This is a genomic window from Pusillimonas sp. (genome assembly GCF_044464525.1).
In the GTDB taxonomy this organism is placed as follows: Bacteria; Pseudomonadota; Gammaproteobacteria; order Burkholderiales; family Burkholderiaceae_B; genus Pusillimonas.
In genome coordinates, this window is sequence record NZ_JBIQLE010000001.1 from 171,245 (window position 1) to 227,337 (window position 56,093).

Here is a 56,093-nt window from a genome sequence, read left to right on the forward strand (position 1 = left end):
GGGCGGCCATAGTTAGGCGGAATCTGCATGCCTGCCAGCATGACCCGGGCATCAGACTCTTGCGCCAGCTCGATCATCCGCGCCAGATTATCGCGGCTCATATCAAGGGGTAGACCGCGCAGAGCGTCATTGCTGCCTAGTTCTATGATCACAATGTCCGGCTCGTGCTGCTTAAGAGCCGCAGGCAGACGGCTAAGGCCCCCGCTGGTCGTGTCTCCGCTTATACTCGCATTTTGCATCGTGTAGCCCAGGTCCTCGTCGAGCAAGCGCTGCTGGATGATTTTTACCCATCCCGAGTCCCGGCGAATACCGTATTCAGCCGAGAGGCTGTCGCCGACGACTAAAATGTTATGGTTTGCCTCTTCCGGCCCTTGGCTGTGGGCGGCGCCAAACCATAGTAAAAACAGGCTTGCGATCAACAATCTCCAGCGGGTATGCATGAGTCAGGTCCATTCAATAGAAGTAAAAAATCTAGGCAAGCAGGTGGTGGATTCGGCCGGCACCATCGATATTTTGGCCGATGTCAGTTTTGATGTGGCAAAAGGCGATGCCGTCGCCATTACCGGAAGCTCGGGTTCAGGAAAGTCGACATTGCTTGGATTGATGGCGGGCCTGGATGTTCCCACCTCGGGAAAAATCAGCCTGTTGGGGCAAGACCTATTTTCCCTGGATGAAGAGGGCCGCGCGGCGTTGCGGGCCGCCCATGTGGGGTTCGTGTTTCAATCATTTCAGCTTTTGCCTCATCTTACTGCACTTGAAAACGTGATGTTGCCGCTTGAGCTTGCGGGGCGGCCCGCCTTGGGCGCTGCCACAGAGGCCCTGAAGCGCGTGGGCCTGGCCTCTCGTTTACATCACTATCCGCGCACCCTGTCAGGCGGCGAGCAGCAGCGCGTATCGCTTGCGCGGGCCTTCGTTGTCGAACCCAGTTTATTGCTGGCCGATGAGCCAACAGGCAGCTTGGACGAACACAACGGGTCCATCATCATCGAACTGCTGTTTTCCTTGCTGTCCGAAAGGCAGGCTACGCTGGTGCTGGTCACCCACGATCCACTACTTGCAAGCCGCTGCCAGCGCCAGTTGCGTTTGCAGGGCGGCAGGCTGCAAGCACAGACATGAAACTAATCAAATATTGGGCCGGCTTATTTTTATTGTTGTCCAGCGCCGCGTGGTCGCAAGGCTATGTGGCGCGTTCGCTCGACAAGCCCGTGCCGGGCGGCATTGCCGTGGTGGGGTTGGGCGAATCCGAGCAGCCTCCTGCTGTGGAGCATGACGGCCGTTCGGTGCTGGTGATGCGCGACAGCGACGGGCAATGGGTCGCCCTGGCCGGTATCGATCTCAAGACACCGCCCGGTCAGCACTCGCTTGATGTCACGCTCGATGGCCAGGCACGCCGGGTAAATTTTCAGGTAGGGCAAAAGCGCTACAAAGAGCAGCACATCAAGCTCAAGAATCAACGCCATGTCGACCCGGACCCGGCCCAGCTCGCCCGCTTCGAGCGCGAGTACAAAGCGCAGATTGCTGCGTACGACAACTTTCGTCCAGAGTTGCCCAGCAACGTCATGCTTGACCGGCCCGTCGATGGCGGCCGTCTCTCAAGCCCCTTCGGGCTGCGGCGCTTTTTCAATGGCCAGGAACGTAATCCGCACTCGGGCCTGGACTTCGCCGTGCCGCACGGCACACCGGTGAAGGCTCCTGCTGATGGCGTCGTCACCATCGTGGATGATTATTTTTTCAACGGCAAGACCATCTTCCTGGATCATGGCCAAGGGCTGGTGACCATGTATTGCCATCTTTCCGCCGCCGACGTTCAAGTGGGGCAGACCGTAAAACGGGGCCAGGTAATCGGCAAGGTGGGTGCTACCGGACGCGCCACCGGCCCCCATCTGCATTGGAACGTGAGCCTGAACGGAAATCGGGTGGACCCGGCGATATTCATTGGCGAATTCCAGCCCTGATGATTGACGGCAGTGGCAGCAGCGTGTAGTTCATATTCACAGAGCGTCTTTCTGAACGGGCCTTCCCGGCAAGGAGCTTGTGTGTTCGATCAGCAGGGGCCGACCTGCGAGCAAGCCTGACCAGAATCCTCCGAGGATCAACAAGACAAGAAACACGGCGGCGGCGTTCCAGTTGCCGGTGTGTTCGTGCAGGACGCCGACGATGAGCGGCGATACGGCTGCGATGACATAGCCCACGCCTTGAGACATACCCGAGATCGCCGCGGCCACCTGTGCATTGGGAGAGCGCAGCACCAGCAGGGCCATGGCCATGCCGAACATGCCGCCGAATCCCAGTCCGAATATCGAGGCCCATAGGTAGATCAGTTTGACAGGGCCGTAGATCAGCCCCAGAAAACCGATCAGCACCATGGTCAAGAACACAAAGATGGCGGGGCGTTGATCGGGGCCGCGGGTAGCGATCCAGGGCCCGGCGGTGGCAGTGAAAATCTGAGTTGCCAACAGGCAAGACAACACAAAGCCGGCGTTAAGGGCGCTTAGCCCCCGGTCGACCAAGATCAGGGGCAGCCACCCGAACATGCAATATGCAATGGCGCCTTGCATACCCATGAAAAACGTCACCTGCCAAGCGAGCCAACTGCCGCGCAGGCGCGGTATGTCGGTGGTGCCGGGCTTGGCGGCGGCCGAACCGCCGCGGTTGACGCGAGTCCAGATCAGGGCCGCCAAGAGGGCGGGCAGGGTCCAGAACGCCAGAGACAGTCGCCAGTCCTTGTTAAGCCAGTTTTCAAGGGGAATGGTGACGCCGGCCGCGATGGCCGCGCCGCCCACGATGGCGGTGGTGTACAAGCCCATCATCGGCCCGGCCTGTACCGGAAAGTGTTGCTTGATCAGGCTGGGCAACAGCACCATGATCACACTGATGGCTAGGCCCAGTAGCAGGGTTCCGGCGAACAGGCCCGGTGCGCCCAAGAGGCTGCGTAGCGCGATGCCCGCCGCCAGCGCAAGCAGACTGACCAGGATAATCTGCTCGGCCGAGTGGCGCCGCAGCAGCCGTGGTGCAAAGGGTGCGAACAGCCCAAAGCACAGCACCGGCAAGGTGAGCAAGGCGCCCAGCGAGGTACCCGACAGGCCCAGGCCGCTCTGTATGGAGCTGATGACAGGGCCTACCGCTACAAGAGATGGGCGCAGATTCATTCCCACATAGAGGATGATGATCAGCAGCATAATCTGCATCGGCCGCGCCTTGCTTTGCTTGCGGACCGTTGGCGGGGTGGCTGAGGTCTTGGGTGATAAGGTGGACATATGACGTTGATCGGCTAATATCTTGCCTTGGCGCCCTCGGAAGCAAGGGCCTCGGTACTATGTAATGGTCGTCGTGGTGGGGGCATGGTGTTATTCAGGAACAAACTTTTTATCCGACGTTTGCGTCTGGTTTCATGGCACGATGCCGGCGGCGGCAGCGCCGGCCACGAAACGCAGCGCCGAAAATACCGATAGATTGCGCGCAATATCGGGCAGTAGGGCGTCGCATAGATGCATGCTGGTCAGGCAGGCGAAGCCGGCGAGAGTCATCTGTAAAAAAAACGCCGGTAAGCTGCGGGCTCGCGGTAGTCGTGAGAGTCGGACACCGTGCTGGAATATTGTGGGATGGTCAGCCCTTGACGCGGACGATTCTTTGAACCTGCGGCACATGCCGAATGGCGCGTATCACTTGTGCCAAGTGCTTGCGCCCGTCAACCTGCACGGTAACGTGCAACACCGTGGTGGACGAGCTTTCGTCGTCGTGCATGGTTAGATGCAGAATGTTGGAATCGGCGTCGGTGATCTCGGCCGCTACGCGACCCAGCACGCCTTTTTCGTTGATGACGGTGATATCGAGCCGGGTGGAAAGGTGTCGGGCCGTATTGCTGCCCCACGCCACGGGAATCCAGCGCTCGGGCTCGCGTGCGCGCTGGCGCTGGGCCACCGCGCATTCGGACATATGCACGACCAGGCCATGGCCCAGCCGAATGCCGCCGATGATTGCGTCGCCCGGCAAAGGGCCGCAGCACGGCGCCAACTGTACCGCCTGGCCTTCGTTGCCTTGAATGAGTATGGGCGTGTTGGCTGTGGCGGTGAGCTCGTCCACCGCTGCCGCAGTGGTGGCCAGAATGGCGTTTTCAGGCGCGAAGCGGCGCGCCACGACTGCGGCCAGTCGTTTTCCCAGCCCTATGTCAGCCAGGATTTCTTCGCGCGAGCTGGCTCCTGACCCTTTGGCGAGTTTTTCCCACTCGGGATCGTCGGCGGTGGGGTGGGGAAGCTGCAACTGATCGAAAGCCTGATTGAGCAGGCGCTGGCCAAAAGCCACCGACTCTTCGTATTGGACCGTGCGCAGGTAGTGGCGGATTTCGGACCGCGCCCGCCCGGTGCGCACGTAGTTAAGCCATTGCGCGCTGGGGCGCGAAGACGGTGATGTGACGATTTCGACCGAATCACCGCTACGCAGTTCGGTGCGCAGGGGTGAGTACTCGCCGTTGATCTTCGAGGCGATGGCGTGGTTGCCGATGTCGGTGTGGATGGCATAGGCGAAATCAACCGGCGTAGCGCCCCGCGGAAGGGAAAGTATCTTGCCTTGTGGTGTGAACACATACACCGCATCAGGGAAGAGATCGACCTTGACGTGCTCAAGGAACTCGCCCGAATCGCCCGTTTGGCTTTGAATATCGAGCAAGGACTGCAACCACTGGTGGGTGCGTTTTTGCAGATCGTTGAGCGTGGTGTCGTCGTCTTTATACAGCCAGTGCGACGCGACGCCTTCTTCCGCCACGTGGTCCATGTCGCGCGTACGAAACTGGAACTCCACCGGCGTGCCGTACGGCCCCACCAGGGTGGTGTGCAGCGATTGGTAGCCGTTGAGCTTGGGAATGGCGATGTAGTCTTTGAATTTGCCCGGTACCGGACGATACATCTGATGCAAAGTGCCCAGAGCAAGATAGCATTCGGGCAGGGTGTGCACGATGACGCGGAAGCCGTAGATGTCGAGCACGTCGGAAAACGACTTTTTTTGCTCGATCATCTTGGTATAGATGCTGTACAGCGATTTTTCGCGGCCCGATACCTCGGCCTCGATGCCGGCCGCCGGCAGCGCCACCTTGACGGCTTCGGTGATCTTGCCAAGCACTTCGCGCCGGTTGCCCCGCGCCGCCATCATTGCCTTGTGCAACACCCGGTAGCGGTTGGGGTGGATGGCCTGGAAGCAAAGATCTTGCAGCTCGCGAAACAGCGAATTCAAACCCAGCCGGTGGGCAATGGGCGAATATACGTCGAGGGTTTCGCGTGCGATGCGGCGGCGCTTTTCGGGCGCCATGGCGCCCAGGGTGCGCATATTGTGCAGCCGGTCGGCCAACTTGATGAGAATGACGCGCACGTCGCGCGCCATGGCCAACAGCATCTTGCGGAAGCTTTCGGCCTGCTGCTCGGCCTTGGTGGCGAATTCGAGCCGATCGAGCTTGGTCAGGCCATCGACGAGCTCGGCAACGTCGGGGCCGAAGCGTTCGGCCAGGTCGGATTTCGGGACGTCTTGGTCTTCGATGACGTCGTGCAGCAAGGCGGCCATCAAGGAATCGGCGTCGAGCTTCCAGCCCGCACAGATTTCTGTGACGGCGATGGGGTGTGAGATATAGGGTTCGCCGCTGGCGCGAAACTGCCCCAGATGAGCCTGATCGGAAAAGCGGTAGGCTTCCTTGACGCGCTCGACGTCTTTAACGTCGAGGTATTGGCTGATTATCTTGGTAAGCGGCGCCAGCGAGGCGATGGTGTTGGGTGTTGCATCGGCCACCGCCGGCAGGGCGGGAGGGTTTTTGGCTTTACGACGCTTGCGCAGCCGCGGGCCCTTCTTGAGTACCGCCAGAAGGCCTGAAGATGCACCACGAAGTGTCGAAAACGCCATACATCCGCCCAAGCTTCAGATTTAGGTCGGCACCTTGCGCAGCATTTCAAGACCTGTCAGGCCGGCGGCGATTTCACGCAGGGCGATAACCGTGGGCTTGTCTTTGTCGGGGTCGATGCGGGGTTCGTGGCCTTGCGCAAGTTCACGTGCGCGGTAGGTGGCCGCCAGGGTGAGATCGAAACGGTTATCGACATATTCCAGGCAGTCTTCGACGGTGATGCGAGCCATATGGGGTAGGGTCCTGTGGAAGAAAAAAGGAGTTCAGTTGGGCGTCTTGCTGATGCCCAACTGGCTGAAAAGCTCGGCGTTGCGCGCGGCCTGAGTGGCGTAACGCAGTCGAGTGGCGGAAACTATTTGCGCCAACTGTTTTAACGCGACGCTAAATTCTTGATTAATAATAACATATTGGCATTCCGAGGCGCGCGACATTTCGCTGCCCGCGGCCAGCAGCCGTTGTGCGATCACGTGCGGTGCATCCTGACCCCGCCCCCGCAGCCTCGCTTCGAGCGCTTCGATGGAAGGCGGCAATATGAAGATGCCTACCGCTTGCGGGAAATACCGCCGTATTTGCCGGGCGCCTTGCCAGTCGATTTCGAGCAGGACATCGCGGCCCTGCTCAATAAATGATTCAATGCCGTCGCGCGGCGTACCGTAATAGTTGCCATGCACCTCGGCCCATTCGAGCAGGCCGCCGCTGTCACGCAGCGCCATAAACTGCTCCACCGTTACGAAACGGTAGTGTTTGTCAGCCTTTTCGCCGTTGCGCGGGGCGCGGGTGGTGCAGGAAATGGATAAAGTGACGTCGCGGTCTTGTTCCAGCAAGGCGTTGACGAGGCTGGATTTACCGGCCCCGCTGGGGGCCACTACCATGAAAATATTGCCGGTATGTCGCGACATGGCGTTTCACAAGGTCAAAAAAGACAAAAAGCTTATCAGATATCAGCGAGTTTGTTCAATGCGGCAACTGGTCTTGGCCCAGCTCTTCAAGTATCGCCTGGTAGGCGGTGTCGTCTTGGCACAGAAAAACGGCCGCATCGCCGATGTTCATGTTGAAGGCAAGGTCTTCGACCTGTTGTCGGGCCTCGCTTGGCGACGCTACGGCTGTGACGTGGACGTCGCCGTCTTGCTCGAACTGGCTGGCGGGAACGAAGTCGGCCACGTGTTCAAGGTCGGGCTCACTGATTACCACATAGGCGCGGCAGGTGAGCTCTTCGATGGCGACGTCTAGCAGGACGCCGTTTTCCAACGTATGAATGATGCGGCTGATGGCTTTCATGGGATATCGGTGTTACGAGCCTGGCCGGGTATGGCCGCCTGGCCAAAGACATGATCTTATCAGGTCTTGATTGGCGGATTGGCCCGGCGAAGACCGTACATGATACGCTCTTTGGGATTTACACCGCATTCGTATTCGGTTTTGGCCGCTTTCGTCTTTTAGTCTTTTCATATAGAGCCGCTTCATGAAATTCGCCACCTGGAACGTTAACTCCTTGAAAGTCCGCCTGCCGCAGGTACTTGACTGGCTGCGCGACAACCCCGTTGATGCCCTGTGCTTGCAGGAGCTCAAGCTGGCGCAGGATAAATTTCCGCTCGAGGCTTTTACCGAGATAGGCTATGCCGCATGTTGGGCCGGCCAGAAAACCTATAACGGCGTGGCGACTATCTCCAAGGCGGCCGGCGCCGACGAACAATGCAATATCCCGGGCTTTGACGACCACCAGCAGCGCGTTATCGCCACCACGCTGCCCAGCCCTGTGGGGGATATTCGCGTCATTAATGCGTACTGCCCAAACGGACAATCGCTGGACAGCGACAAATACGTATACAAGCTGGAGTGGTTCGCCGCTTTTCGCAACTGGCTGGCCGGCGAGCTTGAACGGTATCCCCGCATGGTGGTGCTGGGCGATTACAACGTAGCGCCCAAGGACGAAGACGTACACGACCCCGCCAAATGGGAGGGCGACGTTCTGGTGTCGGACGCCGAGCGCGCCGCTTTCCAGGCCCTGCTTGATCTTGGCCTGATCGACTCCTTTCGAGAGTTCGAGCAGGAAGAAAAATCATTCAGCTGGTGGGATTATCGGCGTTTCGCCTTTCGGCGCAATGCGGGCTTGCGCATCGACCACGTGTTGATGTCCGAGGCGCTCAGGCCGTATTGCACGGGTTCCATCATCGACAAACAGCCGCGACGCAATGAGCAGCCCTCCGACCATACGCCGGTGGTGACTACTTTCGACTTTTCATTGAACACATGAGCGCCGCCCAGTCATGAGCGCCTACGATGAACATTGGGCGGATGAAGAGCCCACCATGTCCGAGGAAAAGGGCATCCGCTACCTGCATTTCGGCACGGAATGGATACAAGGGGCAATGCGCCTGCGCCGGCCGGCCGAGCTGGTTCTGGCCTATACCCAGCAGTTGATGGCGTGGCTGCTGTTTATCGAGCCGCGCAAAACCGACTCCGTCGGCATCCTTGGCTTGGGCGCAGGGTCTCTGCTTCGATTTACCTTGAAACACACCCCCGTCAACGTCGAGACCGCGGAATGGAATCCGGCGGTTACGGCCATGTGCCATGCTTTTTTCCGCCTGCCGAGCAACGACAGGTCGTACATCGACCATGTTGATGCGGCGGTCTGGGTGGATAAGCCGCATAATATCGGCCGCTACGTTGCGTTGATGGTCGATTTGTATGACGCTGCGGCCCAGGGTCCGGTGCGTGAATCACTCGAGTTCTACCAAGGCTGCCATCGTGCCTTGTCGCCGGAGGGCGGCGTCATGACGGTGAATCTCTTTGGCGACCATGAGAGCTTTCCGCGCAACATGGAAAACATCAGGGCGGCCTTTGGGGGACCAGTGCTTGAGCTGCCCGAAATCGACGCCGGCAACAGGGTGGTGCTGGCTTTTCGCGGCCCGGTCCTGGAAGCCACGACGGGGCAGTTGCTGGATCGGGCCGCTCAGGTCGAAAAGGCCTTCGGTTTGCCTGCCGTCCGTTGGGCGCGTTATTTGTTGGACCAGTTGCGCAACGGGGCGTAGCGAAGCATGCGGCGGCTGTTGTAAAGTTGCATGAATGATGGAAACCGCCGGCCGTTTCCTTTTTGTATTCATTAAAGATCAATAGTAGGGGTTTCAATAATGTGGATGTTTCCGGCTAAGGACGCTATGGGCGGGTTGAGTGCAAAGCCGGCGCGCCGTGCGGCACAGAGTTTATTGACGGCGGGGCTTGTCGCCCTGGCCGTGTGCCTGACCGCTATGGGGAATGCCGGGGCGCAATCGGTGGCGGTCACGAGCATTGTCGAGCATCCGGCGCTTGACGCCATCAAGGATGGGGTCAAGGACGCCCTTGCCGACGCAGGCTATACCGACAAAAAAGGCCTTGAATGGCAGTTTCAGACGGCTCAGGGCAATACGGCCATCGCGGCCCAGATTGCACGCAAGTTCGTGGGCGACAAGCCCGACGTTATCGTCGCCATTGCCACGCCGTCGGCGCAGGCAGTGGTGGCGGCCACCAAGACCATCCCGGTGGTGTATGCCGCCGTCACCGACCCGATCGCCGCGCAGCTGGTGACATCCTTCGACGCCTCGGGCACCAATGTCACGGGGGTGTCCGACAAGCTTGAGCTGGAACGACAAATCCAGGTCATCAAGCAGATCTTGCCCGATGCACGCAAAGTGGGCATGGTCTACAACCCGGGCGAGGCCAATTCGGTCTCGGTTGTCGAGGAATTGCGCACCTTGCTGCCCACGATGGGCATGTCGCTGGTCGAGGCAAGCGCTCCTCGCACGGTCGACGTCGGAGCGGCCGCGCGCAGTCTGGTGGGCAAGGTGGATGTGATCTACACCAGCACCGACAACAACGTGGTCTCGGCCTACGAGTCGCTTGCCAAAGTGGGTAACGATGCGCGCATCCCATTGATAGCGTCGGACACCGCCAGCGTCGAGCGCGGCGCCGTCGCAGCACTTGGGCTGGACTATTACGAAATGGGCCGTCAGGCCGGCCGAATCGTGGTGCGCATCCTGAAAGGTGAAGACCCGGGCGATATTCCTTCCGAAACCAGCGACAAACTGGCTTTGCACCTGAATGCACTTGCAGCGCGCAAGCAAGGCGTGACCCTTTCCGCCGAGCTGCGCGAGTCGGCCGCCAACATTATCGAATAACCAACGGGAAGGCCGCTCATGTCCTGGTACGCCCTTTGGGGAGCGCTCGAGATAGGCCTCATCTACGGCCTTGTGGCACTGGGAGTCCTGCTTTCGTTCCGCATCTTGCGTTTTCCCGACCTGACCGTGGATGGCAGCTTCCCGTTGGGCGCTGCCGTGGCGGCCACCCTGATTGTGACGGGATGGGATCCATTCTCGGCCACCGTCGCCGCCACCCTGGCCGGCGCAGCGGCAGGGGCGGTCACGGGATGGCTGAACGTGCGGCTGAAGATCATGGATCTGCTGGCCAGCATCCTCATGATGATTGCCCTGTACTCGATCAACCTGCGTGTCATGGGACGGCCCAACGTGCCCCTGATTACCGAGCCGACCGTGTTCAGTGGTTTCATGAGCGACGGCATCCCCGACTATATCCTGCGTCCCTTGCTGATTCTGGTTGTGGTGGCGGCGGTCAAATTCGGGCTCGACTGGTATTTGGGCACGCGGGCGGGGCTGGCGCTGCGCGCGACGGGATCGAACCCACGCATGGCGCGCGCCCAGGGCGTGGCAACCGGCGCCATGGTGCTGGCCGGCCTGGCGCTGTCCAACGCCTTGTGCGCCTTGGGTGGGGCCTTGTTTGCGCAATCACAGGGTGTGGCCGACATTTCCATGGGCATAGGCACCATCGTCATCGGCCTGGCGGCGGTCATCGTGGGCGAGAGCCTGTCCAGTTCGCGCCGCTTGGTGATCATGACGGCCGCAGCGGTGGTGGGCGCAGTGCTGTACCGCATTTTCGTCGCACTGGCATTGAATGCTGATTTCATTGGCCTGCATGCGCAAGACCTCAATCTCATCACCGCAGTGCTTGTCACTATTTTTCTTGTCGTGCCGCTGCTGCGTCAGCGTTTGCGGAACAGGAGGCGCTGATGCTCAAGGCTCACAACCTGCACATCACTTTCAACACCGGCACGCCCATCGAGACGCGCGCGCTGCGCGGGATGTCGCTCGAGATTCCCTCCGGCCAGTTCGTAACCGTTATCGGTTCGAACGGAGCCGGCAAGTCGACGCTGCTCAACGCCATTTCGGGTGAAGCTCAGCTTGACCGGGGCTCAATCACAATCGACGACATCGAGCTTGGACGCATGCCGGTGTGGGAGCGCGCGGGCATGGTGGCGCGCGTGTTTCAAGATCCGCTATTGGGCACGTGCGAAGACCTGACCATCGAAGAGAACCTTGCGTTGGCTGCCGGCAGGGGCCGCCCCAGGGGTCTGGGCAGGGCGATAGGGGCCGGCATGCGAGAAGAGTTCGCCGAGCGGCTGGGCAAGCTGGGGCTGGGGCTGGAAGACCGGTTGTCTGATCGAATAGGCCTGCTTTCGGGCGGGCAGCGCCAGGCAGTGAGCTTATTGATGGCGGCCTTGAGGCCGTCGCGCATACTGCTGCTGGACGAGCATACGGCAGCACTCGATCCGCGCATTGCGGCTTTTGTGCTCGACATCACCCGCCGTATTGTCGCCGAACGTAACTTGACCACCCTGATGGTAACGCATAGCATGCGCCAGGCGCTCGAGATCGGCGACCGCACCGTCATGCTGCATCAGGGCCAGGTCGTGCTCGACGTTTCGGGCGAAGAACGCGCCAAGCTCGACGTGCCGCATTTGTTGCAGATGTTCGAGCGTGTACGCGGAGAAACCGTGTCGGACGACGCGTTGTTGCTGGGCTGATGCCCAGACGAAACCCCCCAACGTGCACGGGATTCGCTATCATCTTGTCCAATGCAATGACACTTGGCGCGTGGATGGCTGGCGCGTGCACGGGTAAAAGACTGAAATAGTTTTCTTCATCAAACCGACTCGACTTTCGTTTTATACTCTTCGTTTACTAAAAATTACACTGCCGGCGCCTGATGATGCGGGTCGGCGCAGTTTCCCCCAGGAGCTCTTAATGCGCATTTTTCGTCTGCCCCTTGGGCAGCAGGCCCGAATCGTCCTGTTTTCATCGCTGGCGCTGCTGGCGGCCTGCGGCGAAGAGCCCCAGGGGCAGCACGGCGACATGAAAGTGCCGGTCAGCGTCATTACTGTCGAACCCGCCCGCACCGAGATCACCGTCGATCTGCCGGGCCGCGTCGATGCCATCAAGAACGCGCAGATCCGCGCCCGGGTCACCGGCATAGTCGAAGAGATCAATTTCGTCCAGGGCAGTGATGTCAAGGCGGGTGAGCTGCTGTTCACCATCGACCCCGCGCCATATGTGGCCGCCCGCGCCCAGGCCGACGCCCAGCTCAAGCAGGCCCAGGCCGACGCCCAGGCCGCACGCACCCTGGCCAAGCGCTACAGCCGGCTCATCGATGCCAATGCGGTCAGCCGCCAAGAGTACGACAACGCCACGGCGGCGGCCGCCCAGGGCGAAGCGGCCATTGCGGCGGCCAAGGCGGCGCTGCAGACAGCCGACATCAACCTGGGCTACACCAAGGTCACGTCGCCCATCGACGGCCGGATCGGCGCGGCGATGGTTACCGAGGGAGCGCTGGTCAGCGGCGCCAACGCCACGCAAATGGCCACGGTTCAGCAGCTCGAACGCGTCTATGTCGACGTAACCCGGCCCACCTCCGAACTGGCCCAGCTGCGCAAGGCCCTGGCCGACGGCACGCTCGAGCGGGTGGGAGAGGAAGCGGTCAAGGCAACCGTGCGGCTTGAGGACGGCTCCACCTACGAGCACGCGGGCAAACTGCTGTTTTCAGGCGTTTCGGTCGACCCCACGACGGGCCAGGTCAATATGCGCGCCGAGTTTCCCAACCCCGACGAAATCCTGCTTCCGGGCATGTACGTGCGAGTGCTGGTGGCCCAGGGCATAGACCAGAAAGCGTTGCTGGTGCCCCAGCAGGCCTTGCAGCGCACGGCCGACGGGCAGGGCGCGCTGATGGTGGTCAAAGAGGGGCAGGTGCACTCGACCCCGGTCACCACAGGGGCCGCCATCGACGGCAAGTGGCTGATCACGTCGGGCCTGTCGGCGGGCGACGTCGTCGTGGTCGAGGGCTTCCAGAAGATCCGTCCGGGAGTGCCGGTGCAACCCGTGCCCTGGCAGCCCGGGGCTCGACCCGGCCAGCCGGGCCAGGGCCAGCCGGGCCAAGCGCCCGCACAGGGCGGAGAAGCCGCCGGCCAAGCGGACCAGGCTGGGCAGCAAGGTCAGGCCGAGCAGCAAGATCAGGCCGGACAGCAAGCTCCGGCGGACGAAGGGGCGGCCGCGCAACAGGGCCAGGCGCCGGCATCGGGTTCTTGATTTCGGTCCAAGCGTAGGAATTGTCTGTGCGGGCCTTGGCCGGCCCGCAACATCAAAGCTTTTATAGTGAGCACACATGCCACAGTTTTTCATTGAAAGACCGATTTTTGCCTGGGTGGTGGCGCTGGCCATCACGCTGGCCGGTCTGCTGGCGATTCCCAGTATGCCGGTGTCGCAGTATCCCGAAGTCGCACCGCCCTCGATCACCATCAACGCCACCTATCCGGGCGCATCGGCCAAGGACGTGGCGCAATCGGTGGCCAGCCTGATCGAGAACGAGCTGAACGGCGCAAAAGGGCTGCTGTACTACGAGTCGATCAGCGATTCCTACGGCCGGGCCGAGATCACCGCCACCTTCGCGCCGGGCACCGACCCCGACCTTGCACAGGTCGACGTGCAGAACCGCATATCCAACATCAGCGCCAGCCTGCCGGCCGCGGTGATGCAGCAAGGGCTGAAGGTCGAGCAGAGCAACCCGAACTTCCTGCTGGTGGTCAGCCTGTCGTCCACCGACGGTTCGATGGACCAGACCGCCCTGGCCGACTACATCACCCGCAACGTGCAGAACACCATTGCCCGCGTGCCGGGGGTGGGCAAGTTCCAGCTGTTTGCATCGCCAAGGGCGATGCGGGTCTGGGTCGATCCCGACAAGCTCACGGGCTACAACCTGAGTATGGCGCAGGTCAACGCGGCCATCGCAAGCCAGAACGCGCTGATCTCAGCCGGTATCCTGGGCTCGCCGCCCAACCCCGAAGACCAGCGCGTGTCCGCGCCAATTCTTTTGAACGGCGAGCTCTCGACGGTCGACGACTTCGAAAACATCGTTCTGCGTTCAAACGTCGACGGTTCGTCCGTTCGCGTCAAGGACATTGCCCGGGTCGAAGTGGGGTCGGACAACTATCAGTTCGGCGCCTGGCTCAACGGCAAGCCGACCGCGGCGTTTGCGATTTCGCTTACGCCCAACGCCAACGCCCTTACCACCGCCGAAGGCGTCAAGCAGCAGATGGAGGAACTGTCGCAGTTCTTCCCTCCGAACGTCGAGTATTCGATTCCCTACGACACCACGCCCTACGTCGAGACCTCGATCGAACAGGTGCTGCACACCCTGGTGGAAGCCATGGTGCTGGTGTTCCTGGTGATGTTCCTGTTCTTGCAGAACGTGCGCTACACGCTGATCCCCGCCTTGGTGGTGCCCATCGCCATCCTGGGCGCATTGGGGGTGATGCTGATGTTCGGCTTCTCGATCAACGTTTTGACCATGTTCGCCATGGTGCTGGCCATCGGCATTTTGGTGGACGACGCCATCGTGGTGGTCGAGAACGTCGAACGCATCATGGTCGAAGACGGGCTGTCGCCCAAAGAGGCCACCAAGAAGGCAATGCCGCAGATCAGCGGGGCCGTGGTGGGCATGACGCTGGTGCTGGCCACGGTGTTCTTCCCGCTGGCCTTCATGAGCGGCTCTGTGGGCGTCATCTATCGCCAGTTCTCGGTCGCCATGGCGGTTTCCATCCTGTTCTCGGGGTTCTTGGCGCTGACCTTCACGCCGGCCTTGTGCGCCACCATCCTCAAGCCCATACCCAAGGGGCACCATGAGCAGAAGCGCGGTTTCTTTGGCTGGTTCAACCGCAAGTTCGACCGGGTCACCCGACGCTACGAGGGCTGGGTCGGAAAAAGCCTAAAGCGCACAGGCCGCATCATGATCATCTATCTGGTGCTGGTGGCGGTGATGGGCTTTCTGTACTTTCGCATGCCCACGTCCTTCCTGCCCCAGGAAGACCAGGGCTATGCCATCGTCAACATCGAGCTGCCCTCGGGCTCGACGGCCAATCGCACGCAAGAAACCATACGCAAGGTCGAACAGTATTTCTTCGATCAACCGCAAACCGAGAACATCATTTCGGTTCAGGGCTTCAGCTTCAACGGCAGCGGCCTGAACGCGGCCATCGCCTTCGTCCCGCTGAAGGATTTCTCGCAGCGCAAGGGGCAAGAAAATTCCGCCCAGGCGGTGGCGGACAAGGCCAACCAGAACCTGCTGTTCGGGCTTCCCGACTCCATGGTGTTCGCCATCGTGCCGCCCGCGATCTCTTCTTTGGGCAACGCGGCCGGTTTCGACATGCGCCTGCAAGACCGGGGTTCGCTGGGCAACGATGCTCTGCAGGCAGCCACGCAGCAGCTTCTGCAGGCTGCCATGCAGAACCCCAAGCTGACGGACACCCGCGTTACCGGCTTGGGGCCGGGTCCGCAGCTCAGTGTCAAGATCGATCGCCAAAAAGCCGCGGCCCTGGGCGTGGATTTCTCCGAAGCGTCCGCTCTTATCGGAACGGCCGTGGGTTCGAGCTACGTCGGCAAGTTCCCCAACATGGGGTGGATGCAGAACGTCTGGGTGCAAGCCGAGCAAAGCCATCGCATGTCGCCCGACGACCTGATGAAACTCACCGCGCGCAATGCCGCCGGCGAAGCCGTTCCGCTGTCTTCATTCGTAACCGCCGAATGGACTCAAGGCCCCGTCCAGGTCGTGCGCTACAACAGCTATGAATCCATACGCATAGGCGGCACGGCCGCGCCGGGCTATTCCACCGGCGAGGCCATGGCCGAAATGGAAGCGTTGGTCGCCGAGCTGCCCAATGGATTCGGCTACGAGTGGACCGGGCTTTCTTATCAAGAGAAGCAGGCCGGCGCCCAATCCATCATCCTGCTGTCGCTGGCCATGCTGGTGGTGTTCCTGGTGCTGGCGGCCCTTTACGAAAGCTGGGCGATCCCGCTTTCGGTCATGCTGATGGTGCCGCTGGGCATGCTGGGCGCGGTGGGGCTGATGTCGGCGCTGGGCATGCCCAACGACGTGTACTTCCTGGTCGGCATGGTGACCGTGATCGGGCTGGCGGCAAAGAACGCCATCCTGATCGTGGAATTCGCCAAAGACAGCTACGCCATGGGGGGCAACATCATCGACGCCACGGTAGAGGCCGCGCGCTTGCGTTTCCGTCCCATCCTCATGACCTCGTTCGCCTTCATCATGGGTGTAAGCCCCCTGGTCGTGGCAACCGGCGCGGGTGCGGCGAGCCAGAACGCGGTGGGCCTGGGCGTGCTGGGCGGCATGTTGGCCGCCACGCCGTTGGCGATGATATTCGTGCCCACGTTCTTCGTGGTCGTGCTGCGCTTGTTCAAGACCAAGCCCAAGCTCACCAATACGCACATGCAGCCCTTAACCTCGGTGCACCACAATATTGACGATAACCAATCGGAGCCCGGCTCTTCCAAGAACGGGGATCAAGCATGAGTCAACGCGTTTTTCGTATCACCGCCTTACCGACGCTGACGGCGCTGATACTGGCCGGATGCTCGTTGGCGCCCAAATACGAGCGCCCCGTGGCTCCGGTTCCCGCGCAGTACCCGTCGTATGCAGAGGCCGTTCAATCCGGCGAGCACGCCGTGCCGGCCTCGGCCGACCTGGGCTGGCGCGAGTTCTTCCTCGATCCGCAGCTACAGGCCCTGATCGGCGTCGCGCTGCAAAACAACCGCGACCTGCGCATTGCCGTCGAGCGTATCCAAGAGGCCAGGGCCCAGTACGGCATTCAGCAAAGCGAACGTCTTCCCACCTTCGGCGCGGGCGGAACCGCCCAAGTCACGCGAAACCCCGAAGGCTTGCGCATGGGAGGGCCCGATTCGCCCAGCGTCAGCCGGGTATACCAGGCCGGGGTGGGCATCACGGCGTTCGAGCTCGACTTCTTCGGCCGCATACGCAATCTTACCGAGGCGGCCTTCCAGCAATTCCTGGCCACCGAGGAAGCCCGGCGCACGGTGCATATCAGCCTGGTGGCCCAAGTGGCCGAGGCTTATTTCAGCTTGCGCGCCGCCGAGCAGCAGCTCGAGCTGGCGCGCAGAACCCTGGCCGCGCGCCAGGCTTCTTTTGACATCGTCCAGCGGCGCTTTGACGCGGGCGTGGCCGGCGCCCTCGACCTGAACCAGGCCAAGGGCCAGCTCGATACCGTCCGGGCCGATATCGCCGAGCTGACCCGCCTTGAAGCCCAGGCACAGAACGCCATGCTCCTGCTGCTGGGCCAACAGCCTCCCGCCGATCTGCCCACTTCCGAACCATTCGGCAAAGATCAGCTTTTGGCGTCGATACCGGTGGGGCTGCCTTCCGATCTGCTGACGCGCCGGCCCGACATCATCGCGGCCGAGCATGCGCTGATGGGGGCCAACGCCAATATCGGCGCGGCTCGGGCGGCGTTCTTTCCCAACATTTCCATCACCGGCCTGCTTGGGTTCGCCAGCGGCCAGCTGGGCGGCCTGTTCAGCTCGGGCAACCGTTACTGGACTTACTCGCCGCAACTGACCATTCCGCTGTTCTCCGGCGGCGTAAGCGGCAACCTCGATCTGGCCGAGGCGCGCAAGAACATTGCCGTGGCGCAATACGAGAAGGCCATCCAGGTGGCGTTTCGCGAAGTCGCCGACACGCTCGCCGGTGAGGCCACCTATGCCAGCCAGCTGGATGCCTTGAGGTCGCTTGAACAGTCGACCGCGCAAACTCTGGACATCGCCAAATTGCGTTACGAAGAGGGTATAGACAGCTTTCTGCAGGTACAAACGGCTGAAGTCGGGTTGTACTCGGCGCAACGGCAGTTTCTCCAGACGGGCCTGAATTCCCTGCTGAACCGTGTCGAGCTTTACAAGGCGCTTGGCGGCGGATGGGTTGAACATACCCCAGTGGCCGCGGATGCACAGGGCGGCCCCGCCACCGGGGTTTCCAACGGAGCGGAACAATGATTGAGCTCGGAGTCAATATCGATCACGTGGCAACGCTGCGCCAACAGCGTTTCACCAGCTACCCCGACCCTGTGCAGGCTGCGGTGGTGGCTGAAGAAGCCGGCGCCGACTTGATCACCCTGCATCTGCGTGAGGATAGGCGCCACATTCAGGATGCCGACGTTTCGGCTATTCGCGCTAAATTACGCACGCGCATGAATCTTGAATGCGCCGTCACAACTGAAATGCTCGATCTGGCTTGTAAAGCCATGCCGCACGATGTCTGCCTGGTGCCCGAGCGGCGCGAGGAACTCACCACCGAAGGCGGCCTGGACGTCGCAGGCCGCTTCGACAGCGTGCGCGATGCCGTCAACCGCTTGCATGACGCGGGCATCAGGGTCTCGTTGTTCATCGATCCGGATCCCGTCCAGATCGAGGCAGCCGGCCGCACGGGCGCCACAGTCATCGAGCTGCACACCGGCGCTTACGCCAAGGCTGTGGGCCCGGCCATGCTGGCCGAGCTCGAGCGCGTCCGGGAAGGCGCGGTGCATGGCGTGCGGCATGGCCTGCGGGTCAACGCGGGTCACGGCTTGCATTATGAAAACGTCACAGCGGTGGCCGCCTTGCCCGGAATCGCCGAACTGAACATAGGGCATGCCATAATTGCCCGAGCAGTCTTTGACGGCCTCGAAAAGGCCGTGCGCGACATGAAAGCGTTGCTGGTCGCCGCTTCCGCGCCCGCCTAAGCTCTTAAAGCGAGGCCTGTCGCAAAGCGAGGCCGGTCGTTCACGGACGCGCTAAGGCGGGGCGATTTCTTCCCGTAGTCGGGGTACTTCATTCGTCCTGGCCTTCAGGCCGGGGCTTGTCATAAAGGAATGGTGATGTCTGTAGCGCCTATCGATTATCTGTTCAACCGCCGCTCGGTCAAGTTTGTGCAGGCGCCGGGCCCCAGCGAAGAACATTTGTCGCAGATATTGCGCGCCGGCATGTCGGCGCCAGACCACGGTCGCTTGCGTCCGTGGCGCTTTACCCTGATTCGTGGCGAGGCGGTGCAGCAGTTGGGCGAACTGGCCATCGGCGCAATCAAACGCGCTGGCCTGCCGCTTACGACGCAAAAAGAGGCGTCCACCCGAGATTGGCTCAAGAAAGTGCCGCTCCTTGTCGCTCTGGCCTGCCGCATGGACAGCAGCAACACCAAGATTCCCGAGGACGAGCGCATGCTGGCTACCGGAGCCGCCGTGACCAATATGCTCAACGCGGCTCATATGCTGGGCTATGGGGCCTACTGGAGCACCGGGCTGGGCACCTACGTTGACGAAGTTCACGACGCCCTGGGATACGACGCCCTCGAGTATCGCTTTATGGGCTACCTGGCCATCGGCACGCCTATTGCTCTCTCCGAGCCGCCAGAGCGGCCCGACTACAAAGAGTTCGTAAAGGAGTGGTCCGGTTCGTAGTGCATTGGCGTTCAGGCTCGCCGTATTGCATCCCGAATTTTTGCGATTTCGGCGACCGTGGTGTTACCAGTAAGATATAACGTCAGCCGGCACGCGCCCTGCGATTTGTCTGATGTTACGGAGCTTCCATGAAAACACTCGACACTGACGTAGCCATCATCGGAGCGGGCACCGCGGGCCTGACAGCTTATCGCGCGGTCAAGAGCGCTGGCCGCAAGGTCGTGCTGATCGAAGGCGGGCCCTACGGAACAATGTGCGCGCGGGTGGGTTGCATGCCGTCCAAACTCCTTATCGCGGCCGCCAATGCCGCGTATGCCGCCAAGCATGCCGCGCCTTTCGGCGTGCGTATCGAGGGTCCGGTGCGCGTCGAAGGTCGCCAGGTCATGGAGAGGGTGAAGCGCGAACGCGACCGTTTTGTGGGTTTTGTGCTTGAAACCGTCAACGCCATGCCGGCCGACGAAAAGCTGCGGGGATGGGCGCGTTTTGTATCCGATACGGTGTTGCAGGTCGATGATGCCGTGCAGGTCAATGCCAAAAGCACGGTCGTTGCGACCGGCTCGTCGCCTTTTGTGCCCGACATGTACCGGCAACTGGGTGAACGCTTGATCGTCAACGACGATGTATTCGCCTGGGACGACCTGCCCGCGCGCGTACTGGTGGTGGGCACCGGCCCCCTTGGCCTCGAACTTGGCCAGGCGCTGTCCAGGCTGGGTGTGCAAGTATGCGTGGTGGGGCGCGGCGAAAGCCTGGGCGGCATCACCGACCCCGTGGTCAAGGCCAACGCGTTAACCGCTTTTCAAACAGAGTTCGACCTGCGGCTTAACACCGAGGTGCTAGAGGCCGTTCGCAAGGGCGACGAGGTCGAGGCGCGTTTGGTTTCGAAAGGCGGTGAAGAAACGGTCGACCGCTACGACTATGTGCTGATGGCCGCGGGACGGCCCCCTGTCTTGAAAGGGCTGGGTCTGGAAAACACCTCGGCGACGCTGGATGACAAGGGCATGCCCCATTTCGATGCGTCCAGCCTGCAAGTGGAAGGGGCGCCCATCTTTTTGGCGGGTGATGTCGACGGCGTACGGCCACTGCTGCACGAAGCGGCCGACGATGGTTACCTGGCCGGCGGCAACGCCGCTCGTTTTCCCGACGTGCAGCCGGGCAAGCGTCGGGCGCCTTTGTCTATCGTGTTCAGTGAACCGCAAATCACGCACGCCGGCATGTATTTTCGCGAATTGCCCAAAGACGCAGTGGTGGGGAAGGTCGACTTTGAAAACCAGGGCAGGTCTCGGATCATGCTGCAAAACCGTGGCAAGCTGCGGGTGTACGCTGAAGCCGGCACCGGTAAATTCCTGGGCGCCGAGATGGTGGGTCCGGCGGCCGAACATATCGGCCATTTGCTGGTTTGGGCGGTGCAGGCCGAGCTGACCGTCGCCCAAATGGTGGAAATGCCTTTTTACCACCCGGCCATAGAAGAAGGCGTGCGCACAGCTTTAAGAGACGCGGCCCGGCAGGTGTGAGGCGTGAGCTGCTCAATTACCCCAATAATTCGCGCACACTGGCCGTCAGCGAATCAATAGACTCGGAATCTGACGCCAGGAAGCGGGCACGACCTTCTTGGTCAAAAATATAGATGCCGCGCGCGTGCGTCACCTCGTAGTTTTCGGGGTCGCTGCCAGTGGGTTTTTCAATTTGATAGGCCACCCGATAGCGGCGGGCGATATCCGCAATCTGCTTTTCGGAGCCTGTAAGGCCGATGGCGTGGTCATTGAAGGCGCTTACGTAGGCATTGAGGATGTCGGGTGTATCGCGGTGCGGATCAACGCTGATGAAAACGATTTGCGCTTTGTCCGCCTGGTCGCCAAGCTGTTCAATCACCATCGAAAGCTGGGCCATCGTGGTCGGGCAGATGTCCGGGCAGCTGGCGTAGCCGAAGAACAGCAGCACCACCTTGTCTTCGAGCATGTCTTCCGTCACTGTTTGGCCCCCTGGGCCAGTGAGCGAGAACCGCAGGTTCGGCAGAAAGCCGCGTACGCGATGAATGGCAGTGGACGCCGTATTTTCTTGCGCCGGGGTCAAAGCGCCGGCGGCTATATCCTTTGTTGTATTTGAAGCGTTGGCCAATACCGTTGAGGCGATGGCAAGGGGCGTGTAGGGCGTCCCCAAGGCCGGGGCCGTTATGGAAGCGGCGGCCAAGGCGCCGGCGGTGAGCGCTGCGGGAAAAGAGAAACCGGACATTCGAAAGAACCTGTACTTGAATTGCTTCATTGGACGGATTATAGGCGCTATAGGCTCCTTGGATCGGCTCAGCCGGGCGCATGCGCGCCCGTTAAAACCTGCCTAGGCCGGTTCCGTGGCCATGCCATTATGTCTAAGCAGCGCGTCCAGAGATGCCTCGCGCCCGCGAAAAGCGCGGAACGAATCCGCCGCCGGGCGTGAGCCGCCCACGGCCAGGATTTCGTCCCTGAAGCGCCTGCCCGTGGCCGCGTCCAGGGTGTCGCCATTGGCGGCCTGGGCAGCCGCTTCCTCGAACGCCGCATAGGCGTCCGCCGATAGTACCTCGGCCCACTTGTAGCTGTAATAGCCGGCTCCGTATCCGCCGGCGAATAGGTGCGAGAAATTGTGCGGAAAGCGGTGCCAGTTGGGGGGGAAGACCACTGCCACTTCTTGCCGGATGTCTTCGAGGGTGTGCAGTACCTGGACTGTCGACAGCCCCTTCGACTGATTGTGAATGGCCATGTCGAACAGCGAGAACTCGATCTGGCGAACCATCTGCATGCCGCTTTGGAAGTTGCGCGCGGCCAATAGCTTGTCGTATAAGGCGCGTGGCAATGGTTCGCCAGTATCCACGTGCGCCGACATGGATTCGACCACCGGCCATTCCCAGCAGAAATTCTCCATGAACTGCGAAGGCAGCTCGATGGCGTCCCACTCGACACTGGCAAAAGCTGAAGCCCCCGGATCGTCCACGCGCGACAAAAGGGCGTGCAGGGCATGGCCGCTTTCGTGGAACAGCGTGATGACGTCGTCGTGAGTCAGTAGCGCCGGCTTGCCGTCTTGCGGAGGGGTGAAGTTGCAGGTGAGGTAGACGACGGGTTTTTGTAAATGAGCGCCCACGCTGCGGCGGTTGCGTTCGCTGTCCACCCAGGCTCCGCCCTGTTTGCCTTGGCGGGCGTAAAGGTCGACGAGCAGATGGCCGATGGCGCCGTCTTCGGAGACGGCTTCAAAACCCTGGACATCAGGGTGCCAGGTTGAGACGGCGGCCGGGCGCAACGTGACGCCAAAAAGTTTCTGCACCACGCGGAACAGACCTTCCATCACACGAGGTTCGGTGAAGTATTGCTTGACCTCGTCCTCGGAGTAGTCATAACGCGCTTCACGCAACCTTTCGGCATAAAAGGGCATGTCCCATGGCTGTAAATCTTGCTCGCCGTATTCGTTTTTGGCGAACTCGCGAAGTTGAGCCAAGTCGCGCTGGGCATGGGGCTTGGCTTTGACGGCCAGATTGCGTAAAAAACCAAATACTTCGTCGGCGCTGTCGGCCATGCGGGTTTGCAGGCGAAGCTGGGCGAAGTCGACATAGCCCAGCAGGGCGGCTTCCTGGGCGCGCAGCGCCAGCAATTGCTCGATCAGCGGTGAATTGTCGAGCGCGGGCTCGCCGTGTTCGGACGCCAGCGTGCCGTAGGCGCGATACAGGGTTTCGCGCAAAGAACGGTCGTGGGCGTACTGCATCACCGGCAGGTAGCACGGCATCTTCAGGTTAAGCAGCCAGCCATCCAGCCCCGCATCTTGCGCGCGCTCGGCAGCCGCCGCACGCACGTCCGCGGGCAGGCCCCGAAGGCGCGCCTCATCGTCGATGTGCAGTGTCCATTTGTCCATGGAGTCGAGCACGTTCTCGGAAAAGCGCTGGGAGGCTTGCGCCTGCTGCTCGGAAATCTGTGCGTATTGCGTACGTGCTTCGCCCTCGAGCTCGACGCCGCTTAGACGAAAGTCGCGAAGGGCAAGCTCGATAATGCGTTGGCGTACCGCAGGAAGCTGATTGAAACTGGCGTCGTTGCGCAGCCGCTTGTACTGAGCGTAGAGGCCTTTGTGCAGCCCGATCCAGGTGGAGAATTCGGTTACCTTGGGCAGGCATGCGTTGTAGGCTTCGCGCAGCGGGGGCGTGTCGACCACGGCATTGAGATGACCGGCCACCGACCAGGCGCGCCACAACGGTTCGGTGTCGTCATCCAGCGGATCGACGATGGCCTCCCACGCGGGCGGCAACGTTGGATCGGCGGCGTGCCGTACCGCGGCGCGGGCTTTTTCGATCAGTGCGTCAATGGCGGGCTCGATGTGGGCCGGCTCGACAGCGGCGTAATCGATGAGCTCGTCGATAGGTACTAAAAGCGGATTGGGATTCATGGCGTATCAGGAAACAGCGGCGTGCGTCTGCGCGGCGCGCTCGGCCGCCTCAAGGGTATTGACCAGCAGCATGGCGATGGTCATGGGGCCGACTCCGCCCGGAACGGGAGTGATGGCGCCGGCGACCTGGCTGGCCGAGGCGAATTCGACGTCGCCCGTAAGCTTGCCGTCGGCCTTGCGGTTGATGCCGACGTCGATGACCACGGCGCCGGGTTTGATCATGTCGCCGGTGATCATGTCAGGCCGGCCGGTGGCGACCACCAGGACATCGGCGCGGCGCGTGTGGGCGCCCAGGTCGCGGGTTTTGGAATTGCACAGCGTTACGGTGGCCCCCTTGGCAAGCATAAGCAGGGCCATGGGCTTGCCCACGATGTTGCTGGCGCCCACCACCACAGCTTCCGCGCCCCAAAGATCAACGCCCTGCGATTCAAGCATCTTCATGATGCCGTAGGGCGTGCAGGGTTGGAACAGGGGCTTGCCTGTCATGAGCAAGCCTGCATTGCTGATGTGGAAGCCGTCAACATCTTTGGCGGCCGAGATGGCCTCAATGACCTGGGCCGAGTCCAGATGCCCCGGCAACGGCAGCTGCACCAGAATGCCGTGGATGGAAGGATCGTCGTTTAGCTGCTGAACCACGTCGAGCAGGCGCTGCTGGCTGACGTCGGCATCAAGCCGGATGACCTGGGAATGCAGGCCGGCCTTTTCGCAGGCGGCGGCCTTGTTGCGCACGTAGACCTGCGAGGCCGGGTCTTCTCCGACCAGCACGACGGCCAGGCCGGGCGCGATGCCGCGCTCGCGCAACGACTGCACGCGCTTGGCCACATCGGCCTTGATGGAATCGGACAGCGCCTTGCCGTCGATGATGCGTGCCGTCATGCCTGGCCTTCGGTTTGAGTAAGCGCGATTTTCATGAGATCGGCCACGGTGGTTACCTCGAGCTTCTCCATGATGTTGGCGCGGTGGGCCTCTACGGTTTTAATGCTGATGTTCAGGTCGCCGGCGATCTGCTTGTTGAGCCGTCCTGCCACGATGCGTTCCAGCACCTGCTGTTCGCGTGAGGTAAGGCGGCTAAGAACCGCTTGCTGGTTCTTTTTGGCCTGAGCTTGCGAAGCGCGTTCATTGGCCTCTTGCAGCATGCGAGCGACGATGGCGCGCAGGTCGGTCTCGTTGAAGGGCTTTTCAAGAAAGTCGATGGCGCCCTTTTTGATGGTGGACACCGCCATGGGCACGTCGCCGTGGCCGGTGATGAAGACGATGGGCAGGGGGGCATTGCGCGCGATGAGTTCTTCCTGAAGCTCGAGGCCGTTCATGCCCGGCATACGCACGTCGACGATGAGCACGCCGATATGGTCGGGGTCGTAGGCTTCGAGAAAATCTTCCGCACCGCCGAAGCTCTTGACGCGGTAGCCGTTGGCTTCGAGCAGCCAGCGCAAGGAGTCGCGCACCGCTTCATCGTCGTCCACGATAAATACAGTGTTCGGTTCTTCGGGTGTAGTCATGCGTGCAACTCCTGGGAATTCTCTGGTTGATCGGGGGTTTCCGGTACCGCGAAGGGCAGGGTGAATCGGAAAATCGTACCACCTTCCGGGTTGGTGGAAGCCCAAAGACGGCCGTGATGTGACTCGATAATGGTTCGACAGATATTGAGCCCCATGCCCAGGCCTTCTGATTTGGTGCTGTAGAAGGGCTCGAACAGGCGCTCGGGGTCGCGCAGCCCGTGGCCGCGGTCAATGACTGCAATCTCGATCAGCGGAAGCTGCTCAGTGACCTTAACATGCAGCGTTCGATAGTCGCTGCTTTCCATGGCCTCGACCCCATTTTTCAGCAGGTTCAACAAGACCTGTTCGATGAGGATGGGGTCGGCCAGCACGGTTGGGTCATCGGGCGGCAGCTCGCGTGCGATCTCGACCTGGCGCTTGCGGGCGTCAATGTCTGCGAAAGCAATGGCGTTGTCGAGGATGCGCGAGATGGGCACGTTCTGGCGGCGTGGTTCGCTGCGTTTGACGAACTCGCGAATGCGACTGATGATTTTCCCGGCGCGCTCGGCCTGCGAGGCCGCTTTTTCAAGGGCCTCGAGCAATTGCTCGGGTCTGGGGTTGCCCGCCTTGAGCAGGGCTACCGCTCCCATGCTGTAGTTGCTGATGGCCGTAAGCGGCTGGTTCAGCTCGTGGGCCAGCGACGAGGCCATTTCACCCATGGTGGTCAGGCGGCTGGTGAGCTGGATTTTTTCTTGCTGCACGCGCGAGGCTTCTTCGTGGGTGCGGCGTTCGGTGATGTCTCGAGCCACCTGCAGGCGAACGCGCCGGCCGTCCGTCCAGGCCAGCATGCGGTGGTGGACTTCAAACCAGCGCTGCGCCGAGTTTGAAAACGTCTCGACGGTTTCGTCGGTGAAGCGGCCCAGCCGGCCGCCCAGCAGTTCGGCGTGGCCATTGGACTGGGCGCCGAAGAAGCGCCGGTACGTGCGGTTGGCGAACAGCAGTTCAAGGCCCTCGGGCGTGTCGGCCACCACCGAGATGGCGTCATCCAGGCCTTCAAGCACGGTCATGAAGCGTTCGTGCGCGGCGGTGAGCGCTTCGCGGATTCGTTTGGGCTCGGTGATGTCGGTCATGGATGTCATCCAGCCGATTTGTTCGCCGTTGGGATCACGCAGCGGAGACACATACATGCGCGCCGTAAAGCGCGAACCGTCGCGTCGCTGCGCCTCGACCTCGAGCCCGCTGCTGGGTGTGCGCCCCGAAAGCAGCAGGTCGAGTGTTTCTTGGTGATAGGCGTGGCGGCCGGGAATCCAATACGGAAATGGCGTGGTGCGCCCGATGAGATCGGCCTCGTTCCAGCCTATCATGCGGCAAAAGGCCGGGTTGACATAGGCGATGCGCCCGTGCATGTCGAATACGCGCATGCCGGTGGACATGGAGTTTTCCATCGCGCGCCGGAAGCCGGTTTCTGCGATGAGGGCGGCCTCGGCCCGCGAGCGGAAGCGCGTGTAACGCCACAAGGCAAGCAGGCTGAGGATAATAAGGCAGGAAAGCGCCACCACCACCATCATGAGACGCTGCTGACGCGTTTCCTGGTCGATGGTAATGAACATGACGCTGTCGCTTTGCAGGCGCTGCAACCAGATAAAGGCGCCCATGACAAATAAGTACAGCACCAGCACGAGTACAGGCGTCAGCCAATACAGACCACGGCGCGCAACTTTTGCCTGGTCGTAGAACGTGGTCGGGATGAGGGACTTTCGGGAAGGGCTGGCCATCGTGTGTCTATTTTAAACAATTAGGACAGCCCCTGGGCCAAAAAGGCCGCGATGCCCAAGGCGGGCACTGGCTGCCAGGGATCATTTTCTTCAGTTTCTTGTAATTATTTCACATTATAAAATCCTATGCCATAAAGTGAAATTTTACTTGCCCTTCTCATGGCACTTTCCTAGAATGGATTGATCCGGCTGCCGTGTTCTGGGCTTCTCCTAAGACAAGTGGCCGCCGCCCTCGCGCGGCGCGGACCTAATACGTGCTAAAACGAATCATCGTTCTTGGTTCGTGGTTTTTACTATCCTTATGGAGACATTCATGTCCTCTATTGATCAAGCCGGTGCGTTGGCCACGGTCGCCAACGATGATCCAGAAGTCCAAGAGTGGCTCGAGGCGCTCGAAGCAGTACTCGAACACGAGGGGCCAGAGCGTGCGCATTTTCTGCTCGAACGTCTTGTTGATCTGGCGCGCCGTTCGGGCGCGAGGATCCCATTCTCGGCCAATACTGCTTACGTCAATACCATCCCTCCGGGTCTTGAGGCTCCGCACCCGGGCAATCTGGCTCTCGAAGAGCGCCTTCGTTCCTACATACGCTGGAATGCAATGGCCATGGTGGTGAAGGCCAACAGCCATCAACCGGCCGACGGCGGCGACCTGGGCGGTCATATTGCTTCGTTCGCTTCGTTAGCCACGATGATAGGCTGCGGCCAGCATCATTTTTGGCGCGGCGAAACTGAAGATCACGGCGGCGACCTGATTTATTTCCAGGGGCATACCTCGCCCGGCATGTATGGGCGGGCCTACCTGGAAGGCCGCCTCACTGAAGAGCAGCTCGATCATTTCCGCCAGGAAGTGGGAGGCAAGGGCCTGTCGTCGTATCCGCATCCCAAGTTGATGCCCGAGTTCTGGCAGTTTCCCACCGTCTCCATGGGGCTTGGCCCCATCATGGCCATTTATCAGGCGCGCTTCCTTAAATACCTGCATGCCCGCGGCATCGCCGATACCAGCGATCGCAAGGTATGGGTGTTCTGCGGCGACGGCGAGATGGACGAGCCCGAATCCTTGGGCGCCATCAGTCTGGCGTCGCGCGAAAAGCTCGACAACCTTATCTTCGTCGTCAACTGCAACCTGCAGCGCCTTGACGGCCCGGTTCGCGGCAACGGCAAGATCATCCAAGAGCTCGAAGGCGATTTCCGTGGCAGCGGCTGGAACGTCATAAAGCTGATTTGGGGCGGCTATTGGGACCCTCTTCTGGCCCGCGACAAAGAGGGCATACTTCGCAAGATCATGGAAGAGTCCGTTGACGGCGAGTACCAGGCCTACAAAGCGCACGACGGGGCTTTTGTGCGCGAGCACTTCTTTGGCAAGCACCCCAAGCTGCTCGAGATGGTCAGCCGCATGAGCGACGAGGCGGTGTGGCGCCTTAATCGGGGCGGCCACGATCCGCACAAAGTGTATGCGGCCTTTCATGAGGCCGTGCACCACAAAGGCCAGCCAACCGTCATCCTGGCCAAGACCATCAAGGGTTATGGCATGGGCCATGTGGGTCAGGCCAAAAACCCCACTCACCAGCAAAAGAAGCTCGACATGGACGCTGTGCGAGAGTTCCGCGACCGCTTCAACATCCCCATTCCCGACGACAAGCTTGAAGAGCTGCCGTATTTCAAGCCGGCCGAAGACTCGCTTGAAATGAAGTATCTGCACGAGCGGCGCAAGGCGCTCGGCGGCTATCTGCCCGCACGGCGCGCCTTGGCCGACGAGAAATTCAAGGCGCCCGAGCTTGAGGCTTTCAAGGCGGTGCTCGAGCCCACCTCAGAGGGCCGCGAAATTTCCACGACCCAGGCTTTCGTGCGGATCATCAACCAGATTCTGCGTGATAAAGAGCTTGGCCCCCGCGTTGTGCCTATTCTGGCGGATGAATCGCGCACTTTCGGCATGGAAGGCCTGTTCCGCCAGATCGGTATCTATGCCCCTGAAGGCCAAAAGTACGTGCCGGTGGATAAAGACCAGGTCATGTACTACAAAGAGACCCAAAACGGTCAGCTTCTGCAAGAGGGCATCAACGAGGCGGGTGCGTTCAGTTCCTGGATCGCCGCGGCCACCTCGTATTCCAGCAACAACCGCATCATGATTCCGTTCTACATCTATTATTCGATGTTCGGATTCCAGCGGGTGGGCGACCTTGCCTGGGCCGCCGGCGACATGCAGGCCAGGGGTTTTCTGCTGGGCGGCACTGCCGGACGCACCACGCTCAATGGCGAGGGCTTGCAGCACGAAGACGGCCACAGCCATATCATGTCGGCGCTGATCCCCAATTGCGTATCCTACGATCCCACCTATGGGCATGAGCTGGCCGTCATCATCCAGGACGGCCTCAGGCGCATGATCGAAAATCAAGAGAACGTCTTCTACTACATTACGGTGATGAACGAGAACTACGCTCATCCCGGCCTTACCAAGGGCGACGAAGAAGGCATCATCAAGGGCATGTACAAGTTGCGTTCGGCCGGCAAGGCCAAGAACAAGCTGCACGTGCAATTGATGGGTTCCGGCACCATATTGCGCGAGGTGCTTGCCGCCCAGGATCTGCTCGAAAAAGATTGGGGTGTCTCCTCCGACCTGTGGAGCGTGACCAGCTTTACCGAACTGCGCCGCGATGGTCTCGATTGCGAGCGTCATCGTCTGCTTAACCCGGATGATGCCAACCCGCCCGTGCCTTACGTGACCCAAAAACTTCAGGACACCGCCGGCCCGGTCATCGTATCCACCGACTACGTCAAGCTGCTCGGCGACCAGATTCGTCCGTTCATGCCGGCCGGGCGCCGCCTGTCGGTGCTGGGCACCGACGGATTCGGCCGTTCCGACTTCCGCTACAGGCTGCGCGAGCATTTCGAGGTCGATCGTCACTTCGTCGTCCTGGCAGCCCTTCGCGCCTTGGCCGATGAGGGTGCGGTGCCGGTGGCCAAAGTGGCCGAGGCCATCAAAAAATACGGCATCGACCCCAACAAAGCCAACCCCCATCACGCCTGACGGAGACAGACGCAATGAGCCATCTAGAGATCAAGATACCGGACATCGGCGATGTCTCCGAGGTCGACGTCATTGAGGTGCTGGTCGCCGAGGGCGATACGGTGCAAGCTGAGCAAAGCCTGATCACGGTCGAATCCGACAAGGCCTCGATGGAAATACCGTCGCCGGCCGCCGGCACGATAAAGTCGGTCAAGGTCAGTGTGGGCGACAAAGTGCGCGAGGGGTCGGTCATACTCGAGCTTGAAGAGGCCGAGGTCGGCCAGGCGGCCGGCACAGAGCCGCCCAAAGCCGCCGATGCGCCGCCGGCCAAGAGCGAAAGCGCTGAATCACCGGCCTCAAGCCAGGCCGCAGCCGCCAAGCCCGCAGCGTCGGGCAGTTCCGGAGGCGGCAAACCGGTTTCGGTGGTGGTGCCCGATATCGGCGATTTCAAAGACGTCGAGGTCATCGAAGTATTGGTTGCCGAGGGCGACACCGTTGAAGCCGAGCAAAGCCTGATCACCGTCGAATCCGACAAGGCCTCGATGGAAATCCCATCGTCTCATGCGGGCGTGGTCAAGCGGGTAGGGGTCAAGGTGGGCGATAAAGTGGCGCAAGGCGCCGAGATTCTGGTGCTCGAGCCCACATCAGGGCAGGACGAAGCGCCTGCCGCCGCACCGGCCGAGGCAAAGCAGGCCGAAGCAGAACAAACCAAAGCACAGCAGCCGGAAGAACAGCCCGAAACACGTTCCGCCCCTGTGGTAGAGGGCGAAGCAGGAGCCATGGCGTCCAAGCCTGTAGAGCGCAGCTCGCCCACCCAGGCCTACGTGCAAGACACGCCGCTTAATAAATTGCCTTATGCCTCGCCCTCGGTGCGCAAGTTTGCGCGCGAGCTTGGCGTCGATCTTACGCGAGTCAAGGGCAGCGCCGACAAGGGCCGTATCACGTTCGATGATGTGCGCGATTTCGTCAAGCAGTCTCTGTCTTCGGGAAGCCCTCAGGGGGCCGCGCCGGCGGGTGGCGGGCTGTCGGTCATCGATTGGCCCAAGGTCGATTTTTCGAAGTTTGGTCCCATCGAAGCCAAGCCGCTTTCGCGCATCAAGAAAATTTCAGGCGCAAACCTGCATCGCAATTGGGTAATGATTCCGCACGTTACCAATAACGACCAGGCCGACATTACCGAACTTGAGGCCTTGCGTGTTGCGCTCAACAAAGAAAACCAGAAAGCCGGCATCAAGGTCACGATGCTGGCTTTCCTGATCAAGGCCGTAGTGGCGGCGCTCAAGAAATTCCCCGAATTCAATGCTTCACTGGATGGCGACGATCTGGTCTATAAGCAGTACTACCATATCGGCTTTGCTGCCGATACGCCCAACGGGCTGGTGGTGCCGGTGATACGCGACGCCGATAAAAAGGGTGTGTTGGAACTTGCCACCGAGACGTCCGAGCTTGCCGCCAAGGCACGCGACGGCAAGCTTTCGCCCGCACAGATGCAGGGAGGGTGCTTCTCTATTTCTTCGTTGGGCGGTATAGGCGGCACCTCTTTCACCCCCATTATCAACGCCCCTGAAGTGGCAATTTTGGGTGTCTCGCGGTCCAGCCACACGCCGGTGTGGGATGGCCAGGCCTTTCAGCCTCGCCTGATGCTGCCGCTGTCTTTGTCGTACGACCATCGTGTCATCGATGGCGCTGCAGCGGCTCGCTTCAACGCCTATTTGGCCTCCTTGCTGGCCGATTTTCGCCGCATTGCACTATAAGGGTCGCTCATGAGCACGACAGAACTCAAAGTGCCGGATATCGGCGATATCGACAAGGTTGACGTCATCGAGGTGCTGGTGGCCGTTGGCGATAGCATTGAGGCCGAACAAAGCCTGGTCACCCTCGAGTCCGACAAAGCCTCCATGGAGATTCCAGCCGAGCACGGCGGCGTGGTGGCCGAAGTGCTGGTCAAAGTGGGCGATAAAGTCGCCCAGGGCGATACGCTGGTGCGAATCGAAGCGAAGGCTGAGGCCGCGGCTTCTGACTCTTCCGGCGCCGACAAGGCGGTTGCGGCGTCTAGCGACGATGCCTCGAGCTCTGCGCAAGCCGAGCCTGACAGCGCGGCGCAATCGGGAGGTGCAGGCGAAACAAGCCAGGACGACTCAAGCCCGGACGACTCAAGCCGGGACAAATCAAGCCGGGACGACTCAAGCCGGGACGAAGCGGCGCCGCCGGCCGAGCGCGCGGCGCCGGCGCCACAGGCCGCCGCCTATTCGGGTTCGGCAGACGAAGAGTATGACGTGGTGGTGTTGGGTGCCGGGCCCGGCGGCTATTCCGCTGCTTTTCGCGCCGCCGATCTCGGACTGAAGGTAGCCCTGGTAGAGCGCTATTCAACCTTGGGCGGGGTTTGCCTTAACGTGGGCTGCATTCCATCCAAGGCCCTGCTGCATACTGTAGGGGTGGCCGAAGCGGCGCAATCGCTGGCCAAGCACGGCATATCCTTTGGCGCACCCTCTATCGACCTTGACGCGCTGCGTGCGTATAAGGATGGTGTCATCGGCAAGCTTACGGGCGGCCTGGCAGGCATGGCCAAGATGCGCAAGGTGTCGGTGCTTACCGGGGTAGGGCGCTTCGTCGACTCGCATCATATCTCGGTGCAGGCCGAGGGCAGTGCGGCGAGCACAGTCAAGTTCGGCTCGGCCATCATCGCGGCCGGCAGCCAGTCGGTGAAGCTGCCTTTCCTGCCCGAGGACAAGCGCATCGTCGACTCTACCGGTGCGCTTGAACTGGCATCCATCCCGCAGAAAATGCTGATTATCGGCGGCGGCATCATCGGCCTTGAAATGGGCACGGTCTACTCGGCGCTGGGTTCGCGTCTCGACGTCGTCGAGATGCAAGGCGGGCTGATGCTGGGCGCTGACCGCGACTTGGTCAAGGTCTGGCACAAGATGAACGACAAACGTTTTGATCGCATCATGCTCGACACAAAGACCGTGTCGGCCGAAGCGAAGGACGACGGCATCTGGGTTACGTTCGAAGGCGCCAATGCACCGTCCGAGCCGCAGCGCTACGATCTTGTCTTGCAGGCGGTGGGGCGCACCCCCAATGGCAGGAATATCGACGCCGACAAGGCCGGGATTCAGGTTACCGATCGCGGCTTCATTGATGTCGACTCGCAAATGTGCACGAATGTGCGGCATATTTTCGCCATCGGCGACATCGTGGGCCAGCCCATGCTTGCCCATAAGGCGGTACATGAAGGGCATGTTGCAGCCGAAGCCGCAGCCGGGCAGAAAAGCCATTTCGATGCGCGTGTGATTCCATCGGTGGCCTACACCGATCCCGAACTGGCCTGGGTGGGCCTTACCGAGGAAGAGGCGAAAGCCCAGGGCATCAAGGTCGAAAAAGGGCTGTTCCCATGGGCGGCCTCGGGGCGCGCCATCGCCAACGGCCGCGACGAAGGTTTTACCAAGCTGCTCTTCGATGCTGAAACGCATCGCATCGTCGGAGGTGGTATCGTAGGAACCCATGCCGGCGACCTGATCGGTGAAGTTGCCCTGGCCATCGAGATGAACGCCGACGCGGTGGATATCGGCAAGACCATCCATCCCCATCCCACGTTGGGCGAATCCATCGGTATGGCTGCCGAGGCCTTCGAGGGCGTATGTACCGATTTGCCGCCCGTGCGGCGCAAGTAAAAGCGCTTCACGCGCTGTAGCTTCACGGCCGGCGTCCGCAGTATGCTGTCTGGTTTGCATGCCGGACAACAAGCATGCTGGACGCCGGCTTTTTGCCGTCTTGTTCCGTCAAGACTTTGTTCCACCTCATTGTTTTAATCATGGCTTCCTCATACTTTGGCGACCGCAGCAGCCTGGACCAATGGCTCGCGCATCTTGAAACCCTGCATCCCAAGGCGATTGACATGGGCTTGGACCGTATACGCGCAGTCGCCCAGCGTCTTGATTTCAAGCTGCCGTACGTCAAGATCGTGGTGGCAGGCACCAATGGCAAGGGTTCCACGTGTGCCATGCTTGAGGCCATTTTGCTGTCGGCCGGATATCGGGTGGGGCTGTACACCTCGCCGCACTTGGTGCATTTCAACGAGCGCATCCGCGTCAATGGCGACGCAGCCGGCGATGAGCAGATTATCGAGCAGTTCGAACGCATCGAAGCTGCACGGGGCGAGATCAGCCTTAGCTATTTCGAATTTGCAACGCTGGCGGCGCTGCTGGTGTTCGACGCCGGCCGGCTCGACGTGGTCGTACTCGAGGTTGGCCTGGGCGGGCGCCTTGATGCCGTGAACATCGTCGATGCCGATTGCTCGGTCGTTACCAGCATTGATATTGACCATACCGAATGGCTGGGCGATACGCGCGAAAAAATCGGACTGGAAAAAGCACATGTATTCCGCCCGGGGCGCCCGGCAATTTGTGCCGACCCGGTGCCGCCCGAGTCGGTGGCGCAGTATGCGCAACAGATAGGCGCCGACTTATGGCGCTTCGGCCAAGATTTCAACTACTCGGGTGACCGACAGCAATGGGCTTACGGCGGCCGGGAGCAGCGGCGCACCGGCATGGCTTACCCCGCTTTGCGCGGCGCCAACCAGCTTATCAACGCCAGCGCGGCGCTGGCTGCGCTTGAGGCGTTGCGAGACAAGCTGGTGGTTCCGCAGCAGGCGGTAAGGCTGGGCTTGCTGCAGGTATCACTGCCCGGACGCATGCAGATCTTGCCCGGCAAGCCGGCCATCGTGCTGGACGTGGCCCACAATCCCCATGCCACGGCGGCATTGGCGCAAAACCTTACCGGCATGGCTTATTACCCCTATACTCATGCGGTGGTAGGGCTCTTGAAGGACAAAGACGCCAAGACGATGCTGGCCAAACTGGCGCCCAAAGTAGATCATTGGTACTGCGCTTCGCTTGACGGGCCGCGTGGCGCGACGGGCGAGGAAATCGCCCAAATCGTACGCCAGGTGTTGCCGGCGAACCCTATCGAGCCAATAACCGTGACAAGTTTTGACAATCCGGTTCAGGCCTTTGAAAAGGCGCAAGAGCAAGCCTCGGAGGATGATAGAATCCTTGTGTTCGGCTCGTTCTCGACGGTTGGGCCCATACTTCAGAAACTCGGGCGCACGGTCTAATCATGTTGCCGTGGCCGCTGTGCGGCGACCGCGGCCAAGGGTTTTTATCAAATGGGATTGTTCTCTCGCAAAGAGGCTGATTCAAGTAAAGATCGCGCTTCCAGCTCGAAGCGCCGTTCGGCATCGCCAAGCGTAGCTTATGCCGACGACTTGCGCGGTCGGGCGCGGCGCCGCCTCATTGGCGCATTGGCGCTGGTTGTCGCGGCCGTTATCGTGGTGCCCGAGTTAATCACGTCGGAATCCGACCAGCCGGTTGAAACGCCGATCGTGGTGCCGGCCATCCCGCCCATTCCAGAGCCTTCCATAGCTGTCAACGAACCGCTTTCAGAGGGCCAAGCCGGGGTCGACGATCAATTCAATGTCGAAACCCCCGCACTGCCATTGCCCGAGCCCGTTGCCCCCGACGATGGTCCCGTCCAGGCTTCCGGCGATACCGATCAGTCGGCGGCGCCAACCAAGCCCGAAGCCAAGCCCGAACCCGCGCCGAAACCCGAGCCCGATTCCAAACCCGCGTCTCCTCCCGAGACCAAAAGCGCGGCGGCCGATCGCACTGATGATGGTTCGGTCGCCATTGCCCTGCTAGAGGGACGCCAGCCCGACAGTCCGCCGGCTGCCGCCACCCGGGGTAATTTTGTGGTGCAGATTGCGGCGTATTCTTCTCGCCAGGATGCCGAAGCGCGCCGAAACAGCCTTGTGTCGGCGGGTGTCACCAATGCTTATGTGGAATCCGCCAATCCCGACGGTAAAACCACTTATCGCTTGCGGGTGGGGCCTTTCTCGACACGCGAGGCCGCGCAGGCGGCCCAGACCCGTCTGCGCTCGCTTGACTACACCACCAGTTTCATCGCCACCCAGTGACAAGCTTCGACTACATCGTGCTGGCCATTGTGGGGGCGTCCGCGCTCCTGGGCCTGCTGCGAGGTTTCGTCAAAGAATTGCTCTCCCTGGTGGCTTACGCGGCGGCATTCGTGGCCGCCATCTGGTGGGGTCCAAGGGTATCCACCTGGCTTGCGGTTTTCATCGAGAACGATCTGCTACGTACCGCCGCCGCCTATGCGGCGGTATTCATTGTGGTGCTGCTTCTGGTCGGGCTGCTCAACGTTACGCTTGGCGCGCTTATCGATAAGACCGGCCTTACGCCCGCAGACCACGGCATGGGCGCCATCTTCGGTTTTCTACGGGGCTTGCTGATCGTGCTGGTGCTGGTGGCGCTGGCCGGCTATACCGAGCTGCCACAAGAGCCGTGGTGGCGTGACGCGCGTCTGTCTGGTGCAGCCGAGCAGGGCATCCAGCAAATCAAGCGAATACTGCCGCCTTCACTTGCCTCTTGGCTACCTTACTGATTGTTTAAACAAGGCTTTAACTAGGAAGCTAAAAATGTGTGGAATCGTTGGGGTTGCCGGGCATAGTCCCGTCAACCAGGTCATTTACGATAGTTTGCTGCTATTGCAGCATCGAGGCCAGGACGCAGCAGGCATAGCCACTGAACATGACCTTCTTTTCAGCATGTACAAGGCGCATGGCTTGGTGCGCGACGTGTTTCGCACCCGCAATATGCGCACGTTGGGAGGCAACAGCGGGTTGGGCCAGGTGCGCTACCCCACAGCGGGTTCCAGTGACAGCGTCGATGAGGCGCAACCCTTCTATGTGAATGCGCCATTCGGAATCACCTTCGTCCATAACGGCAACCTGACCAACTGGCGCGAGCTGCGCGAAGAACTCTTCCGCATCGATCGGCGCCACATCAATACCAATTCCGATTCCGAAGTCTTGCTCAACATTTTTGCGCATGAGCTTCAGCAAGCGGCCAACGGTGTGTCGCTGGATGAGAACGCCGTGTTCGAGACGGTCGAGGCTGTGCACAAGCGCGCTCGCGGAGCTTACGCGGTCATCGCACAGATATCCGGCTTCGGCATGGTGGCGTTTCGCGATCCGCATGGAATACGGCCGTTATGTCTGGGAAAGCTCGAGTCCGAGCAGGGAACAGATTGGATGGTGGCGTCAGAGTCGGTGGCGCTGACCGGCTGCGGGTACTCGTTCGTGCGCGATATCGAGCCTGGCGAGGCCGTGCTGATCGATGTCGAAGGCAAGGTTTCCAGCAGGCAATGCGCACAATCGACCAGCTTTACTCCCTGTGTATTCGAATACGTTTATTTCGCCCGGCCTGATTCCCTGATGGATGGGGTATCGATATATTCCGCGCGCCTTAACATGGGCGAGTATCTGGCAAACAACGTGGCCAAGTCGCTGCGGCTGGGCGATATCGACGTAGTCATGCCCATACCCGATTCCTCGCGCCCCTCGGCCATGCAACTGGCAGCGCATCTGGGCCTGAACTACCGCGAGGGCTTCATCAAGAACCGTTACGTGGGGCGCACGTTCATCATGCCCGGGCAAGCCGTGCGCAAGAGGTCGGTGCGGCAAAAGCTCAGCGCCATTGATATGGAGTTTCGCGGCAAGAACGTCTTGCTGGTCGACGATTCCATCGTGCGTGGCACTACAAGCCGGCAGATCGTGGACATGGCGCGCGAGGCAGGAGCCAACAAGGTGTATTTTGCTTCGGCCGCGCCGCCGGTGCGGTTTCCGAACGTGTATGGCATTGACATGCCGACCCAAACCGAACTAATTGCCACGGGACGCAGCACTGAGCAAATTGCGCAAGAAATCGGAGCGGACGGGTTGGTGTATCAGCGGCTCGAAGATCTTGAGCAGTCAATACGTGATCTGAATCCCGATATGCACCGGTTTGAGTCGTCCTGCTTCAACGGCGAGTATGTGACCGGGGATATCGATGCCGAGTATTTGGCAAGATTAAGCCAGGCACGCGGAAGTGTTTTGTCCGGCGCCGGCTCTGACGAAAACTAGCAACGAATTCACGATGTAGGAAGATATCTCGAATATTGCTTTACCCTGCTTCATTTGTTATGTTCAAATATAAACATAACGTTTATAATTGAACATAGCACTTGTAAGACAATAGACAAACCAAGGGAATAGGGCAATGAACACTCCTCTTATTGGCATTTGTGGCGGTGGCATAGGCGGCTTGGCCGCGGCGATCGCCTTGCGCAAGCTCGGGCAGCGTGTTGTGGTTTTCGAGCAGGCGCCGCAGTTTGCGCGTGTCGGCGCAGACATCAACCTCACCCCCAACGCCGTGCGGGCGCTGGATGGCCTGGGTGTGGGCGAGGCCTTGCGTGATACTGCGGCGCGGCCGGCGTTTCGTATCAGTCGCGATGGCTATACCGGCGAAGAGACCTCGCGGTTGGCGATGTCCAGCGCAGCGGAAGAAAAATACGGCGCGCCGCAGCTTACGATGCATCGCGCCGATCTGTTGACCGCGCTTGAGCGCGCCGTGCCTGCCGAATCCATCAAGCTGGGCAAGAAGGCGGTGCGTATTGACCAGGCCGACGGCCGGGTGAATGTGGATTTCGCCGACGGCAGCAGTGAAACGGTTGATGCGCTAATTGGAGCCGACGGCATTCATTCAGTGGTACGAACCGCCATGCTGGGGCCCGAGCAGCCGCAGTTCACCGGGGTGGTTGCGTATCGCGCGGTCGTGCCGGCAGAACGGCTTCAGGGCTGTGTCGATCTTGATTGCTTCACTAAATGGTGGGGCAATCAGCCAGAGGTTCAGATTGTTTCGTTTCCGCTTAACCAAGGCAAAGACATCTTCATCTTTGCCACCACGCCGCAGCCCGAATGGACGCTCGAGTCCTGGACCGCACCCGGAGACGTCGCCGAGTTGCAAGATATCTATGCCGATTTTCACATTGACGCGCGTGCACGGCTCAATGCCTGCACCGAGGTGCTGAAATCGGCCTTATATATTCGCGACCCGTTGCCGCGCTGGCACGAAGGCAACCTGGTATTGATGGGCGACGCCGCACATCCCATGATGCCTTTCATGGCCCAGGGCGCCGGTCAAGCTGTCGAAGATGCAATAGTATTGGCGCGCTGCATCGCCGAGCCTGCATTCCAGTCGCTGCAGCAAGCCTGGACGGCTTACCAGGATGCCCGCCTTGAGCGCACCAGCCGCATCCAGATCGCTTCCCGTGGCAATACCTGGCTTAAAGAGGGTGGCAACGCCGACTGGGTGTACGATTACGACGCCTGGAACGCACCGATAAAGCCGTAATGCCCAACGCAAAAACTCCTTCACAACCCACCGACGCCGATCCTTCCGCAGCCGAACACGATGCTTCGAAGGGCTTGGTGAGCCCGGTCATCCGGGGCATGCGCTTGTTGCGATATATCGCTGAAGGCGGCAACACCACCAACCTTAGCGAGGTGGGCCGGTCGATCGACGTCAATCGGGTTACCGTGATGCGCCTGCTGGCCACCTTGGAGCACGAGGGCCTGATCGAGCGCCTGCCCCAGGGGGGGCATCGCGTCGGCATGGGTTTGTTGACGCTGTCGGCTTCGGCCTTGGGCTCGGTGGGCCAACTGGATGCGGGGCGGCGCGCGGTCGAGCAGCTTTCCGGCGACTTGGCGGTATCGGCGTACATGGTGGTTCTTGAAGGGTATTACGTCGTTTATGTGCACCGGGAAATGCCCGAGGGCGGCTTGGTCAGCCATATCCGTGTCGGCAGCAGGGTGCCGGCGTTCCTGACGGCGCCGGGACGGGCCATGCTGGCCATGCTGCCCGGCGATGAGCTCAAGCGCCTTTGGGCGGCCTGGCAAGAAGAGTCGTCCCCAGGCGGGGGCGGCCACGAGGATGGCGGCAGGGTCGCCGCCCAGGCCCCGGGGGCCGCCGGCGGCAACCCCGATGCGCGGATGAATTTTGCTGGCTTCGCCGGCCAGCTCGAAGAGGACGGGCGCCGCGGATGCGCCTGGAGTTTTTCGGGCTACGAGGCGGGCATCAATGCTTGCGCGGCGGCGGTCAGTGGGCCGGGCGGCCGGCCCACTGCTGCGCTAAGCGTCGTGGCGCCGCAGCCCTTGTTCGATGCCGACCCGTGGTTGCAAGAGCGTATGCAGCACAGCGTATTGCGGGCGGCCCGCGAGTTAACCCGCGTGGCGGGAGGCTGAAGCGCCGCCCAGGCATTCAGATAGGTGGGCGGCGGCGGCCACGACATTGTCCACCAAGGCTTGCCGCTGTGTCTGGGGGATTTTTCCTTCGGGCACGGTGACGCCCAGCGCCGCCGCCACCAGGCCGTCTTGGCTGAACACCGGCGCGGCGACGGTGGAGATATTGGGCTCGAAAAAACCTTCGGCGATGATGTGGCCGCGTTTTTTGTCTTCTTGCAAAAAACCGTACAGCGCCTCGAGCGTGGGCGGCGTATTGGGCCCGTAGGGCCGTAGCGAATCTTCGGGGTAGAGCGCGCGCAGCGCCTCGAAACCGTGGTGGCTGAGCAGGACGCGGCCCAACACGGTGGCGTGGGCGGGAAGCCGGGTGCCAATGTGCACCGAACTGGTGAATATGGAGCCGGCCGCGGCTTTTTGCACGTAGACGATGTCGCGGCCGTCGCGCACGACCAGGTTCGCCGAATAGTCCAGTTCATCGCGAAGCCGCTCGAGGATGGGGCCGCCCAGTTCGGTAAGCGTGAGCGAGGCCAGGTATTCGAACCCCAGCTTGAGCACGGCCGTGCCCAATTGGTATTCGCGGCCGTTGACGGCCCGTTCGACGAAGCCGAGCGATTCGAGGGTGACCAGCAAGCGAAATATCGTGGTGCGCGGCACGTCGAGGCGGCGCGCAAGCTCGGGAGCGGTCAATACGGGGCTTTCGCGCGTGAACTCGCTTAGTATCCTCAAGCCTCTTTCGAGGCCGGGCACTGAGTATTTGGCGGAGTCTTTGCTGGACATGAACAGACCTTTATTCAATGCCGACACGCGAGCCTGTCGAGATTGCAAAAGGGCGGCAGGCTGCCTGCGCCGGGTCTCGACAGACCTTGGGTGTGCGGCCTGGACATACAGGCCCGGATGATACTGCATTGGCCGGCGGCGTCATAGTCGAGCCGCCGGAACGCATGCGTTCAAGGATGCGGCGGCCCCGGGCGCCGAAGGGCGGCACGCCACCGCCCGCCGGGCGGGCGTCTGGTTGTGCGTGTCAGTTGTTGCCGGTGAGCTGCTCTATGGCAAGCTGGCGCATCATGCGGCGCAAGCGGGTTACCGCGACGTCGTGCTGGTACAGGTGCTCGCGCTTGTTGGCGTCGAGTTCCATGACTTCGAGGATGACGCGATCTTGCTCGACCACATCCCAATGACGGGCTTCGAGGCGGTTCTTGTACAGAAAGCGCCACGAGTCGCGCTGCCATCCCGACACCTTGCGGTTGCGCCAGAAGAACACAGCCGCCTTGTTGTCGTACATGGGCGTGGCAAAGGCCGCAATGCCGAAGCTGCCGCCGGGGCCGCCGCTTTTGGGGTAGGGGATGTCCAGGCGTACCCAGTGTATGCCGGTGTCGGCGAACTCGGTCCAGTCGAAGTTGACGTCGCGCTGCTCGGCTTTTTCGAATGAGAAACCGTGCTCGGTGTCCTTGAGTTCGAACTTGGCCGCACGGGCTCCGGCCGCCATGCTGTGCGACTGCTTGTGCAAGAAGGTGCCGTGCATGGGGTCCATGACGTTGTCCAGCACATAGCGGTAGTCGCAATCCCACTCGAGATAGCACAGGAATTTTTCGTACTCGTCGGAGCTTAGCTCTTCGGGCAGCGTCAGCGGCGGCGGCTGGTCGACATTGCGCGGAGAGTTATACAGAAAGAGGGCGCCGTGGGCGTCCTGGACGTGAAACGACAGCGTCGGGCGCGAGCCTTCGAGCTTGCAGCCGGGGTTTCCGGGAACCGAGATGACGGTGCCGTTACAGCTTACCTCTACGCCGTGGTAGCCGCAGGCGATGCGGTTGCCCAGTGGAACGCCGGCCGAAAGCGGTGCGCCGCGATGGGGGCAATGGTCTTCGAGGGCGTAGGGCGTGCCGTCGGTGTCGCGCCACAGCACGATCTTGTGGCCGAGGCGGCGCAGGGACACCGGGGTTTGGCCCACGAAGGAAGAGGGGCAGATGGCGTACCAGCGGTTTTGTATGCCGTTGGCCAGGACTTTTTCTAATTCGACGTCGGTGGGGTTTGTGGTCATGGTGGCTTTCCTTGAGGGTTCAGTCGTCGCCCAGGCGCTTGAGTTCGGCAGCGAGCATGTCGGCCGTCCAGAGATGGGATGGCGCTTGGGGCTGGGGACCGTGGTCGTTCAGGTAGACGACCAAGCCTTCGAGCTCGTCTATGTCGGAGCTGTAAGCGCGTTCCAGCGAATCGCCCAGCAGATTTTCGTAAGCGGTGGGTTCCCGCTTGCGGGCCTGATGGGGTACCAGATAAAGATTGGACATTTCTATTGACCTCCGTTTTCTATACGTTCTGCGATGCTTTGGCGTACCCTTATGAAACCACAACTTGTTCCATATATTAAACAGCGTTTTATTAATTAAAAGTTTATGGCTACAGCTACCCGTCGAACTATTGGTAGAAACCCTGTATTTCGCTCCATAAATCAAATAATAAAGGGAAATCCCTAATACAACATGAGTGGGGACGGAATTAAAGTTTGTTTAACAAACAAAACGCTAGTTCATATATAAAACAGATGGGGCTTGGCACGATGCCCCGTCACCCATAACCAAGGAGCGGTTCCTCATGGTTGAAATCGAATTCAGAAACGTCGGCAAATCCTTCCCCGATCCCAAGACCGGCGAACTGCGCGCCGCCGTCACCGATATTTCGCTGTCCATCGCCAAGGGCGAGGTCGTGTCCATCATCGGCCCGTCGGGTTGTGGCAAAAGCACCTTGCTCAATATGGGTTCCGGCCTGTATTCCCCCACCTCGGGCGAAGTCTATCTGGCGGGCAAGCGGGTCACCAAGCCCGTGCGCGAAGTGGCCTTCATGCTGCAAAAAGATCTGCTCATGCAATGGCGCACCATCGAAGACAACGTGGCGCTGGGGCTTGAGATCGCGGGCGTGTCAAAGGCGGAGCGGCTCAAAATCTCTCACGAGCTGCTGCGCAAATGCCATCTCAAGGGCTACGAAAAAAACTACCCTCATCAGCTGTCGGGCGGCATGCGCCAGCGCGCGGCGTTGGCGCGCACGCTGGCGGTCGATCCGCAGGTGATGCTGCTTGATGAGCCTTTTTCGGCGCTCGACGCCCAGACCAAAATGATCCTCCAGCAAGATCTGGCCCAGACGCTGGCCGAAAACGGCAAAACCGCCCTGTTCATCACCCACGACCTGGTCGAGGCCATCGCCTTGTCCGACCGGCTGCTGGTCATGAGCGAAAGGCCGGGCTCCATCATCGAAGAAATCACCGTCGATCTGCCGTTGCGCGACAACCCGCTGCAGCGACGCAAGCTTCCCGAGATCGGTCCCCTGCAGGGGCGACTGATGGATCTACTGAAAATCGGCAAGGAAGAAGACGCCGCAGTGCATTGATTCCAACCCGTATGCGCGAAGTACCGTCGTACCAGCCTCACGGCAATTCCACCACATAAAAAACACCAGACTCAGGAGAACATAATGAAGAAACTACTTATCGCCGCCATGCTCGGAGCATGTGTCTCGATGGCTGCGGCCCCCGCCCTGGCGGCCGACAAGCTAGAAGAAATCACCTACTTGCTGCCGGCCCCCAAAAACCTGCCCGCTTTTGCGCCCTGGCTCATCGCCGAGCAACAAGGCTACTTCGAAGACGAGGGCCTGAAGGTTCAGTTCGTTACCGGCAAGGGCGGGGTCGACGTGGCCAAGCAGGTTGGCGCGGGCAACGCTCCCATTGGCGGCGCCATCGGCGATACGCCCATCATCGTTCGCGCCAACGGCATCCCCGTCAAGGCTGTCGCCCTGATGGGCGCGGGCGGGCTGACCCTGATCGCCTCGCATGAAGACAAGCCCATCGACGAGCCCGAGCAGCTCAAGGGCAAGACCATCACCACCATGGCCTACACCGACACCACCTATTATTCGTTGCTGGGCACCATGCAAAAGGTTGGCCTGACGCGCGACGACGCCGAGATCCAGGCCGCGGGCCCCGCCGGCGTATGGCAGTTGTTCGCCTCGAACAAGGCCGATGTCATGGCCGCCGTGCCCGACTGGGTCGCCACCGTGCGCCAAAACGGGGGCAAGGTACACCTGATGGATCCGGCCAAGGGCTTCAACAGCATGGCCCAGGCCATGATCGCCTCGGACGATCTCATCAAGAACAACCCCGAGCTCATCCAGCGCATCGTGCGCGCCACGCTCAAGGGCATGGTGCTGATCATGAAAGACCCCGAAGCGGCGCTCGAGGCCTATATAGAAGCCGTTCCCGCGCACAAGGGCCGCGAGGACGAAATGCGCGAGGTTTTCCGCCTGTACAACAAATATGTGTACGCCGGCCAGGAAGTGCCGGGCAAGATGGACCCAGAACGACTGGCGTCCGTGCAAGATTTCTACGTGGCGCAGGGCATTGTAAGCAAGGCTGCTCCGCTTGATGACCTGTACACGAATCAATTCATCGAGGATACGCAATGAGTTCGGATTCGAACACGCTAACCGCCAGCGTGTCGGCCGGGGCTTCGGCCCCGGCCGGCCAGACCCGAGAAAATGCATCGCCGACCGGCGCCGGAGGGTTCAAATTGTCTAAACGCCATACAGTGACCGCCGGGGGCAGCATCAGCGTCCTGATCATCTTCCTGGCCGCCTGGCAATGGCTGCCGGGCTGGCTGGGCATGCCCGAGTTCATTCTGCCCAAGTTCACCACCGTCATGCAAGAGTCGGTGCATATGTGGCAAACGGGCAACTTTCTCGAGCATTTTGGCTATACCGCGCTCGAAGTCGTGCTGGGTTTCATACTGGGCGCCTTGCTGGGCCTGTTCGTCGGTGTGGTGCTGGGCCTGTCGCCCACCACCGAATCAGTGTTCTCGCCCTATATCCTGGCCTTGCAGATCGCGCCCAAGGTGGCTTTCGCGCCCCTGTTCGTGATGTGGCTGGGCTATACCATCTATCCCAAGATTCTGGTGGCGCTGCTGATCGTCTTCTTCCCGATCATGGTCAATGTGCTGTCGGCCATCCGCACCGTCGACCCCGACATGGTCAATCTGGTGCGCACGCTAAATGCCAGCCGTTGGCAGATCTTTCGCCTGGTCGAGTTTCCCTCGGCCTTGCCCTCGCTGTTTTCGGGCCTGCGCATCGGCGCCACCCTGGCCGTAATCGGCGTAACAGTGGGTGAACTGGTCGGCGGCAACAAGGGCCTGGGCTTCCTGCTGGTCGACGCCGAAGGGCAGGGCAACACCGCCGGCGTGTTCGTGGCCATCATCGGCCTGACCGTCATCGGGATCGTGGCATATGCCGCCGTGGTGTGGTTCGAACGGCGTTGCCTGCACTACATCCCCAAAGCCTCGGTCACAACAGTCTAAGGCGGGAAAGCATGAGCAATACCCGAAGTCCCGAAACACAAGGCCTGCTGCGCGGAAGAAAGGTGCTGGTAACCGGCGCGGCGCGCGGGCTGGGCCTCGAGTTCGCCCGCAGCATCGTCCAGGGCGGCGGCTCGGTCGTACTGGCCGACATCCTGGCCGAGCAGGCCGAGCAGGCCGCGCGCCAATTGCGCGAGCAGGGCCACGAGGCGCATGCGGTCGCGCTCGACCTGAACGACCCCGCCGCCATCGAGCGCTGTGCGACCGTTGCGGCCGAGGCGCTTGGCGGCCTGGACGGCCTGGTCAACAACGCCGCCATGACGCATTCAGGCGGCAAGAATCTAGAGCAGATCGACGTCGATGTCTGGGACGACGTGATGCGCATCAATGTGCGCGGCACCTGGCTTATGTCGCGGGCCTGCCTGCCCGCCCTGCGAAAATCGCAAGACGCAAGCATCGTCAACCTGGCCTCCGACACGCCGATGTGGGGCGCTCCCAACCTGCTGGCCTATGTCGCCAGCAAGGGCGCCATCATGTCCATGACCCGCTCGATGGCGCGTGAACTGGGCGCCGACGGCGTTACCGTCAATGCGGTCGCGCCGGGCCTGACCCTGGTCGAAGCCACCGCGTACGTTCCGCGCGAGCGCCACGATCTTTACGAAAACCAGCGCGCGCTGCAACGCGCGCAGTTGCCCGACGACGTCAGCGGCGCCGTCGTGTTTTTATTGTCCGGTCTGTCGCGATTCGTGACCGGCCAAGTGTTGGCCGTCAATGGCGGCTTTGTCATGCATTGATATAAAGGTGATAGCTATGAGCGAACAAGCAGTGGCCGAACAAAAGCGAAGCTGGGATCAAGCCGAAGGCGAAAGCTTTGAAAAGTGGATGGAAGGCCGCATCGCGCGTTATTCCACTCGCCAGTACGACTGGGACGCCCTGAAATTCCAGGCCGATTTCGATCCCAAATATCGTCGCGCCCAGATGCGCTACATCGGAACCGGCGCCACCGGCGTCTCCAGCGACAACAACACGGTGCCTTCCGAGCATTTCACGTTCTCGACGATGGTGATTCCCGGGCGCGGCGAAGCGCCCATGCATATCCACTACGATGTCGAAGAGGTGTTCTTTCTGATTCGCGGCAAGCTTATGCTTTTCCTCGAAAAAGACGGCGAGCGCTACGAAACCGTCATGACCGAGCGCGACCTGGTGTCGATTCCGCCCGGCGTGTATCGGGGCTCGACCAACCTTACCGACGAAGACGCGATCATGTGTGTGATGCTGGGCGCCAAGAAGCCCGAAATCCCAACATATCCGCCCGAGCATCCTTTGGCCAAGATCAAGCGTTAAGACATGGCCGGCGGCACTATGCAACGTCTCGCGCCGGGTTCCGATCCCGCCGCTTCCGACTTCACCGAGCGCACCGTCCACACCCCGGACGGAGTGCTGGGCTACCGGGAGCGTGGCTCGGGGCCGCACGCCATCGTGCTGCTTCACGGCATCAGCTCGGGCTCGGGTTCCTGGTCTGAGTGCGCCGCAGCGCTGGGCGGGCATGCGCGCGTCATTGCGTGGGACGCCCCAGGCTATGGGGTTTCGACGGCGCTGGCCGAGCCGGCGCCGACCGCGCCGGAATACGCGGCCCGCATCCATGCGCTGCTCGAGGCCCTTGACATCGAACGGTGCCTGCTGGTGGGCCATTCCCTGGGCGCCTTGATGGCGTCCGCATATAGCGGCCTGGCTGCTCATCGAGCCGCGGGTTTCGTGCTGATGAGCCCCGCGCTGGGCTACCAGGGCGCCCGCGCCGCCCAGGCCGCCCAGGTACGCGGCAGGCGCTTGGCCGCGCTGAAAGAACTGGGCATCGAAGGCATGGCGGGCAAGCTGCCCGATCGCCTGCTTACCGCCCAGGCCGGCGAGGCGGAGCGTGAAACGGTGCGCCGCAACGCTTTGCGGCTGCATCCCCGGGGCTACGCCCAGGCGGTTGAACTGCTATGCGGCGACGACATCGATCGTTACGCGCCGCCGGCGGACAGAACATTGGTGTATTGCGGCGAGCACGATATCGTCACGACACCCGAACAGTCGGCCGGGTATGCGCAACGGCATGGCTTTGCCTTTGCGCTGATTCCGGGCGCCGGGCATGCCTGCTATGTCGAGCGGCCCGCCGAAGTGGCAACAATAATACTCGACGCGTTGGCGACATTCGACGCGCCAGGAAAGACAACATGAGCGAAGTACTGAAAATGGGAGCGGCCGAAAAATACATCGTGCCGGGCCTGGAACGGGGCCTGCGCATACTCGGAGAATTCAATCGCAACGACTCCGTGCTGTCGGCGCCAGAATTGGCGCGACGCCTTGATATTCCGCGTTCCACCGTATTCCGGCTGTTGTCCACGCTTGAGTCGCTGGGCTTTGTCGAGCGCGACGCCGGCGGACGAGATTACAGCCTGGGGCTGGGGGTGCTGCGCCTGGGTTTCGAGTGCCTCGCGTCCAAAGACCTGACCGAATTGGGGCGTCCCATACTTGATCGGCTGCGCGACAAGGTGGGCTATTCATGCAACCTGGTGGTGCGCGACGGTCGTTCCATCGTTTACGTGGGGCGCTCGGCCGTGCCGTCCCCTTTTGCCAACATGGTTTACGTGGGCACCCGCCTGCCCGCGCATTCGACCCTTTTCGGCCGCGTGCTGCTGCGCGATCTAAGCTACAGCCAATTGCACGACCTGTACCCGGAAGAACAACTGCATCGGGCCACGGATAAAACCCCTGCCACGGTGGCCGATCTGTTCAAGCAGATTCAGGCCGACAAAGAGCGCGATTATCTGTTTGAGCCGGGCTATTACGAAGAGTCCATCGCGACGCTGGCCGTGCCGGTCCTTGGGCGTGCAGGGGCGGTGATCAGCGCGATCGGCGTCACTCTGCCCAGCGCCCACATCGAAAAACTCGACCTGGACGAATTATCGGCCGCGGCATGCGGCGCGGCGCTGGAATTGTCGCAGTTGCTGGACCACATCGTGCCCGGCACCGACGTATCGACGATTCAGAACGAGAGGAAACAATGATAGACCTTCAAGGAAAAGTGGCGGTGGTGACAGGCGGCACGTCGGGCATTGGCCTGGCGACCGTCAAGCTGCTGCTCGAGTTCGGCGCCGACGTCGCCCTGTGCGGACGAGATCGCCAGCGCCTGGATGAAGTCGGTGCTTTGCTCGGAAGAGAATTCCCAAGCCGCCGTATCTTGGCGCGCACTTGCGACGTGCTGCAATCAGGGCAAGTGGCGCATTTCGCCCAGGCCGTGCAAGACGAACTGGGCGACGCCGCCATGCTGATCAACAATGCGGGGCAAGGGCGTGTGTCCACGTTTGCAGAAACTGATGACGCCGGTTGGGAGAACGAGCTTAAGCTGAAGTTCTTTTCTGTCATTCATCCAACCCGCGCATTTTTACCCCAGTTGGAACAAAACAAAGACGCCGCCATCGTATGTGTCAATTCGCTGCTGGCGGCGCAGCCCGAACCACATATGGTCGCCACTTCGGCGGCCCGGGCCGGCGTCATGAACCTGGTGCGTTCATTGGCCACAGAATTCAGCCCCAAGGGCGTGCGCGTCAATGGGATTTTGCTGGGCTTGGTCGACTCCGGCCAATGGCGTCGCCGCTACGAAGAGCGAGCAGACAGTTCCCAGACCTGGGAGCAATGGTCGCAGGCGCTGGCCGAACGCAAGAACATTCAACTCGGACGGCTGGGTCGACCCGACGAAGCCGCACGCGCCATTATTTTTCTGGCTACTCCGTTGTCGTCCTACACGACCGGAAGCCATATTGATGTTTCCGGAGGAGTAGCCCGTCATGTCTAGCAATAAACTCGTTACGGTGGGGGCGGCCGTTGCCGCCTTCCTGGAAGAGTGCGGAGTCAAAACCGCATTCGGTGTAATTTCAATTCACAACATGCCCATCCTCGATGCCTTCGGTGAACGTGGGGTGGTGCGTTTCATCCCTTCGCGCGGCGAGGCGGGCGGCGCCAACATGGCCGATGCCTATGCGCGCAGCACAGGTGAGCTGGGCGTCTGCCTGACAAGCACCGGCACGGCGGCGGGCAATGCCGCCGGCGCCATGGTCGAAGCCTTGACGGCAGGCACGCCGCTATTGCATATCACCGGCCAGATCGAAACCCAGTATCTCGACCGGGGCTTCTCGTACATCCATGAAGCGCCTGACCAGCTTACGATGCTGCATGCCGTGTCCAAGGCGGCATTCCGCGTGCGCGACGCCGAGACTGCACTGGCCACTGTGAAGCAGGCGGTGCAAGCGGCGCTGACCGCGCCTGCCGGGCCGGTAAGCGTCGAGATTCCCATTGACATCCAGCAGGCGCTGATTCCAATGCCCGAGAACCTCAAGCCGCTTCAGGTTCCCGTGTTCCAGCCCAGTGTTCAAGCACTTGACCGCCTTGCCGACAAACTGGCCGACACCAAGCGGCCGCTGCTGTGGCTGGGCGGTGGCGCCCGAGGCGCCAGCGCGGCGGTTGAGCGTCTGATGCAACTGGGCTTTGGCATCGTGACCAGTACACAGGGCCGGGGAATCGTGCCCGAAGTTCATCCGCAGACCTTGGGCGCCTTCAATTTGCACGCTCCGGTCGAAGCGTTTTACCAGACCTGCGACGCCATGCTGGTGGTGGGCTCCCGCCTGCGCGGTAATGAAACGCTCAAATACGAACTTAAATTGCCATCGCCCCTTTATCGAACCGACGTCGACCCGGCCGCCGAGGGACGTTGCTACGAAAGCGATGACTTCGTGCAGGGCGACGCCGCGCTGGTGCTGCACGGCCTGGCTGATCGGCTCGAAGGACGCCTCAAGACCGATCCCGCTTTTCTGGATGACCTGGCTGCCGCGCGCAAGGCGGCCGTCGCAGGGCTGGTCGATGGCCTGGGGCCTTACGCCGCGCTGGTCGATGCTTTGCAAAAGGCCGCCGGCAGCAACTTCAACTGGGTGCGCGACGTTACCGTGTCCAACAGCACCTGGGGCAATCGCTTTCTTTACCTGTTCGACCCCAAGGCCGGCGTGCACGCGCTGGGTGGCGGCATCGGACAGGGCTTGGCCATGGGCATCGGGGCGGCCATCGGCGCCGCCCAGACCCATTCGGGCAAGAAAACCTATACGCTTGCCGGCGACGGCGGCTTCATACTGAACCTGGGCGAACTGGCCACGGCGGTCCAGGAAGAAGCCGACATGGTCATCATCTTGATGAACGACAAGGGATATGGCGTCATCAAGAACATCCAGGATGCGGCCTATGGCGGACGCCGTCATTACGTCGATCTGCATACTCCTGATTATGCTGCCTTGTCGGCGTCCATCGGTCTGCCGCACGTACGCGTCAGCGATCTAAGCCGCATGAGCGCCGCCTTGCAAGAGGCCCAGGCTCAGACAGGGCCTTTCATGATAGAGGTCGACATGCTTTCCATCGGCAAGTTCAAGACCGCCTTCGCGGGCCCTCCGGTCAGTGAGCCTGAAGCCGTGGGAGCCGGGTCTTGATGCCGACTACGCCTAAACGTATCGCCCTGGTGGGTTTTGGGGCCATCGGAAAAGCGGTCATTGACCTCACAAAGAACGACGAGGCCTTGCGCATTGCGCAGGTCATTGTCTCGCCGGGTAAAGAAGATGCTGTGCGCCAGTGGTTTGCCGATCACGCGCCGGGCCTCAAGCCTCAAGTCGAGTCCGGCCTGAGCGATGATCTGCCCGACCTCATGGTCGAATGCGCGGGGCATGGCGCCCTGGCGGCACACGTGCTGCCGGCCTTGCGGCGGGGCGTGCCCTGCATGGTGGTGTCCATCGGCGCCTTGTCGGCGCCGGGCATGGCCGAACAGCTTGAAGATGCCGCGCGGCAGGGCGGTGTCCAGGTGCATTTACTTTCGGGGGCCATCGGCGGCATTGATGCTTTAGCGGCCGCGCGCGCGGCGGGGCTTGATTCGGTTACCTATGTGGGACGCAAACCGCCCCTGGGGTGGCTGGGTTCGCCCGCCGAAGACAAACTTGATCTACGCAACCTCAAGGAAACAGCACTGTTTTTTGAGGGCTCGGCACGAGAGGCCGCCAGGCAGTATCCCAAAAACGCCAACGTTGCCGCGACCCTGTCTTTTGCCGGGGTCGGCTTGGATCAAACACGGGTCAAGCTGTATGCCGACCCGTCGGTTGACCAGAACATCCACTACTACGAAGCAGAGGGCGCGTTCGGAACCATGGCCGTGACCATGACCGGCAGGCCCTTGCCCGGAAACCCGAAAACCTCAGCCCTGACCGTATACAGCGTGGTGCGCGCCCTGCGCAACCTGGTATCGCCGCTAACGGTCTGACGAACTTTCTTATTGCGCTTGCCGCCTGGTGCGCGGATACCGCATTAAAAGGAAACACATGAGCAACACAGACATTCTTGATATCTGCATCGCCGGCGAATGGCGCCGAGGCAACGGCCCGCAGTATCAAAGCCTGTATCCCGCCACTGGCGAAGTGGTGGGTGTCTTGCACGCGGCCAGCCCCGAAGACGTCGAAGAGGCGATTCAGGGCGCGCAAAAGGCGTTTGAGCAAAGCGGCTGGCCCCAGCGCAAGCCGCACGAGCGCGCCGCCGTGCTGTATCGCATCGCCCAGCTTATTCGCGACGACGCCGAGCGCCTGGCGCAGTTGCAGCGCCTGGACAACGGCAAGCCTATTACCGAGACGCGCGCCCTGGTCGCCAGTGCCGCAAGCACCTTTCAGTTTTTCGCCTCGGCCTGCGAGACGCTCGAAGAAACCATTACCCCGTCGCGCGGCGATTATCTGACCATGAGCCTTTTCGAGCCCATGGGCGTCGTGGCCGCGATCACGCCCTGGAACTCTCCTGTTGCCAGTGAAGCCCAGAAGATGGCGCCCGCCCTGGCGGCGGGCAACGCCGTAGTGGTGAAACCGGCCGAGATCACGCCTTTGCTGGCGCTAGAGCTGGCCCGTATTTGCGATCGCGCCGGCCTGCCCAAGGGCCTGGTCAGCGTCGTGCCGGGCAAAGGTTCGGTCATCGGCGACCTGATCACCCGCCATCCCCTGGTGCGTCGTGTATCGTTCACCGGCGGCACCTCGGTGGGCCGGCACATCGCGGGCATTGCAGCCGACAAGTTCATGTCGGTGGCGCTTGAGCTGGGCGGTAAATCGCCCACCATCGTGCTTGAAGACGCCGACATCGACCACGCCGTCAACGGCGTGCTGTACGGTATCTTCAGTTCCAGCGGAGAATCGTGCATTGCAGGATCGCGCCTGTTCGTGGCCCGGCCGCTGTACGACAGCTTCATGAAGCGGCTGGTAGAGGGCGCAGAGCGCTTACGCGTGGGCGATCCGTCTGATGAATCCACCCAAATGGGGCCTTTGATCAGCGAAGGGCACCGCGCCTCGATTGAACGTTATGTTGAAATCGGCGTCAAAGAAGGTGGACGAATTCTTACCGGCGGCGAACGCCCGCAAGGCCAGTTGTACGATAAAGGCTATTTTTACCGGCCCACCATCATCGATGGGCTTACAAATACCGACACCATCTGCCAGGAAGAAATCTTCGGGCCGGTGCTGGTAGCCATGCCTTTCGACAATATTGACGACCTTATTGTCCAGGCCAACGACAGCGTCTACGCGCTGGCCGCCGGCATATGGACACGCGACTACAAAGCTGCCTGGCGCCTGGCCAAGGTGCTGAAGGCCGGTAACGTCTGGATCAACACTTACAAGCAGTTTTCCATTTCCACGCCTTTCGGAGGCTGGCGCGACAGCGGCCTGGGCCGCGAGAAAGGGCGCGACGGAATACTGCAATACATGGAACAGAAGGCTGTCTACTGGGGGCTCAACGAGCAGCCTCTTCCGTGGGCCAACTAAGGAGCAATCATGGACATCATGGGTATAGACGAAATCACCTACGGCGCCGATGACTTCGACACGTGCAAGCGGTTCTTTGATGACTGGGGGCTCGAGCTTGTTTCCGAGCGGCCCGACAAGCTCGTGTTCTCGACGCTAAACGGTTGCCTGATCAATCTGGTCAAGACCGATGCGCGCGATTATCCGCCCGCCATCGAAGAAGGCCCAACCCTGCGCGAGGTGGTGTGGGGCGTGTCCGACGACGACGTGCTCAAGCGCATCGCCCAGCGCGTGGCCGACGTGCCGGGCTACCAGAATACCGGCGAGCGCGTGTCGTGCATCGATCCCAGCGGCATGCTGCTAGGGTTCCAGGTCAATCGCAAAAAAGAGATCACCATCGATTGTGGTCAGATGAATACCTGGAACGAAAAACCCCGCCGCAACGCGCGCAGCCCCATCTACGAACGGGCTCACCCCATCGAAGTGGGCCATGTAGTGTTCTTCGTGAAGAACCTGCAAGAGATGGAAGACTTCTACGTGCAGAAGCTTGGCTTTGCGCCTTCCGACCGCTATCCGGGCCGGGGTGTCTTCCTGCGCTGCGACGAAGATGGCGGCCACCACGACCTGTTCCTGCTGCAAACCCCCGATAAAAAAGTGGGCTTGAATCACGTGGCTTTCGCAGTACGCGACATTCACGAAGTATTCGGCGGCGGCCTGCACATCGACCGCTGCGGCTGGAAAACCCAGCTTGGTCCGGGCCGGCATCCGATATCCTCGGCTTACTTCTGGTATTTTCAGAATCCGGCCGGGGGCCTGATCGAATACTATGCCGACGAAGACCAGCTCGACAAAGACTGGGTGCCACGCGAGTTCGAACCGGGGCCTACCCGTTTTGCCGAGTGGGCGGTAGACGGAGGCCTGGACGGCGACACGCGCCGCCAGAAGAACGTGCAAGGCCCCGACGGCCAGTTTCTGACCGACAGGAAATAAGGCCGACGCAGCGCCAGCAGCGCCGTTCATTAAGGCACGCACCAGACGCCCCTGCTCGCCGATTATGGCGCAGGAGCGTTTTGACGTGTCCTGCATATAAAACCAAAAAGATTTTTGTTATGCGCTCATGATGGGCAGCGTTTGAAGGTGCTTGTCGATGGCCAACCTCACGTCCTTATCCATGGGCAGGTGGTTTTTTTCACCTGCCCAGCGTTGCATGAACAGCGCAACGGTTTCCTGAGTGGTGTCCATGACCAGCTTGCGCGGCAAGGCGGCCTTGGCCAGATACTTACGCAAATGCCCTTCCGGCAGCAGGTTGGAAAAGAAGGGCATGAGCTTGATGCGATAAGGCTTGAAGTCCGTGAGCAATTGGCCCAAGGTATCCTTGAAGCTCAGGCTCAGGGTCGGTCTGTCCGGGGCATTGATATAGGCTTCGTTGAACGCGAATAGCGAGCGTTCACCGCCGACGTGAGTAAGGGTGCCGATGGCCTCGTCGTAGAGCCGGACGGTCAGGGTGGAAACGTCGTCTGCCATTACGCGTCGTCCTCATCCAGCGTGTAGGCGGGTTTGGCGTCAGAGGGCGGTGGCGTGGTGCGGGCGGCTTGCCGCGCGATCGACTGGATGGCGGGCATGGCTTTGCGTGGCACAAGCGCTACTTCCAAGTCCAAGGCGTTGGCCATGGCGATCAAACTAGAAAGTCGCAGATCCACCTGATTGCCTTCGATCTTGGAAATGTGCGATTGCGGCACGCCAGCCAATTTACTGAGTTCGCGTTGACTCAGATTTTTAGCGGTGCGTGCGTCGCGCAGACGCTCAGCGAAGGATTCCAGACTATAGCTCATAGTTGATATATTAAACTATATCGAAAGTAATTTTCAATATATAAAGCTATATCAAATAAGCTGTCTTCTTGTTTTCCGATCTAGTTTTATACATCACAATAACTATTTATATATAAATATAGATCAATTTACGTTCCAGCTCGTGCGAGCGCCGACTTCACTACCACTTACTACCCCCTAGAAGCCAGTACGACCATTAATTGGTAGGGCTCTCAGGCGCCAATGTTGCTCTGCCTGGCCGTCAAGCGCTCCAGCGCATGATCGACAAGGGCCGCCCACCCGCCCGGCGCAATGTCGTCGTATCCGCCGTGTCCTCCTGTGGCACTGGAAATCACGAAGTCGGGCTCCAGCGTCCGCAGCGTTTCCAGGCTCTTCACATAGGCATCAAGATCGCTGTTGCTGAGGAAAGCCGCCTCAAGCACTCTGTTCCCGCTGAACCACAAGGTATCCCCGGTGAACAGATAACGCCTGCCATGAGGCGAACGCACGTAGAAGCAGGTGCTTCCGGGGCTGTGTCCGGGAGTCGGGATGACCTCGATGTTGCCCAGGTGCGTTTCGCGCCGCTCGAAAAGAATGGTCGGACGGCGGAACCTTGAGAATTCCTCCAGTTCGCGGACATGCCCGCCCAGTTCTGCGCCGAAGCGCTGCGCCACGGTGTTCAGACTGTCGCCCAATTCGTCGCGATGGCTGAGGTACTGGCGGGCCACGCCCCCAAGCGCAGCCATGCGTTCGATTTCATCGATGTGGCTCGTGTTGTAGAACAAGACATTGCCATCATCGCGCAGCAGCAGATAAGCATGGGTATAG

At 60.9% G+C, this 56,093-nt stretch carries 52 protein-coding genes (2 of these 52 running past the window's edge); 34 read left to right on the forward strand and 18 right to left on the reverse strand.

What is annotated here, in order from left to right; all coding sequences use genetic code 11:
• A protein-coding gene (locus tag ACIY1O_RS00790; RefSeq protein ID WP_397473154.1) for an arylesterase crosses the window boundary here: on the reverse strand, positions 1-440 show its 5' portion. 199 nt of this gene lie to the left of the window's left edge; 440 of the gene's 639 nt are visible here — the first part of the coding sequence; it begins with the start codon at positions 438-440; its stop codon lies off the left edge, out of view.
• On the opposite strand from ACIY1O_RS00790, the gene ACIY1O_RS00795 reads away from it, so the two are divergent.
• Positions 439-1,116, forward strand: coding sequence for an ABC transporter ATP-binding protein (locus tag ACIY1O_RS00795; RefSeq protein WP_397473155.1), 678 nt, complete (start codon positions 439-441; stop codon positions 1,114-1,116). The two genes, ACIY1O_RS00790 and ACIY1O_RS00795, sit on opposite strands and share 2 nt — an antisense overlap.
• Entirely contained in the window at positions 1,113-1,955 is an 843-nt protein-coding gene (locus tag ACIY1O_RS00800; protein WP_397473156.1) for a peptidoglycan DD-metalloendopeptidase family protein, read from the forward strand. The genes ACIY1O_RS00795 and ACIY1O_RS00800 overlap by 4 nt, the downstream gene beginning before the upstream one ends.
• A 36-nt stretch (positions 1,956-1,991) precedes the next feature.
• Here ACIY1O_RS00800 and ACIY1O_RS00805 read toward each other — a convergent pair whose 3' ends face one another.
• The 6 genes from ACIY1O_RS00805 to ACIY1O_RS00830 form a co-directional block, all read right to left on the reverse strand.
• On the reverse strand, positions 1,992-3,188 hold the full coding sequence (locus tag ACIY1O_RS00805) for a CynX/NimT family MFS transporter (RefSeq protein WP_397473157.1): 1,197 nt from the start codon (positions 3,186-3,188) through the stop codon (positions 1,992-1,994).
• Positions 3,189-3,389: 201 nt separating this feature from the next.
• Complete coding sequence (locus ACIY1O_RS00810; protein WP_397473158.1) at positions 3,390-3,527, reverse strand: hypothetical protein; 138 nt, start codon at positions 3,525-3,527, stop codon at positions 3,390-3,392.
• A 79-nt stretch (positions 3,528-3,606) separates the two neighbouring features.
• Positions 3,607-5,883 carry a RelA/SpoT family protein gene (locus tag ACIY1O_RS00815; RefSeq protein ID WP_397473159.1) on the reverse strand — a complete coding sequence of 759 codons (2,277 nt, stop codon included), beginning with the start codon at positions 5,881-5,883 and terminating at the stop codon, positions 3,607-3,609.
• 21 nt (positions 5,884-5,904) lie between these two features.
• Positions 5,905-6,111: a DNA-directed RNA polymerase subunit omega gene (gene rpoZ / locus ACIY1O_RS00820; protein ID WP_397473160.1), complete on the reverse strand. Its 207-nt coding sequence runs from the start codon at positions 6,109-6,111 to the stop codon at positions 5,905-5,907.
• 33 nt (positions 6,112-6,144) lie between these two features.
• Positions 6,145-6,780, reverse strand: a complete 636-nt coding sequence (gene gmk, locus ACIY1O_RS00825; protein ID WP_397473161.1) for a guanylate kinase — start codon at positions 6,778-6,780, stop codon at positions 6,145-6,147.
• Between the two features lie 55 nt (positions 6,781-6,835).
• Positions 6,836-7,159, reverse strand: coding sequence for a hypothetical protein (locus ACIY1O_RS00830; RefSeq protein ID WP_397473162.1), 324 nt, complete (start codon positions 7,157-7,159; stop codon positions 6,836-6,838).
• Between the two features lie 184 nt (positions 7,160-7,343).
• On the opposite strand from ACIY1O_RS00830, the gene xth reads away from it, so the two are divergent.
• From xth to ACIY1O_RS00885, 11 genes are all read left to right on the forward strand, one after another.
• Positions 7,344-8,135, forward strand: a complete 792-nt coding sequence (xth, locus tag ACIY1O_RS00835; RefSeq protein WP_397473163.1) for an exodeoxyribonuclease III — start codon at positions 7,344-7,346, stop codon at positions 8,133-8,135.
• Between the two features lie 13 nt (positions 8,136-8,148).
• Positions 8,149-8,913, forward strand: coding sequence for a class I SAM-dependent methyltransferase (locus tag ACIY1O_RS00840; RefSeq protein ID WP_397473164.1), 765 nt, complete (start codon positions 8,149-8,151; stop codon positions 8,911-8,913).
• A 126-nt stretch (positions 8,914-9,039) separates the two neighbouring features.
• Positions 9,040-10,035 (forward strand): ABC transporter substrate-binding protein, encoded by a 996-nt coding sequence (locus tag ACIY1O_RS00845; RefSeq protein ID WP_397473165.1) that lies wholly within the window; start codon positions 9,040-9,042, stop codon positions 10,033-10,035.
• An 18-nt stretch (positions 10,036-10,053) separates the two neighbouring features.
• Entirely contained in the window at positions 10,054-10,941 is an 888-nt protein-coding gene (locus tag ACIY1O_RS00850) for an ABC transporter permease (protein WP_397473166.1), read from the forward strand.
• Positions 10,941-11,735: an ABC transporter ATP-binding protein gene (locus ACIY1O_RS00855; RefSeq protein ID WP_397473167.1), complete on the forward strand. Its 795-nt coding sequence runs from the start codon at positions 10,941-10,943 to the stop codon at positions 11,733-11,735. Before ACIY1O_RS00850 ends, ACIY1O_RS00855 begins: the two co-directional genes overlap by 1 nt.
• Before the next feature lie 220 nt (positions 11,736-11,955).
• The gene (locus tag ACIY1O_RS00860) at positions 11,956-13,290 is read left to right on the forward strand and encodes an efflux RND transporter periplasmic adaptor subunit (RefSeq protein ID WP_397473168.1); all 1,335 of its coding nucleotides are present in this window, start codon (positions 11,956-11,958) and stop codon (positions 13,288-13,290) included.
• A 76-nt stretch (positions 13,291-13,366) separates the two neighbouring features.
• Entirely contained in the window at positions 13,367-16,567 is a 3,201-nt protein-coding gene (locus tag ACIY1O_RS00865) for a multidrug efflux RND transporter permease subunit (protein WP_397473169.1), read from the forward strand.
• Complete coding sequence (locus ACIY1O_RS00870; RefSeq protein WP_397473170.1) at positions 16,564-18,057, forward strand: efflux transporter outer membrane subunit; 1,494 nt, start codon at positions 16,564-16,566, stop codon at positions 18,055-18,057. Before ACIY1O_RS00865 ends, ACIY1O_RS00870 begins: the two co-directional genes overlap by 4 nt.
• The gene (pdxJ, locus tag ACIY1O_RS00875) at positions 18,054-18,782 is read left to right on the forward strand and encodes a pyridoxine 5'-phosphate synthase (protein WP_397473171.1); all 729 of its coding nucleotides are present in this window, start codon (positions 18,054-18,056) and stop codon (positions 18,780-18,782) included. The genes ACIY1O_RS00870 and pdxJ overlap by 4 nt, the downstream gene beginning before the upstream one ends.
• Positions 18,783-18,917: 135 nt before the next feature.
• Complete coding sequence (locus ACIY1O_RS00880; RefSeq protein WP_397473172.1) at positions 18,918-19,493, forward strand: nitroreductase family protein; 576 nt, start codon at positions 18,918-18,920, stop codon at positions 19,491-19,493.
• 128 nt (positions 19,494-19,621) lie between these two features.
• Positions 19,622-21,004: a dihydrolipoyl dehydrogenase gene (locus ACIY1O_RS00885; protein WP_397473173.1), complete on the forward strand. Its 1,383-nt coding sequence runs from the start codon at positions 19,622-19,624 to the stop codon at positions 21,002-21,004.
• 16 nt (positions 21,005-21,020) lie between these two features.
• Here ACIY1O_RS00885 and ACIY1O_RS00890 read toward each other — a convergent pair whose 3' ends face one another.
• The 5 genes from ACIY1O_RS00890 to ACIY1O_RS00910 all read right to left on the reverse strand — a co-directional run bounded on the left by ACIY1O_RS00890 (position 21,021) and on the right by ACIY1O_RS00910 (position 27,141).
• Complete coding sequence (locus ACIY1O_RS00890; RefSeq protein ID WP_397473174.1) at positions 21,021-21,722, reverse strand: SCO family protein; 702 nt, start codon at positions 21,720-21,722, stop codon at positions 21,021-21,023.
• Between the two features lie 102 nt (positions 21,723-21,824).
• A complete protein-coding gene (locus ACIY1O_RS00895) occupies positions 21,825-23,888 on the reverse strand; it encodes a M3 family metallopeptidase (RefSeq protein WP_397473175.1) in 2,064 nt (687 codons plus the stop codon).
• A 6-nt stretch (positions 23,889-23,894) separates the two neighbouring features.
• Complete coding sequence (gene folD, locus ACIY1O_RS00900; RefSeq protein ID WP_397473176.1) at positions 23,895-24,764, reverse strand: bifunctional methylenetetrahydrofolate dehydrogenase/methenyltetrahydrofolate cyclohydrolase FolD; 870 nt, start codon at positions 24,762-24,764, stop codon at positions 23,895-23,897.
• Positions 24,761-25,387 (reverse strand): response regulator transcription factor, encoded by a 627-nt coding sequence (locus tag ACIY1O_RS00905; RefSeq protein ID WP_397473177.1) that lies wholly within the window; start codon positions 25,385-25,387, stop codon positions 24,761-24,763. The genes folD and ACIY1O_RS00905 overlap by 4 nt, the downstream gene beginning before the upstream one ends.
• Complete coding sequence (locus ACIY1O_RS00910) at positions 25,384-27,141, reverse strand: PAS domain-containing sensor histidine kinase (RefSeq protein WP_397473178.1); 1,758 nt, start codon at positions 27,139-27,141, stop codon at positions 25,384-25,386. The genes ACIY1O_RS00905 and ACIY1O_RS00910 overlap by 4 nt, the downstream gene beginning before the upstream one ends.
• A gap of 313 nt (positions 27,142-27,454) precedes the next feature.
• On the opposite strand from ACIY1O_RS00910, the gene aceE reads away from it, so the two are divergent.
• From aceE to ACIY1O_RS00955, 9 genes are all read left to right on the forward strand, one after another.
• Positions 27,455-30,166: a pyruvate dehydrogenase (acetyl-transferring), homodimeric type gene (gene aceE, locus ACIY1O_RS00915; protein WP_397473179.1), complete on the forward strand. Its 2,712-nt coding sequence runs from the start codon at positions 27,455-27,457 to the stop codon at positions 30,164-30,166.
• Between the two features lie 14 nt (positions 30,167-30,180).
• Positions 30,181-31,899, forward strand: coding sequence for a dihydrolipoyllysine-residue acetyltransferase (aceF, locus tag ACIY1O_RS00920; RefSeq protein ID WP_397473180.1), 1,719 nt, complete (start codon positions 30,181-30,183; stop codon positions 31,897-31,899).
• A 9-nt stretch (positions 31,900-31,908) separates the two neighbouring features.
• Complete coding sequence (gene lpdA, locus ACIY1O_RS00925; RefSeq protein ID WP_397473181.1) at positions 31,909-33,819, forward strand: dihydrolipoyl dehydrogenase; 1,911 nt, start codon at positions 31,909-31,911, stop codon at positions 33,817-33,819.
• Positions 33,820-33,959: 140 nt separating this feature from the next.
• Complete coding sequence (folC, locus tag ACIY1O_RS00930) at positions 33,960-35,261, forward strand: bifunctional tetrahydrofolate synthase/dihydrofolate synthase (protein WP_397473252.1); 1,302 nt, start codon at positions 33,960-33,962, stop codon at positions 35,259-35,261.
• 51 nt (positions 35,262-35,312) lie between these two features.
• The gene (locus ACIY1O_RS00935; RefSeq protein ID WP_397473182.1) at positions 35,313-36,119 is read left to right on the forward strand and encodes an SPOR domain-containing protein; all 807 of its coding nucleotides are present in this window, start codon (positions 35,313-35,315) and stop codon (positions 36,117-36,119) included.
• Positions 36,116-36,604 (forward strand): CvpA family protein, encoded by a 489-nt coding sequence (locus tag ACIY1O_RS00940; protein WP_397473183.1) that lies wholly within the window; start codon positions 36,116-36,118, stop codon positions 36,602-36,604. Before ACIY1O_RS00935 ends, ACIY1O_RS00940 begins: the two co-directional genes overlap by 4 nt.
• A 34-nt stretch (positions 36,605-36,638) precedes the next feature.
• Positions 36,639-38,126, forward strand: a complete 1,488-nt coding sequence (gene purF, locus ACIY1O_RS00945; RefSeq protein ID WP_397473184.1) for an amidophosphoribosyltransferase — start codon at positions 36,639-36,641, stop codon at positions 38,124-38,126.
• Positions 38,127-38,262: 136 nt separating this feature from the next.
• On the forward strand, positions 38,263-39,396 hold the full coding sequence (locus ACIY1O_RS00950) for an FAD-dependent monooxygenase (RefSeq protein WP_397473185.1): 1,134 nt from the start codon (positions 38,263-38,265) through the stop codon (positions 39,394-39,396).
• On the forward strand, positions 39,396-40,286 hold the full coding sequence (locus ACIY1O_RS00955; RefSeq protein ID WP_397473186.1) for an IclR family transcriptional regulator: 891 nt from the start codon (positions 39,396-39,398) through the stop codon (positions 40,284-40,286). Before ACIY1O_RS00950 ends, ACIY1O_RS00955 begins: the two co-directional genes overlap by 1 nt.
• On the opposite strand, the gene ACIY1O_RS00960 is transcribed toward ACIY1O_RS00955, so the two are convergent.
• From ACIY1O_RS00960 to ACIY1O_RS00970, 3 genes are all read right to left on the reverse strand, one after another.
• Positions 40,263-41,060 (reverse strand): IclR family transcriptional regulator, encoded by a 798-nt coding sequence (locus ACIY1O_RS00960; RefSeq protein ID WP_397473187.1) that lies wholly within the window; start codon positions 41,058-41,060, stop codon positions 40,263-40,265. The two genes, ACIY1O_RS00955 and ACIY1O_RS00960, sit on opposite strands and share 24 nt — an antisense overlap.
• A 244-nt stretch (positions 41,061-41,304) precedes the next feature.
• The gene (locus ACIY1O_RS00965) at positions 41,305-42,321 is read right to left on the reverse strand and encodes a Rieske 2Fe-2S domain-containing protein (protein WP_397473188.1); all 1,017 of its coding nucleotides are present in this window, start codon (positions 42,319-42,321) and stop codon (positions 41,305-41,307) included.
• 19 nt (positions 42,322-42,340) lie between these two features.
• Complete coding sequence (locus ACIY1O_RS00970) at positions 42,341-42,565, reverse strand: recombinase-like helix-turn-helix domain-containing protein (RefSeq protein WP_397473189.1); 225 nt, start codon at positions 42,563-42,565, stop codon at positions 42,341-42,343.
• A 304-nt stretch (positions 42,566-42,869) separates the two neighbouring features.
• On the opposite strand from ACIY1O_RS00970, the gene ACIY1O_RS00975 reads away from it, so the two are divergent.
• The 12 genes from ACIY1O_RS00975 (at position 42,870) to ACIY1O_RS01030 (ending at position 54,444) form a co-directional block, all read left to right on the forward strand.
• Positions 42,870-43,658 (forward strand): ABC transporter ATP-binding protein, encoded by a 789-nt coding sequence (locus ACIY1O_RS00975; RefSeq protein WP_397473190.1) that lies wholly within the window; start codon positions 42,870-42,872, stop codon positions 43,656-43,658.
• Between the two features lie 84 nt (positions 43,659-43,742).
• The gene (locus ACIY1O_RS00980) at positions 43,743-44,729 is read left to right on the forward strand and encodes an ABC transporter substrate-binding protein (RefSeq protein ID WP_397473191.1); all 987 of its coding nucleotides are present in this window, start codon (positions 43,743-43,745) and stop codon (positions 44,727-44,729) included.
• The gene (locus ACIY1O_RS00985) at positions 44,726-45,613 is read left to right on the forward strand and encodes an ABC transporter permease (RefSeq protein ID WP_397473192.1); all 888 of its coding nucleotides are present in this window, start codon (positions 44,726-44,728) and stop codon (positions 45,611-45,613) included. The genes ACIY1O_RS00980 and ACIY1O_RS00985 overlap by 4 nt, the downstream gene beginning before the upstream one ends.
• Before the next feature lie 11 nt (positions 45,614-45,624).
• On the forward strand, positions 45,625-46,404 hold the full coding sequence (locus ACIY1O_RS00990; protein ID WP_397473193.1) for an SDR family oxidoreductase: 780 nt from the start codon (positions 45,625-45,627) through the stop codon (positions 46,402-46,404).
• A 16-nt stretch (positions 46,405-46,420) separates the two neighbouring features.
• Positions 46,421-46,954, forward strand: a complete 534-nt coding sequence (locus ACIY1O_RS00995; protein ID WP_397473194.1) for a cupin domain-containing protein — start codon at positions 46,421-46,423, stop codon at positions 46,952-46,954.
• A gap of 18 nt (positions 46,955-46,972) precedes the next feature.
• Complete coding sequence (locus ACIY1O_RS01000; protein ID WP_397473195.1) at positions 46,973-47,830, forward strand: alpha/beta fold hydrolase; 858 nt, start codon at positions 46,973-46,975, stop codon at positions 47,828-47,830.
• A complete protein-coding gene (locus ACIY1O_RS01005) occupies positions 47,827-48,660 on the forward strand; it encodes an IclR family transcriptional regulator (protein ID WP_397473196.1) in 834 nt (277 codons plus the stop codon). The genes ACIY1O_RS01000 and ACIY1O_RS01005 overlap by 4 nt, the downstream gene beginning before the upstream one ends.
• Positions 48,657-49,448, forward strand: a complete 792-nt coding sequence (locus ACIY1O_RS01010; RefSeq protein ID WP_397473197.1) for an SDR family oxidoreductase — start codon at positions 48,657-48,659, stop codon at positions 49,446-49,448. The genes ACIY1O_RS01005 and ACIY1O_RS01010 overlap by 4 nt, the downstream gene beginning before the upstream one ends.
• Complete coding sequence (locus tag ACIY1O_RS01015; RefSeq protein WP_397473198.1) at positions 49,441-51,123, forward strand: thiamine pyrophosphate-binding protein; 1,683 nt, start codon at positions 49,441-49,443, stop codon at positions 51,121-51,123. The genes ACIY1O_RS01010 and ACIY1O_RS01015 overlap by 8 nt, the downstream gene beginning before the upstream one ends.
• Positions 51,123-51,941, forward strand: a complete 819-nt coding sequence (locus tag ACIY1O_RS01020; protein WP_397473199.1) for an aspartate dehydrogenase — start codon at positions 51,123-51,125, stop codon at positions 51,939-51,941. Before ACIY1O_RS01015 ends, ACIY1O_RS01020 begins: the two co-directional genes overlap by 1 nt.
• Before the next feature lie 58 nt (positions 51,942-51,999).
• Positions 52,000-53,475 carry an aldehyde dehydrogenase gene (locus ACIY1O_RS01025; protein WP_397473200.1) on the forward strand — a complete coding sequence of 492 codons (1,476 nt, stop codon included), beginning with the start codon at positions 52,000-52,002 and terminating at the stop codon, positions 53,473-53,475.
• A 9-nt stretch (positions 53,476-53,484) separates the two neighbouring features.
• On the forward strand, positions 53,485-54,444 hold the full coding sequence (locus ACIY1O_RS01030; protein WP_397473201.1) for a VOC family protein: 960 nt from the start codon (positions 53,485-53,487) through the stop codon (positions 54,442-54,444).
• A gap of 117 nt (positions 54,445-54,561) precedes the next feature.
• Here the strand turns inward: ACIY1O_RS01030 and ACIY1O_RS01035 are convergent, their stop codons facing one another.
• The 3 genes from ACIY1O_RS01035 to ACIY1O_RS01045 form a co-directional block, all read right to left on the reverse strand.
• The gene (locus ACIY1O_RS01035; RefSeq protein ID WP_397473202.1) at positions 54,562-54,978 is read right to left on the reverse strand and encodes a HipA N-terminal domain-containing protein; all 417 of its coding nucleotides are present in this window, start codon (positions 54,976-54,978) and stop codon (positions 54,562-54,564) included.
• On the reverse strand, positions 54,978-55,286 hold the full coding sequence (locus tag ACIY1O_RS01040; protein WP_397473203.1) for a helix-turn-helix domain-containing protein: 309 nt from the start codon (positions 55,284-55,286) through the stop codon (positions 54,978-54,980). The genes ACIY1O_RS01035 and ACIY1O_RS01040 overlap by 1 nt, the downstream gene beginning before the upstream one ends.
• Before the next feature lie 212 nt (positions 55,287-55,498).
• A protein-coding gene (locus ACIY1O_RS01045; protein ID WP_397473204.1) for an MBL fold metallo-hydrolase crosses the window boundary here: on the reverse strand, positions 55,499-56,093 show its 3' portion. Its footprint extends 59 nt past the window's final position; the window shows 595 of its 654 coding nt (coding positions 60-654); its start codon lies beyond the right edge, outside the window — the gene reads right to left on this strand; its stop codon occupies positions 55,499-55,501.

What these genes read in the sequence shown, in the direction of transcription:
- ACIY1O_RS00795 (WP_397473155.1), top strand. Translation starts at nt 439, where the DNA reads ATGAGTCAGGTCCATTCAATAGAAGTAAAAAATCTAGGCAAGCAGGTG.
- ACIY1O_RS00800 (WP_397473156.1), top strand. Translation starts at nt 1,113, where the DNA reads ATGAAACTAATCAAATATTGGGCCGGCTTATTTTTATTGTTGTCCAGC.
- ACIY1O_RS00805 (WP_397473157.1), bottom strand. Translation starts at nt 3,188, where the DNA reads ATGCAGATTATGCTGCTGATCATCATCCTCTATGTGGGAATGAATCTG.
- ACIY1O_RS00810 (WP_397473158.1), bottom strand. Translation starts at nt 3,527, where the DNA reads ATGACTCTCGCCGGCTTCGCCTGCCTGACCAGCATGCATCTATGCGAC.
- ACIY1O_RS00815 (WP_397473159.1), bottom strand. Translation starts at nt 5,883, where the DNA reads ATGGCGTTTTCGACACTTCGTGGTGCATCTTCAGGCCTTCTGGCGGTA.
- rpoZ (WP_397473160.1), bottom strand. Translation starts at nt 6,111, where the DNA reads ATGGCTCGCATCACCGTCGAAGACTGCCTGGAATATGTCGATAACCGT.
- gmk (WP_397473161.1), bottom strand. Translation starts at nt 6,780, where the DNA reads ATGTCGCGACATACCGGCAATATTTTCATGGTAGTGGCCCCCAGCGGG.
- ACIY1O_RS00830 (WP_397473162.1), bottom strand. Translation starts at nt 7,159, where the DNA reads ATGAAAGCCATCAGCCGCATCATTCATACGTTGGAAAACGGCGTCCTG.
- xth (WP_397473163.1), top strand. Translation starts at nt 7,344, where the DNA reads ATGAAATTCGCCACCTGGAACGTTAACTCCTTGAAAGTCCGCCTGCCG.
- ACIY1O_RS00840 (WP_397473164.1), top strand. Translation starts at nt 8,149, where the DNA reads ATGAGCGCCTACGATGAACATTGGGCGGATGAAGAGCCCACCATGTCC.
- ACIY1O_RS00845 (WP_397473165.1), top strand. Translation starts at nt 9,040, where the DNA reads ATGGGCGGGTTGAGTGCAAAGCCGGCGCGCCGTGCGGCACAGAGTTTA.
- ACIY1O_RS00850 (WP_397473166.1), top strand. Translation starts at nt 10,054, where the DNA reads ATGTCCTGGTACGCCCTTTGGGGAGCGCTCGAGATAGGCCTCATCTAC.
- ACIY1O_RS00855 (WP_397473167.1), top strand. Translation starts at nt 10,941, where the DNA reads ATGCTCAAGGCTCACAACCTGCACATCACTTTCAACACCGGCACGCCC.
- ACIY1O_RS00860 (WP_397473168.1), top strand. Translation starts at nt 11,956, where the DNA reads ATGCGCATTTTTCGTCTGCCCCTTGGGCAGCAGGCCCGAATCGTCCTG.
- ACIY1O_RS00865 (WP_397473169.1), top strand. Translation starts at nt 13,367, where the DNA reads ATGCCACAGTTTTTCATTGAAAGACCGATTTTTGCCTGGGTGGTGGCG.
- ACIY1O_RS00870 (WP_397473170.1), top strand. Translation starts at nt 16,564, where the DNA reads ATGAGTCAACGCGTTTTTCGTATCACCGCCTTACCGACGCTGACGGCG.
- pdxJ (WP_397473171.1), top strand. Translation starts at nt 18,054, where the DNA reads ATGATTGAGCTCGGAGTCAATATCGATCACGTGGCAACGCTGCGCCAA.
- ACIY1O_RS00880 (WP_397473172.1), top strand. Translation starts at nt 18,918, where the DNA reads ATGTCTGTAGCGCCTATCGATTATCTGTTCAACCGCCGCTCGGTCAAG.
- ACIY1O_RS00885 (WP_397473173.1), top strand. Translation starts at nt 19,622, where the DNA reads ATGAAAACACTCGACACTGACGTAGCCATCATCGGAGCGGGCACCGCG.
- ACIY1O_RS00890 (WP_397473174.1), bottom strand. Translation starts at nt 21,722, where the DNA reads ATGTCCGGTTTCTCTTTTCCCGCAGCGCTCACCGCCGGCGCCTTGGCC.
- ACIY1O_RS00895 (WP_397473175.1), bottom strand. Translation starts at nt 23,888, where the DNA reads ATGAATCCCAATCCGCTTTTAGTACCTATCGACGAGCTCATCGATTAC.
- folD (WP_397473176.1), bottom strand. Translation starts at nt 24,764, where the DNA reads ATGACGGCACGCATCATCGACGGCAAGGCGCTGTCCGATTCCATCAAG.
- ACIY1O_RS00905 (WP_397473177.1), bottom strand. Translation starts at nt 25,387, where the DNA reads ATGACTACACCCGAAGAACCGAACACTGTATTTATCGTGGACGACGAT.
- ACIY1O_RS00910 (WP_397473178.1), bottom strand. Translation starts at nt 27,141, where the DNA reads ATGGCCAGCCCTTCCCGAAAGTCCCTCATCCCGACCACGTTCTACGAC.
- aceE (WP_397473179.1), top strand. Translation starts at nt 27,455, where the DNA reads ATGTCCTCTATTGATCAAGCCGGTGCGTTGGCCACGGTCGCCAACGAT.
- aceF (WP_397473180.1), top strand. Translation starts at nt 30,181, where the DNA reads ATGAGCCATCTAGAGATCAAGATACCGGACATCGGCGATGTCTCCGAG.
- lpdA (WP_397473181.1), top strand. Translation starts at nt 31,909, where the DNA reads ATGAGCACGACAGAACTCAAAGTGCCGGATATCGGCGATATCGACAAG.
- folC (WP_397473252.1), top strand. Translation starts at nt 33,960, where the DNA reads ATGGCTTCCTCATACTTTGGCGACCGCAGCAGCCTGGACCAATGGCTC.
- ACIY1O_RS00935 (WP_397473182.1), top strand. Translation starts at nt 35,313, where the DNA reads ATGGGATTGTTCTCTCGCAAAGAGGCTGATTCAAGTAAAGATCGCGCT.
- purF (WP_397473184.1), top strand. Translation starts at nt 36,639, where the DNA reads ATGTGTGGAATCGTTGGGGTTGCCGGGCATAGTCCCGTCAACCAGGTC.
- ACIY1O_RS00950 (WP_397473185.1), top strand. Translation starts at nt 38,263, where the DNA reads ATGAACACTCCTCTTATTGGCATTTGTGGCGGTGGCATAGGCGGCTTG.
- ACIY1O_RS00955 (WP_397473186.1), top strand. Translation starts at nt 39,396, where the DNA reads ATGCCCAACGCAAAAACTCCTTCACAACCCACCGACGCCGATCCTTCC.
- ACIY1O_RS00960 (WP_397473187.1), bottom strand. Translation starts at nt 41,060, where the DNA reads ATGTCCAGCAAAGACTCCGCCAAATACTCAGTGCCCGGCCTCGAAAGA.
- ACIY1O_RS00965 (WP_397473188.1), bottom strand. Translation starts at nt 42,321, where the DNA reads ATGACCACAAACCCCACCGACGTCGAATTAGAAAAAGTCCTGGCCAAC.
- ACIY1O_RS00970 (WP_397473189.1), bottom strand. Translation starts at nt 42,565, where the DNA reads ATGTCCAATCTTTATCTGGTACCCCATCAGGCCCGCAAGCGGGAACCC.
- ACIY1O_RS00975 (WP_397473190.1), top strand. Translation starts at nt 42,870, where the DNA reads ATGGTTGAAATCGAATTCAGAAACGTCGGCAAATCCTTCCCCGATCCC.
- ACIY1O_RS00980 (WP_397473191.1), top strand. Translation starts at nt 43,743, where the DNA reads ATGAAGAAACTACTTATCGCCGCCATGCTCGGAGCATGTGTCTCGATG.
- ACIY1O_RS00985 (WP_397473192.1), top strand. Translation starts at nt 44,726, where the DNA reads ATGAGTTCGGATTCGAACACGCTAACCGCCAGCGTGTCGGCCGGGGCT.
- ACIY1O_RS00990 (WP_397473193.1), top strand. Translation starts at nt 45,625, where the DNA reads ATGAGCAATACCCGAAGTCCCGAAACACAAGGCCTGCTGCGCGGAAGA.
- ACIY1O_RS00995 (WP_397473194.1), top strand. Translation starts at nt 46,421, where the DNA reads ATGAGCGAACAAGCAGTGGCCGAACAAAAGCGAAGCTGGGATCAAGCC.
- ACIY1O_RS01000 (WP_397473195.1), top strand. Translation starts at nt 46,973, where the DNA reads ATGCAACGTCTCGCGCCGGGTTCCGATCCCGCCGCTTCCGACTTCACC.
- ACIY1O_RS01005 (WP_397473196.1), top strand. Translation starts at nt 47,827, where the DNA reads ATGAGCGAAGTACTGAAAATGGGAGCGGCCGAAAAATACATCGTGCCG.
- ACIY1O_RS01010 (WP_397473197.1), top strand. Translation starts at nt 48,657, where the DNA reads ATGATAGACCTTCAAGGAAAAGTGGCGGTGGTGACAGGCGGCACGTCG.
- ACIY1O_RS01015 (WP_397473198.1), top strand. Translation starts at nt 49,441, where the DNA reads ATGTCTAGCAATAAACTCGTTACGGTGGGGGCGGCCGTTGCCGCCTTC.
- ACIY1O_RS01020 (WP_397473199.1), top strand. Translation starts at nt 51,123, where the DNA reads ATGCCGACTACGCCTAAACGTATCGCCCTGGTGGGTTTTGGGGCCATC.
- ACIY1O_RS01025 (WP_397473200.1), top strand. Translation starts at nt 52,000, where the DNA reads ATGAGCAACACAGACATTCTTGATATCTGCATCGCCGGCGAATGGCGC.
- ACIY1O_RS01030 (WP_397473201.1), top strand. Translation starts at nt 53,485, where the DNA reads ATGGACATCATGGGTATAGACGAAATCACCTACGGCGCCGATGACTTC.
- ACIY1O_RS01035 (WP_397473202.1), bottom strand. Translation starts at nt 54,978, where the DNA reads ATGGCAGACGACGTTTCCACCCTGACCGTCCGGCTCTACGACGAGGCC.
- ACIY1O_RS01040 (WP_397473203.1), bottom strand. Translation starts at nt 55,286, where the DNA reads ATGAGCTATAGTCTGGAATCCTTCGCTGAGCGTCTGCGCGACGCACGC.